This is a genomic window from Flavobacterium sp. GSB-24, from assembly GCF_027924665.1.
Taxonomy (GTDB): domain Bacteria; phylum Bacteroidota; class Bacteroidia; order Flavobacteriales; family Flavobacteriaceae; genus Flavobacterium.
In genome coordinates this window covers 1-57,671 of record NZ_AP027043.1, presented here as the reverse complement: position 1 = coordinate 57,671, position 57,671 = coordinate 1, and the positions used below count along the sequence as shown (strand labels likewise).

The 57,671-nt window shown below is 33.9% G+C and carries 51 protein-coding genes, 6 tRNA genes and 3 rRNA genes (1 of these 60 running past the window's edge); 23 read left to right on the top strand and 37 right to left on the bottom strand.

All coding sequences use genetic code 11. From position 1 onward, the window contains the following. From QMG60_RS00300 to QMG60_RS00265, 8 genes are all read right to left on the bottom strand, one after another. On the bottom strand, positions 1–375 hold the start of the coding sequence (locus QMG60_RS00300) for a MerR family transcriptional regulator (protein WP_057117805.1). It extends 525 nt beyond the left edge of the window; the window shows 375 of its 900 coding nt (coding positions 1–375); its start codon is at positions 373–375; the stop codon falls past the left edge of the window. A 206-nt stretch (positions 376–581) separates the two neighbouring features. Next, the gene (locus QMG60_RS00295; protein WP_243839380.1) at positions 582–1,082 is read right to left on the bottom strand and encodes a tetratricopeptide repeat protein; all 501 of its coding nucleotides are present in this window, start codon (positions 1,080–1,082) and stop codon (positions 582–584) included. Between the two features lie 144 nt (positions 1,083–1,226). Beyond that, positions 1,227–2,378, bottom strand: a complete 1,152-nt coding sequence (locus QMG60_RS00290; RefSeq protein ID WP_281866502.1) for an acyltransferase family protein — start codon at positions 2,376–2,378, stop codon at positions 1,227–1,229. A 102-nt stretch (positions 2,379–2,480) separates the two neighbouring features. Further along, positions 2,481–3,386, bottom strand: a complete 906-nt coding sequence (locus tag QMG60_RS00285) for a LytTR family DNA-binding domain-containing protein (RefSeq protein ID WP_281866501.1) — start codon at positions 3,384–3,386, stop codon at positions 2,481–2,483. Between the two features lie 118 nt (positions 3,387–3,504). Beyond that, positions 3,505–3,577: transfer RNA gene (locus tag QMG60_RS00280), tRNA-Lys, on the bottom strand. Positions 3,578–3,709: 132 nt separating this feature from the next. After that, positions 3,710–3,792, bottom strand: a tRNA-Leu gene (locus QMG60_RS00275). Between the two features lie 43 nt (positions 3,793–3,835). Then, positions 3,836–3,908: transfer RNA gene (locus QMG60_RS00270), tRNA-Lys, on the bottom strand. 40 nt (positions 3,909–3,948) lie between these two features. Next, a tRNA-Lys gene (locus QMG60_RS00265) sits at positions 3,949–4,021 on the bottom strand. Positions 4,022–4,147: 126 nt separating this feature from the next. On the opposite strand from QMG60_RS00265, the gene QMG60_RS00260 reads away from it, so the two are divergent. Further along, positions 4,148–4,666 (top strand): shikimate kinase, encoded by a 519-nt coding sequence (locus QMG60_RS00260; RefSeq protein ID WP_134142534.1) that lies wholly within the window; start codon positions 4,148–4,150, stop codon positions 4,664–4,666. On the opposite strand, the gene QMG60_RS00255 is transcribed toward QMG60_RS00260, so the two are convergent. Beyond that, positions 4,658–5,158, bottom strand: coding sequence for a phosphoribosyltransferase domain-containing protein (locus QMG60_RS00255; RefSeq protein WP_281866500.1), 501 nt, complete (start codon positions 5,156–5,158; stop codon positions 4,658–4,660). The genes QMG60_RS00260 and QMG60_RS00255 overlap by 9 nt on opposite strands. A 128-nt stretch (positions 5,159–5,286) precedes the next feature. Continuing rightward, on the bottom strand, positions 5,287–5,679 hold the full coding sequence (locus QMG60_RS00250) for an RNA-binding S4 domain-containing protein (RefSeq protein WP_057117844.1): 393 nt from the start codon (positions 5,677–5,679) through the stop codon (positions 5,287–5,289). A 79-nt stretch (positions 5,680–5,758) separates the two neighbouring features. Here QMG60_RS00250 and QMG60_RS00245 point away from each other — a divergent pair, with 79 nt between their 5' ends. Beyond that, entirely contained in the window at positions 5,759–6,928 is a 1,170-nt protein-coding gene (locus QMG60_RS00245; RefSeq protein WP_281866499.1) for an FKBP-type peptidyl-prolyl cis-trans isomerase, read from the top strand. Positions 6,929–7,083: 155 nt separating this feature from the next. On the opposite strand, the gene QMG60_RS00240 is transcribed toward QMG60_RS00245, so the two are convergent. The 3 genes from QMG60_RS00240 to QMG60_RS00230 all read right to left on the bottom strand — a co-directional run bounded on the left by QMG60_RS00240 (position 7,084) and on the right by QMG60_RS00230 (position 9,555). Next, complete coding sequence (locus QMG60_RS00240; RefSeq protein WP_057117811.1) at positions 7,084–8,037, bottom strand: transketolase C-terminal domain-containing protein; 954 nt, start codon at positions 8,035–8,037, stop codon at positions 7,084–7,086. A gap of 74 nt (positions 8,038–8,111) precedes the next feature. Continuing rightward, a complete protein-coding gene (locus QMG60_RS00235) occupies positions 8,112–8,963 on the bottom strand; it encodes a transketolase (RefSeq protein ID WP_057117812.1) in 852 nt (283 codons plus the stop codon). 271 nt (positions 8,964–9,234) lie between these two features. Further along, positions 9,235–9,555 (bottom strand): hypothetical protein, encoded by a 321-nt coding sequence (locus QMG60_RS00230; RefSeq protein ID WP_057117813.1) that lies wholly within the window; start codon positions 9,553–9,555, stop codon positions 9,235–9,237. Between the two features lie 418 nt (positions 9,556–9,973). Between QMG60_RS00230 and tgt the strand changes: the two genes are divergently transcribed. The 10 genes from tgt (at position 9,974) to QMG60_RS00180 (ending at position 20,256) form a co-directional block, all read left to right on the top strand. Continuing rightward, on the top strand, positions 9,974–11,104 hold the full coding sequence (gene tgt / locus QMG60_RS00225) for a tRNA guanosine(34) transglycosylase Tgt (RefSeq protein WP_057117814.1): 1,131 nt from the start codon (positions 9,974–9,976) through the stop codon (positions 11,102–11,104). 83 nt (positions 11,105–11,187) lie between these two features. Continuing rightward, complete coding sequence (locus QMG60_RS00220; protein ID WP_281866497.1) at positions 11,188–12,276, top strand: LptF/LptG family permease; 1,089 nt, start codon at positions 11,188–11,190, stop codon at positions 12,274–12,276. Continuing rightward, on the top strand, positions 12,263–13,153 hold the full coding sequence (locus QMG60_RS00215) for a DMT family transporter (protein ID WP_281866496.1): 891 nt from the start codon (positions 12,263–12,265) through the stop codon (positions 13,151–13,153). Before QMG60_RS00220 ends, QMG60_RS00215 begins: the two co-directional genes overlap by 14 nt. 112 nt (positions 13,154–13,265) lie before the next feature. Next, positions 13,266–14,219 (top strand): acetyl-CoA carboxylase carboxyltransferase subunit alpha, encoded by a 954-nt coding sequence (locus QMG60_RS00210; protein ID WP_281866495.1) that lies wholly within the window; start codon positions 13,266–13,268, stop codon positions 14,217–14,219. Positions 14,220–14,359: 140 nt separating this feature from the next. After that, positions 14,360–15,904 (top strand): replicative DNA helicase, encoded by a 1,545-nt coding sequence (gene dnaB, locus QMG60_RS00205; protein ID WP_057117818.1) that lies wholly within the window; start codon positions 14,360–14,362, stop codon positions 15,902–15,904. Positions 15,905–16,040: 136 nt separating this feature from the next. Beyond that, on the top strand, positions 16,041–16,382 hold the full coding sequence (locus QMG60_RS00200) for a hypothetical protein (RefSeq protein ID WP_057117819.1): 342 nt from the start codon (positions 16,041–16,043) through the stop codon (positions 16,380–16,382). A gap of 190 nt (positions 16,383–16,572) precedes the next feature. Further along, positions 16,573–17,043 carry a hypothetical protein gene (locus QMG60_RS00195; RefSeq protein ID WP_281866493.1) on the top strand — a complete coding sequence of 157 codons (471 nt, stop codon included), beginning with the start codon at positions 16,573–16,575 and terminating at the stop codon, positions 17,041–17,043. Between the two features lie 30 nt (positions 17,044–17,073). Continuing rightward, on the top strand, positions 17,074–17,865 hold the full coding sequence (locus tag QMG60_RS00190) for a histidine kinase (protein WP_057117821.1): 792 nt from the start codon (positions 17,074–17,076) through the stop codon (positions 17,863–17,865). Between the two features lie 115 nt (positions 17,866–17,980). Next, positions 17,981–18,646 carry a response regulator transcription factor gene (locus QMG60_RS00185; protein WP_057117822.1) on the top strand — a complete coding sequence of 222 codons (666 nt, stop codon included), beginning with the start codon at positions 17,981–17,983 and terminating at the stop codon, positions 18,644–18,646. Positions 18,647–18,996: 350 nt separating this feature from the next. After that, positions 18,997–20,256, top strand: coding sequence for an asparagine synthetase B (locus tag QMG60_RS00180; protein ID WP_281866492.1), 1,260 nt, complete (start codon positions 18,997–18,999; stop codon positions 20,254–20,256). 2 nt (positions 20,257–20,258) lie between these two features. Here QMG60_RS00180 and QMG60_RS00175 read toward each other — a convergent pair whose 3' ends face one another. From QMG60_RS00175 to thrS, 11 genes are all read right to left on the bottom strand, one after another. Continuing rightward, positions 20,259–21,062 carry an endonuclease/exonuclease/phosphatase family protein gene (locus QMG60_RS00175; RefSeq protein WP_281866490.1) on the bottom strand — a complete coding sequence of 268 codons (804 nt, stop codon included), beginning with the start codon at positions 21,060–21,062 and terminating at the stop codon, positions 20,259–20,261. A gap of 70 nt (positions 21,063–21,132) precedes the next feature. Beyond that, complete coding sequence (locus QMG60_RS00170) at positions 21,133–21,300, bottom strand: hypothetical protein (RefSeq protein ID WP_157848514.1); 168 nt, start codon at positions 21,298–21,300, stop codon at positions 21,133–21,135. A 144-nt stretch (positions 21,301–21,444) separates the two neighbouring features. Beyond that, positions 21,445–22,113: a response regulator gene (locus QMG60_RS00165; protein ID WP_134142551.1), complete on the bottom strand. Its 669-nt coding sequence runs from the start codon at positions 22,111–22,113 to the stop codon at positions 21,445–21,447. A gap of 9 nt (positions 22,114–22,122) precedes the next feature. After that, the gene (locus QMG60_RS00160; RefSeq protein ID WP_281866489.1) at positions 22,123–23,475 is read right to left on the bottom strand and encodes a tetratricopeptide repeat-containing sensor histidine kinase; all 1,353 of its coding nucleotides are present in this window, start codon (positions 23,473–23,475) and stop codon (positions 22,123–22,125) included. A gap of 440 nt (positions 23,476–23,915) precedes the next feature. Next, on the bottom strand, positions 23,916–25,589 hold the full coding sequence (locus QMG60_RS00155) for an ATP-binding protein (RefSeq protein WP_281866488.1): 1,674 nt from the start codon (positions 25,587–25,589) through the stop codon (positions 23,916–23,918). Between the two features lie 217 nt (positions 25,590–25,806). After that, positions 25,807–26,241 carry a carboxymuconolactone decarboxylase family protein gene (locus QMG60_RS00150; protein ID WP_281866487.1) on the bottom strand — a complete coding sequence of 145 codons (435 nt, stop codon included), beginning with the start codon at positions 26,239–26,241 and terminating at the stop codon, positions 25,807–25,809. A gap of 79 nt (positions 26,242–26,320) precedes the next feature. Beyond that, the gene (locus tag QMG60_RS00145; protein ID WP_057117829.1) at positions 26,321–26,893 is read right to left on the bottom strand and encodes a Crp/Fnr family transcriptional regulator; all 573 of its coding nucleotides are present in this window, start codon (positions 26,891–26,893) and stop codon (positions 26,321–26,323) included. Positions 26,894–27,043: 150 nt separating this feature from the next. Then, entirely contained in the window at positions 27,044–27,388 is a 345-nt protein-coding gene (rplT, locus tag QMG60_RS00140) for a 50S ribosomal protein L20 (protein WP_008464948.1), read from the bottom strand. Between the two features lie 102 nt (positions 27,389–27,490). Next, positions 27,491–27,688 (bottom strand): 50S ribosomal protein L35, encoded by a 198-nt coding sequence (gene rpmI, locus QMG60_RS00135; RefSeq protein WP_007810722.1) that lies wholly within the window; start codon positions 27,686–27,688, stop codon positions 27,491–27,493. Between the two features lie 98 nt (positions 27,689–27,786). Continuing rightward, positions 27,787–28,281 carry a translation initiation factor IF-3 gene (gene infC / locus QMG60_RS00130; protein ID WP_241774377.1) on the bottom strand — a complete coding sequence of 165 codons (495 nt, stop codon included), beginning with the start codon at positions 28,279–28,281 and terminating at the stop codon, positions 27,787–27,789. A 76-nt stretch (positions 28,282–28,357) separates the two neighbouring features. Further along, positions 28,358–30,304, bottom strand: coding sequence for a threonine--tRNA ligase (gene thrS / locus QMG60_RS00125; RefSeq protein ID WP_281866485.1), 1,947 nt, complete (start codon positions 30,302–30,304; stop codon positions 28,358–28,360). Between the two features lie 993 nt (positions 30,305–31,297). Between thrS and QMG60_RS00120 the strand changes: the two genes are divergently transcribed. The 6 genes from QMG60_RS00120 to pafA all read left to right on the top strand — a co-directional run bounded on the left by QMG60_RS00120 (position 31,298) and on the right by pafA (position 38,401). Beyond that, positions 31,298–32,811 (top strand): 16S ribosomal RNA (locus tag QMG60_RS00120). 195 nt (positions 32,812–33,006) lie between these two features. After that, positions 33,007–33,080 (top strand) — tRNA-Ile (locus tag QMG60_RS00115). 148 nt (positions 33,081–33,228) lie between these two features. Further along, a tRNA-Ala gene (locus QMG60_RS00110) sits at positions 33,229–33,302 on the top strand. 128 nt (positions 33,303–33,430) lie between these two features. Continuing rightward, positions 33,431–36,312, top strand: a 23S ribosomal RNA gene (locus QMG60_RS00105). Between the two features lie 178 nt (positions 36,313–36,490). Next, positions 36,491–36,600, top strand: a 5S ribosomal RNA gene (gene rrf, locus QMG60_RS00100). The 16S, 23S and 5S rRNA genes sit together here with 2 tRNA genes alongside, the layout of an rRNA operon. Before the next feature lie 181 nt (positions 36,601–36,781). Then, complete coding sequence (pafA, locus tag QMG60_RS00095) at positions 36,782–38,401, top strand: alkaline phosphatase PafA (RefSeq protein WP_281866484.1); 1,620 nt, start codon at positions 36,782–36,784, stop codon at positions 38,399–38,401. Between the two features lie 131 nt (positions 38,402–38,532). On the opposite strand, the gene ald is transcribed toward pafA, so the two are convergent. After that, positions 38,533–39,651: an alanine dehydrogenase gene (ald, locus tag QMG60_RS00090; protein WP_057116967.1), complete on the bottom strand. Its 1,119-nt coding sequence runs from the start codon at positions 39,649–39,651 to the stop codon at positions 38,533–38,535. 200 nt (positions 39,652–39,851) lie between these two features. Between ald and QMG60_RS00085 the strand changes: the two genes are divergently transcribed. Beyond that, positions 39,852–40,310: an Lrp/AsnC family transcriptional regulator gene (locus QMG60_RS00085; RefSeq protein ID WP_053474073.1), complete on the top strand. Its 459-nt coding sequence runs from the start codon at positions 39,852–39,854 to the stop codon at positions 40,308–40,310. Positions 40,311–40,369: 59 nt separating this feature from the next. Here QMG60_RS00085 and QMG60_RS00080 read toward each other — a convergent pair whose 3' ends face one another. Both QMG60_RS00080 and QMG60_RS00075 read right to left on the bottom strand, forming a co-directional pair. Further along, positions 40,370–41,818 (bottom strand): glyceraldehyde-3-phosphate dehydrogenase, encoded by a 1,449-nt coding sequence (locus QMG60_RS00080; protein WP_281866483.1) that lies wholly within the window; start codon positions 41,816–41,818, stop codon positions 40,370–40,372. A gap of 208 nt (positions 41,819–42,026) precedes the next feature. Beyond that, positions 42,027–43,427 carry a Do family serine endopeptidase gene (locus tag QMG60_RS00075; RefSeq protein ID WP_281866482.1) on the bottom strand — a complete coding sequence of 467 codons (1,401 nt, stop codon included), beginning with the start codon at positions 43,425–43,427 and terminating at the stop codon, positions 42,027–42,029. A gap of 159 nt (positions 43,428–43,586) precedes the next feature. On the opposite strand from QMG60_RS00075, the gene dapF reads away from it, so the two are divergent. The 4 genes from dapF (at position 43,587) to QMG60_RS00055 (ending at position 47,139) form a co-directional block, all read left to right on the top strand. Next, positions 43,587–44,369 carry a diaminopimelate epimerase gene (gene dapF / locus QMG60_RS00070; protein WP_281866481.1) on the top strand — a complete coding sequence of 261 codons (783 nt, stop codon included), beginning with the start codon at positions 43,587–43,589 and terminating at the stop codon, positions 44,367–44,369. Between the two features lie 64 nt (positions 44,370–44,433). Continuing rightward, positions 44,434–44,967, top strand: a complete 534-nt coding sequence (locus tag QMG60_RS00065) for a GNAT family protein (RefSeq protein WP_057116963.1) — start codon at positions 44,434–44,436, stop codon at positions 44,965–44,967. Between the two features lie 10 nt (positions 44,968–44,977). Then, positions 44,978–46,018: an endolytic transglycosylase MltG gene (gene mltG, locus QMG60_RS00060; RefSeq protein WP_281866480.1), complete on the top strand. Its 1,041-nt coding sequence runs from the start codon at positions 44,978–44,980 to the stop codon at positions 46,016–46,018. A gap of 482 nt (positions 46,019–46,500) precedes the next feature. Further along, a complete protein-coding gene (locus tag QMG60_RS00055; RefSeq protein ID WP_057116961.1) occupies positions 46,501–47,139 on the top strand; it encodes a hypothetical protein in 639 nt (212 codons plus the stop codon). A gap of 146 nt (positions 47,140–47,285) precedes the next feature. Here QMG60_RS00055 and scpA read toward each other — a convergent pair whose 3' ends face one another. The 10 genes from scpA to dnaA form a co-directional block, all read right to left on the bottom strand. Then, the gene (gene scpA, locus QMG60_RS00050) at positions 47,286–49,424 is read right to left on the bottom strand and encodes a methylmalonyl-CoA mutase (RefSeq protein WP_281866478.1); all 2,139 of its coding nucleotides are present in this window, start codon (positions 49,422–49,424) and stop codon (positions 47,286–47,288) included. Positions 49,425–49,646: 222 nt separating this feature from the next. Then, a complete protein-coding gene (locus QMG60_RS00045; protein ID WP_281866477.1) occupies positions 49,647–51,011 on the bottom strand; it encodes a methylmalonyl-CoA mutase subunit beta in 1,365 nt (454 codons plus the stop codon). A gap of 14 nt (positions 51,012–51,025) precedes the next feature. Beyond that, positions 51,026–51,358, bottom strand: coding sequence for a septum formation initiator family protein (locus QMG60_RS00040; RefSeq protein ID WP_057116958.1), 333 nt, complete (start codon positions 51,356–51,358; stop codon positions 51,026–51,028). 156 nt (positions 51,359–51,514) lie between these two features. Continuing rightward, positions 51,515–52,123: a uridine kinase gene (gene udk, locus QMG60_RS00035; RefSeq protein ID WP_057116957.1), complete on the bottom strand. Its 609-nt coding sequence runs from the start codon at positions 52,121–52,123 to the stop codon at positions 51,515–51,517. 265 nt (positions 52,124–52,388) lie between these two features. Beyond that, positions 52,389–53,270, bottom strand: coding sequence for an SDR family oxidoreductase (locus tag QMG60_RS00030; RefSeq protein WP_166669273.1), 882 nt, complete (start codon positions 53,268–53,270; stop codon positions 52,389–52,391). A 76-nt stretch (positions 53,271–53,346) separates the two neighbouring features. Continuing rightward, a complete protein-coding gene (locus QMG60_RS00025; RefSeq protein ID WP_281866476.1) occupies positions 53,347–54,474 on the bottom strand; it encodes a methionine aminotransferase in 1,128 nt (375 codons plus the stop codon). A 44-nt stretch (positions 54,475–54,518) separates the two neighbouring features. Continuing rightward, entirely contained in the window at positions 54,519–54,971 is a 453-nt protein-coding gene (locus QMG60_RS00020; RefSeq protein ID WP_281866475.1) for an energy transducer TonB, read from the bottom strand. Between the two features lie 23 nt (positions 54,972–54,994). After that, positions 54,995–55,708 (bottom strand): SAM-dependent methyltransferase, encoded by a 714-nt coding sequence (locus QMG60_RS00015; RefSeq protein WP_113676235.1) that lies wholly within the window; start codon positions 55,706–55,708, stop codon positions 54,995–54,997. 59 nt (positions 55,709–55,767) lie between these two features. After that, entirely contained in the window at positions 55,768–56,235 is a 468-nt protein-coding gene (locus QMG60_RS00010; RefSeq protein WP_281866474.1) for a low molecular weight protein-tyrosine-phosphatase, read from the bottom strand. An 8-nt stretch (positions 56,236–56,243) separates the two neighbouring features. Further along, on the bottom strand, positions 56,244–57,671 hold the full coding sequence (dnaA, locus tag QMG60_RS00005) for a chromosomal replication initiator protein DnaA (RefSeq protein ID WP_057116951.1): 1,428 nt from the start codon (positions 57,669–57,671) through the stop codon (positions 56,244–56,246).

Here is a 57,671-nt window from a genome sequence, read left to right as displayed (position 1 = left end):
AAAAGTCTTTTCAGAAATAAGCCAATCGAAAGTATTAAAGAATAACTCTTGGTCAAAATTCATCATCGCCATTTTGAAAGAAGTGATGGCGTAATTTTGTGAATTTTTCTTAGAAATTATTTCGCGCACCAATTGTGGAATCTTTTCTTCAGGATAAGTTGCGATTTTAGAAATCTTATAACCGTACTCGTGTAATAACGTGATGTTTAAAAGTTTCTGAAGATTTTGCAGATTATAAAATCTGATGTTTGTATCAGTTCGCATTGGTTCAAGGATGTTGTATCTCTTTTCCCAGATGCGTATGGTATGCGCTTTTATTCCAGATAAGTTCTCAAGATCTTTAATACTGAAAACAGTTTTAATATTGTTTATCATTTCTCGCGATTAGGTCGACAAATGTAAAACAAAATCTTATATGCAGCCTTAAAACCACATTAAAAAGATAGAGGATTAGAGGTTTACGTACTGTAAATATATTTTTTACCTAAAAACAGGTATATTTTATCTAAGAAATATATTACTTTAATAAAAAGTAAAAATAGTCTGCAGTAAGATTGCAGACTATTTTTGTTTTTAAGTTCTTATTTGCAGAAAGTCGATCTGTTTTTTGCAGCACTTTGACTTCCTAATTCAATTGCTTTTGTAAAATCTTTACAAGCATTTTTACTATCGCCGATTTTATTATAAGCTAAACCTCTTAAATTGTAAGCAATGTAATCTTTCGGATTTAAACCTAAAGAAGATGTGCAGTCGTCAATTGCTCCCTGATAGTTTTGTAATTTATAATTAACATTGGCTCTGCCTGTAAATGCATCTGCATTCATGCTGTCTAAGTCGATTGTTTTGCTAAAATCTGCCTGCGCGCCTTTGAGATCGTTTAGTTTAAATTTTGCAACACCACGATTCTGGTATGCCTCGACAAATTTTGAATTCATGCTGATGGCTTTGGTGTAGTCGGCGATTGCGCCTTTTGTGTTTCCGGCTTCCGCTTTTTTTATGGCTTTGTCAAAATAGCCAGTTGCAGATTGTGCCCAGATGGAGCAGGTCATCATCATAAATGATGCTAATAGTAGGTTTTTCATAAAACTAATTTGGGATTAGTGATTTAAATTATTTCTCAACGAATTTAAGAAAGTTTTTATTCTGTAAGGGAATTTCTTTTTTAATATAATGCTATTTGTTTATAATTAGGATTTTGACTTTTGTTGAAAGATCGATAATGTGTGCTATAAAATTCTCTTAACTCCTGGAATTAATAAAATAATAGATCCTAATACAAAACTGCCCAATATAATTAGCGGCGCGGTAATTAAAAGCTTTATTGCGGGGTCAATAGCCCAGTTTTTTAGTGCTAACATAAATATAACTGTCACTAATGGATGAAAAATGTAAACGGCAAAACTACTGCGTGATGCTTTAGTAAGTAATATTGAAGTAGCATTCCAATTTATTTTTCCTCTAATTAATAATGCGGTTAATATCGAAATTCCAATCCATTGCTCCCAGACTGCGTATAATAATGCCTGCCAGTGAAAACCTCCAGAAAACCAAGAAAGAGGTGTGTTTAATTTGTATCTGATGATAAAAAATACTGGAAAAAGCAACAAGCATAAACGTGCTGACCTTTTAAGTTGTCTGCCTGTTTTTCCTGAAAGCTGTTCAAACCAATTGTTTTTTGATGCCAGTAATCCAATTATAAATAGTGCGATATATTGTGGAAAATGCCCAAGCTGAAATCCGACAGGTTCAAGAACCCATCCAACAGGGAATATAATTCTAACTAAGAAAGAAATAACTCCTAATCCTGCCGCAAATAGTATTATAGCACCAGAGCTGGGCGCTGCCAATTGTTTGTTGAAGTTAATGTTGAATATTTTTTTTACTGCCACATAAACTAATGTAAAAAGCAATAGTGCTGCTACAAACCAAGTAACTCCTAAGTCGATCCAGCTATCATATCTGCTTAAGTAATTGAAATAATTGATATGTGCTTTTGTGAAATAATAAACTAGATAACAAATAAATGGAGTAAGAATAAAAGAGTAGAAAATTAAAGGAATTCCTAATCGAATTAGTCTGTCCTTGATAAATTTAGAAACTCCTTTTTTAGAATAGGAAGAGTTGGTAAAATAAGCAGCCAGCAGAAAGAAATATCCCATAAAGAAAGACTGATTTATACTGATGAATACTGTCGAAAGGATGCGTGCTCCTAAAAAACTAGTTTCTTCATTGTAGTACCAGCCTTCAGAAGAACTGTAAGCAATAACGGTGTGGTGAAGTACAACTAATATGGTTAGAAGAACTTTGATATTATCGATGTATAATAATTTGTTTGAAGAGCTAGAATCCTGATTCTTGACAGCAGTTGCAGTTGACATAATAATTTTGGTTTTGTGTTATTGATGGCAAACGTACAACAGTAAAATGCAGTAATAGCGGGCATTGTTACTAATAACTACCTTTTGTGACGAGCAACAAGATTATGCAATGTATTTGCGGCGAAGCTCTTGGTGATAGTTGTTGAAATTGTTTATCTGTTTTCTTGAAACTGGAATTTTAACATTGGTTTCATTAAATGATAGTAAATAACCTTGAGAGTTTCCAGATATTTTTTGAACCTTAAACATATTTACTAAATAGGTTCTGTGGCATCTAAAAAAGTGTGGATAATCTACTATTTGAGTTTCAAATTGGGCTAAAGAAATTCTCTTTACTTCTGTGGTAATTTGGTTGTTGTTCGATTTTGTTAACTCAATATAATTGCCATCCGCTTTTGCGAAAAGTAATTGATCGATATCAAGGCTAAAATCATCTTGCTTTACCTGTGTGCTGATGAAAAGATTAGATTTTGAAATTGTTTTTTCGGCTTCAACAGCCAAAGGTGTAAATTGAAGAACAAATGGAGATCCTTTTTTAGATTCAAAATAGAAGCTAGCTAATCGTATAAAAAAGTAAAAAAAGATACCTGCTACGAGGCAGTTTCTTATTTCTTCGAAAAAATAATTCCAAGACCAGTTGTTTGGGTTGTTATAAAGCAAATCACGCATTAGAAAACTCGATGTGCCAATAAGGACTAACAGTATTCCAATGTGACTATATTCTTGGAGCAAAGTCCATTTAGTCTGGAATTTTGTTTTTCTGTAATGATTTAAAACTTCAAAATAAGCAAATAAAATAAATGCCGGTGCAAAAGCATGAAAGAAACAAATAAACAAATAGTGCATTTTGAGTTCAGGATCATAAACTCCAAATGGTTTGAATAGTAAGAGAAATGTTAGAATAATAAAAAATACTATAACTGAACTTTTGATGAGATTTTGAGATTTATATCGAGTTGGGTATTCGATTTCATTTATTAAATGTTCTGTATTAATGTAAAATCTCATGCTAAAGTTTGTTTAGTTCCAAAAATACAAAAAAGAAAGGTTTAATTTTTGTGTAGACATTTCTCCGATTTGAAAGGGTATAAAAAAAAGGTCAAGTAAATTAATACTTGACCTTTTGTGACCCGACTGGGGCTCGAACCCAGGACCCCATCATTAAAAGTGATGTGCTCTACCGACTGAGCTATCGAGTCTATTGTTTTTCTTCAATGAGGGTGCAAATATAAGTACTTTATTTAGCTATTTGCGTCTTTTTTTTGAATGATTTTAAGAATAAATTATAAAAGCCTATTCTACAATTAAATAGAGTTTTAATTTTTTTCTAGTGACCACGGTGGGATTTGAACCCACACGCCCTTACGAGCACCACCCCCTCAAGATGGCAAGTCTACCGTTTCTCCACGTGGCCTAAAATAAAAAAGGTCAAGTAAAATGAATTACTCGACCTTTTGTGACCCGACTGGGGCTCGAACCCAGGACCCCATCATTAAAAGTGATGTGCTCTACCGACTGAGCTATCGAGTCATTGCTATCAAGAAATTTAATTTGTTAATCACAAAATCTGTGACCCGACTGGGGCTCGAACCCAGGACCCCATCATTAAAAGTGATGTGCTCTACCGACTGAGCTATCGAGTCATTTAATTTCTTGAATGCGGGTGCAAATATAAGGAGTTTATTTTGAAGTTTCCAAGCAAATTTATTATAAATTTGTCTTTTTTTTGGAAAAATTTCCAATTGCTTAGTTTATAAGGTTTTATTAGTATGAAGAAAATTGTATTGTTAGGTTATATGGGTTGCGGAAAGTCGACAATCGCCCAAAATTTGTCAAAAATCACGAATATTCCGTTCTTAGATTTGGATAAAATTATCGAGGAAAGAGCAAAAATGTCAATAAATGAGATTTTTGAGAAGCACGGAGAGATCTATTTTCGAAAATTAGAGCACCAAATTTTTGTTGAATTATTGCAATCTGCCGAAAATAATATTATCGGATTAGGAGGAGGAACTCCCTGTTATGCTAATAATCATGAATTGTTAAAAGGAGAAGATGTTGTTTCTATATATTTAAAAGCATCAATTGATACTTTATATAGTAGATTAATATACAATAAGAGTAAGCGTCCTTTAATTGCAAATATGAATGAGGAAGAGATGAAAGAGTTTATTGCGAAACATTTGTTCGACAGAAGCTTTTATTACAATCACGCGCAGCATAAAGTCTCGGTAGATGATAAGTCTGTCGAAGAAACGGTTAAGGATATTTTAGATATTCTAGCTTAAAGAAGCATAGTCTCCGTTTTCTGAGTCGAAAACAACTTGGACGTGCTCTAATAATGAAGTTGAAAGTGAAATGCCCTTAAAGTCTGCCTTTACAGGGTATTTTTTATGGTTTCTGTCAACAAGCACTGCTGTTTTGAATTTTTTGAGAGGTACATCTAAGAAATGACGAACAGCATAGATTAATGTTGTTCCTGAATTTAGAACATCATCAACAAGAACTAATCCTTTGTTTTTATACTCCTCGGGACTTAATGAAGTTTGTATTGCCTCCTGTGGATTTTGCTTGTTTACTTTTACTTCGCAGATTGATACCTTTAAGGTTGAAATGCTGCTTAGTGCTGTGGCAATTTTTTCGGCAAAAACATATCCATTTGAAGCAATTCCAGCAATAACGACTTCTTCCTCGTTTACAAATGTTTCGTAGATTTGATAGGCAATACGTTTTATTTTATGCTCGACTTCTTGATTTGTTAAGATGATGTTGCTGCTCATAATTTATTTTTTTGCTAATATAATTAATTTAAATTCCATTATAAAAAAATCCAAATTTCAATTTTTTCAGAAGAAATTCTAAATTGGAATTGGGTATTTAATTTTTGGGTTTTTCAAAGTTTTGAAATTTATTCCGTTTCTTCTTCTTCGTCAAAGATTTCATTTCCGTACTCATCGATATCTCTTCGGTCTTTTTTAGTTGGACGTCCTGTTCCGCTTTTTCGGTAATGTTCTTTAGAAAGTTTTAATAGCTCTAAATGCGCGTAAGCTTCTGGAGGTGTTTCGTTTTTACGGTAAATATCAACCAACTTTGCTCCAACACGACTTTCAGGAATGTCAAGAACAGTTATAATTTGGGTAATTTGATCTTTTCTAAAAGTAATTCTGTCTGTAGGGAAAACTTCTTTTGATGGTTTAGCAACCTGCCCATTTACAGTGATGTGATTCTTTTTACAGGCCTCAGTAACCATGTTTCTAGTCTTGTAATATCGAACGCACCATAAGTATTTATCTATTCTCATAATTTTTCTAAAATCCAAGTTAAATTCTTTACAAAAATAAATCAATATTGTATCTTGCGCACCTAAAAAAATCATAATAATGAATAAATTTAAATATTATTTTGTTTTATTACTTGCTGGTATTGCCATCGTTTCTTGCAGCAAAAAGGATGATGATGAGGTTGTAGTAACTCCTGTAAGAGATTATGCAGTACAGTATAAAGCGGATAATGATTCTATTGAAAAATTTTTAAAAAGTAATTATATCGAAAATGTTACAGCTGATTTTGATGTTAAAATATCAAAAATTACAGATGCAACAACTCAAGTTTCTATTTGGGATCAAACTACATATAAATTAGAGAGCAGAGATGTGTATAGTGATGGTATTACTTATAAAGTATATTATTTAACTTTGAGAAAAGGTGCTGGCGAATCTCCAACTAATACAGATAAGGTTTCAACAGCATACTCTTGTTATTTATTAAATGGAACTCTCGCTGATTCTTCTTATGGTCTTCCGTTTACGGCTAATTTATTTCCATATGCTAATTCAAATACGGTAATACAAGGATGGGCGGAAATTCTTCCAAAGTTTAAAACTAGTAGTTCGTCTACTGTTTCAAATGATGGTACTATAACGTATAATGATTATGGAGCTGGAGTTATGTTTTTGCCTTCAGGTCTTGCATATTATGCTAATAGTAGTAGTGCTATTCCTGCATATACACCAATATATTTTACTTTTAAATTATTTGACTTGCAGAGAGTGGATAATGAATACAATTCATCAAGTAGCGGAATAGTATTTATTGGTGATGGTGTTCCTGATTATTTAGAAGATGTTAACGGAGATGGATATCTTTATGATTTTAGAAATACAACTAAATATCCTAATCCGCCCAAAGAGTTGATTGATGATACTGATGGCGATGGAATTGCAGATTTTCTAGATTTTGATGATGATGGAGATGGTTTTACAACAAGGTTTGAAATTACTAAAGCAGCAGGCGAAGTTGGTGTAGTAAATGGTTTTAACTATGGAATTAAACTTTACTTTCCATGGGATCCAGTTGTAGATAATCCGTTAACGCCGAATGTAGATGAAACAGAGCCGAGAGGAATTCCTAGAAGGCCAACAGGAGAACTTGCAAATCCTAGTTTACCAGAATCTGCTACAAATGTTAGAAAATACATTGAGGCAGATTATACGGAAAATCCAAGAAAAAGAATTCATTTAGATAATACTTATCCAATAAAGATTAATTAAATTCGATAAATTAAAAAGCCCTGAAATTATATTTCAGGGCTTTTTTTATGGTCAATATTATGTTGTTACTTTTATGAAGGTTGGTGTATTGATAAAAACAAAAAACCTCGAAATCTATATTTCGAGGTTTTTTTATAAGTAAGAAAATTTAAAAATTATTTTCTTTTGATAACTCTTTCTACAGCTTCAACAATTGCTTGATTGTTTAGTTTGTATTTGTTCATTAACTGCTCTGGAGTTCCAGACTCACCAAAACTATCTTGTACAGCTACAAATTCTTGTGGAGTTGGATTGTGTAAAGCTAATACTCCTGAAACGCTTTCTCCAAGACCTCCAAGGTAATTGTGCTCTTCTGCAGTTACAATACATTTCGTTTTTGCCACTGATTTTAAAATTGCTTCTTCGTCAAGTGGTTTAATTGTATGAATGTTGATTACTTCAGCAGAAATTCCTTTTGCTTCAAGAGCTTCAGCAGCTATAAGAGCTTCCCAAACTAAGTGACCTGTAGCAACAATAGTTACATCAGTTCCTTCGTTTAGTAGAATTGCTTTTCCAATTACGAATGGTTCGTCAGCAGGAGTAAAGTTAGGTACTACTGGACGTCCGAAACGTAAATAAGCAGGACCGTGGTGATCTGCCAATGCAATAGTCGCGGCTTTAGTCTGATTGTAGTCACAAGTGTTGATTACAGTCATTCCTGGTAACATTTTCATTAAACCAATATCTTCTAAGATTTGGTGTGTTGCTCCATCTTCTCCTAAAGTTAAACCAGCGTGAGAAGCACAAATTTTTACATTTTTGTCTGAGTAAGCAACAGATTGACGAATTTGATCGTAAACTCTTCCTGTAGAGAAGTTAGCGAAAGTTCCAGTAAAAGGAATTTTTCCACCAATTGTTAAACCTGCAGCAATTCCGATCATATTAGCTTCTGCGATTCCGATTTGGAAAAAACGCTCTGGGTGATTTTTTTTGAAATCATCAAATTTTAATGATCCAATTAAGTCGGCGCATAATGCAACTACATTTTCATTTTTTTGACCTAGTTCAGTCATTCCCGCTCCAAAACCTGAACGAGTATCTTTACTTCCTGTATTTTCGTATTTTTTCATTTTTGTCTTTTTGCTGTACGCAATAGGCTATAGGCAATAGGTGTAAAACTTATTGCTTAAAGCTTATAGCTTTTTTAATAATCAACTTGGTCTTTAGAGTAATTTTGAGCTAGAGCTTTCTCTAATTGCTCATCGTTTGGAGCTTTACCATGCCAAGCATGTGTGTGCATCATAAAATCTACTCCATTACCCATTTCAGTATGTAATAAAATACAAACTGGTTTTCCTTTTCCTGTTCTTGATTTTGCGTCATTCAATCCGGCAAGAATTGCATCGATATTGTTTCCTTCTGCAATTTCTATAACATCCCAGTCAAAAGCTTCAAATTTAGCGCGAAGACTTCCCATTGGCAGAACTTCATCAGTTGTTCCGTCAATTTGTTTTCCGTTAAGGTCTACTGTTGCGATTATATTATCTACTTTTTTAGCAGATGCATACATAATTGCTTCCCAGTTTTGACCTTCCTGCAATTCTCCGTCTCCGTGTAAAGTATAGATTAAGTGATTGTCGTTGTTTAATTTTTTAGCTTGCGCTGCTCCAAGAGCTACAGATAAACCTTGTCCTAATGAACCAGAGGCAATTCGAACTCCAGGTAAACCTTCGTGAGTTGTTGGGTGTCCTTGTAAACGAGAATCTAATAATCTAAAAGTAGCAAGTTCTGAAATTGGAAAATAACCGCTTCTAGCTAATACGCTATAGAATACAGGAGAGATGTGTCCGTTTGAAAGGAAAAATAAATCTTCTCCAATTCCGTCCATATCAAAACCTTCTTTGCGGTCCATAATATTTTGATATAGTGTTACCAAAAATTCAGTACAACCTAATGAACCACCTGGGTGTCCAGAGTTTACAGCATGTACCATTCTAAGAATGTCTCTTCTTACTTGGATCGTTAAATCGCTTAATTGTTGTGTGTTAGGCTTCATTTTATATGTAAAATTTTAAACTGTAGCAAAAGTAATTGTTATTTTGCGGGGAGACAAATGATTTTCTGCTTTAGTTTGTTTCAATTGTTAAATTTTTGTAGTCTTTTTTATTGAAATGAGAAAAATATACTCTTTTAGGATCGTTTTTGATGATGAGGTGTTGAAATCAAATTACTATTGTGATTGTTTTTTGATTCTAAAATATAAAAAAAATAAGCCCTTGTTGAAGGACTTATTTGTTATGATTTTTAAATGATATAGTATTTTAAATTTAATTGGTATCGCTTTCGCTGTAAAAATTATTTTCTTCATCTTCTGAGCCAATATCTTCTTGCTCGTCGTCAAGTTCAGATCCTGGAACGTCTAAGTCATTACCAATTTTATCACTGTTTTGTTTCCATTCATGATTATTGTCTTGATTGATAATGCGTTCGCCAGAAATTCCTTCTGGATCAATATCCTCTAATTTATCTTCTTGATTGTAAATGTCTTCATTTGCTGGATAATCTAAATTTTCTAGATTTCTTTCGATTTGCTCATCCTTAATTTGGTCCAAACGATCTGCAGGATCTCTTTCTTCTGAATTTATCATGATTTCTATGATTTAAAATTGATAGTAATTTCTATTTAATTAAAATTAAGAAATAATGCAGTCGTTATGTTACATATTAATAATGTGATTGTTGTAGTTTTTACATTTGATAAAAATTGGTTCTGGCTTCACGCTGAGATCTTCGCGTTAGGGATAGGAGCGGCATCCTTTTGTGATAAATGTCTGGTCTTGTCTGGAAATGAAGCCTTCTTGAACAAAAGATATAGCGGATAGCCCGGCCGTAGGAAACGCCCAAATAACTTAATAGTTAGATATTAAATGCTGGAAGTTTAAGGTTTCAAGTTTCAAGTTGATTCCAATGATTATCTAATTTTCTAATTGGTAAATTATGTAATTAAATTTCTCTGAAATTAGCTTATCTTTGCCGTCCCGAAAGGTCGGGAGAAAAAAGAAACAGATGAAGTTTGATTTATTACAAAAAGATCCGCAGTCTAAAGCTAGAGCGGGAAGTATTACTACTGATCACGGAGTTATAGAAACTCCTATTTTTATGCCGGTTGGAACGGTTGCATCTGTAAAAGGAGTGCATCAGCGTGAGCTTAAGGAAGAAATTAACCCAGATATTATTTTAGGAAATACATACCATTTGTATTTGCGTCCGCAAACCGAGATTCTTGAAAAAGCAGGAGGATTGCATAAATTTATGAACTGGGATCGTAATATTTTGACTGATTCTGGAGGATATCAAGTGTATTCTCTTTCTTCAAATAGAAAAATTAAAGAAGAAGGGGTAAAGTTTAAATCGCACATTGATGGATCTTACCATTTTTTTACACCAGAAAATGTAATGGAAATTCAGCGTACCATTGGAGCCGATATTATTATGGCTTTTGATGAATGTACTCCGTATCCTTGTGATTACAGATATGCGCAGCGATCTATGCATATGACGCATCGCTGGTTAGACCGTTGTATTAATCACTTGGAAAAAGTTCCTTATAAATATGGTTATGAGCAAACATTTTTCCCAATTGTTCAAGGAAGTACTTATAAAGATTTACGCCAGCAGTCTGCTGAATATATTGCAAATTCAGGTCAGCAAGGAAATGCTATTGGCGGACTTTCTGTTGGTGAGCCGGCTGAAGAAATGTATGCAATGACTGAAGTTGTCTGCGAAATTCTTCCAGAAGATAAACCTCGTTATTTAATGGGAGTTGGTACTCCTATTAATATTTTAGAAAATATTGCGTTAGGAATTGATATGTTTGATTGTGTTATGCCAACGCGTAATGCAAGAAACGGAATGTTGTTTACAGCAAACGGAACTATCAATATCAAGAATAAAAAGTGGGAAGCCGATTTTTCTCCGATTGATGAAATGGCGCATACATTTGTTGATACCGAATATTCAAAAGCATACTTACGTCACTTGTTTGCGGCAAATGAATATTTAGGAAAGCAAATTGCAACAATTCATAATCTTGGTTTCTATATGTGGTTGGTTCGTGAAGCTAGAAAACATATCTTAGCGGGAGATTTTAGACCATGGAAAGAAATGATGGTTAAAAATATGAGTCAAAGACTTTAAAAGTTTTAAGTTTCAGGTTTCAAGTTTCAGGTTCTCTGCAGGCCGTGAAACTTGAAACCTGAAATGAAACAAACAAAATATATATGTTAACAATAATAGATAAATACATTTTAAAAAGGTATCTGGGGACTTTCTCTGTGATGCTTCTTTTATTCGCTCCAATCGGAATCGTAATTGACGTTTCTGAAAAAGTAAATAAAATGTTAGAAAACAAGATTCCATTTGGAGATATTGCATTCTATTATTACAATTTCACGATTTATTTTATCAATTCGCTTTTTCCGATATTTTTGTTTTTATCGGTAATTTGGTTTACTTCAAAACTGGCGAATAATACGGAGATTATTGCAATATTAAGTTCTGGTATTTCATTTACGCGTTTTTTACGTCCTTATATTATTGGAGCAACAATAGTATCGCTTTTTGTGCTGTTAATGGGGTTTTTTATTGTTCCTGCCGCAAGTGAAGGTTATAATAATTTTAGATATACGTATTTAAAAGGAAATGGAAAAGAGCTCATGCGGGGCGAAAACACAAATGTTTACAGACAAATTAACGATCACGATTTTATCTTTGTAAATAGCTTTAACGAAGAAACTAAAACAGCTTTTAATTTTTCTTTGGAACATTTCGAAAAAGAAAAACTAACTTATAAGATTACTGCAAGTCGTATTAAATGGGATCCTAAAAAGAAGATTTACATTTTACACGATTATACCAAAAGAACAATTGGAGAATTAAATGATGTAATAGAAAAAACTCCAGAAAAAAATGTTGCTTTTAAGTTCGAGTTAGCAGATTTAACGCCTGTTGTTTATATCGCAGAAACTTTGACTTTAGGCAAATTATACGATTTTATTGAAAAAGAAAGAAAAAGAGGTTCTGGAAATATCAATACCTATTTAGTAGTTCTTTACAAAAAATACAGCGTACCAGTTTCAGCTTTTATTTTAACCATTATTGCTGTTGCGGTTTCGTCTATGAAACGTCGAGGCGGAATGGGAACGAATTTAGCAATCGGGATTGCAATTGCTTTCTCATTTGTGTTTTTTGATAAAATATTTGGTACACTTGCCGAAAAATCTACATTCTCACCTTTATTAGCTGTTTGGTTCCCAAATATTGTTTTCGGAATCCTGGCAGTTTACCTATTACGTAATGCGAAACGATAATTTAAAAAGTTATTTAAATCTTCACTTAATTGTTTTTATCTGGGGTTTTACAGCCATTTTGGGCGCTTTAATTACTATTGATGCTGAAAATCTGGTTTGGTTTAGAATGTTGCTGGCTGGGATTTTTCTTGGCGGTTTTATTGCTTTTAAAAAACAATCTTTTCAAGTTCCAGTAAAAGAATTTTTTAAGTTAATCTTTGTTGGATTGCTTATAGCACTTCATTGGATTTTCTTTTTCAAGGCTATCCACGTATCTAACGTTTCTATTACGCTTTCTATTTTCTCTTTAGGAGCTTTTTTTGCGTCTTTATTAGAACCTTTATTCTACGGAAGAAAAGTATTGTGGTATGAAGTTTTCTTTGGACTAATAATTATTGCAGGTTTAGGATTGATTCTTCAAGTAGAAATAAAATATCTGCAAGGTGTTTATTTTGCTTTGGCTTCGATAATATTAGGAGTTTTATTTACTTTAATGAATGGAAAATTAATTGCGGATCATGAACCTTCTGTAATTACATTTTATGAGTTTGGTGCGGGAGTTTTTTTTATTACAATTTATTTTTTATTTCAAGGAAAATTTACGGCAGATTTCTTTTCAATGTCTTTAAATAACTGGGTTTTATTATTGATCTTATCATCCATATGTACGGCTTATGCTTTTACTGCTTCTGTAAAAGTCATGCAGCGATTAACTCCCTATACAGTAATGTTAACGACTAACTTAGAGCCTGTTTATGGTATCGTTTTAGCGTATTTTATTTTAGGCGGAAAAGAAAAAATGAGTGTCGAATTTTATATAGGAGCCGTTATAATTATCATAACAGTTATTCTAAATGGTGTTTTTAAACATTATAAGAATAAGAAAGAAAACTTGTAATAGTTTACTTATTTTTAAATTGCATTTTTATACTTTAAATAACAATTAACTTCGCCAATGATATAATATTTTTATATTTGCGGTTCGATTTACAAACAAAATTCAAAAATCCATGGAATATTTAGATTTTGAGCTTCCAATTAAAGAACTTGAAGAACAGTTAGAAAAGTGCGTTATTATTGGAAAAGAATCTGACGTTGATGTAACGCCAACTTGCAAGGAAATCAACAAGAAATTAGAACAAACCAAGAAAGATATATACAAAAACCTTACGGCTTGGCAGCGTGTACAATTGTCAAGACATCCAAATAGACCTTACACCTTAGATTATATCAAAGCTATCTGCGGTGATACTTTCTTAGAGCTTCACGGAGACAGAGGTTTTAAAGATGATAAAGCAATGGTTGGTGGTCTTGGTAAAGTAAAGGGACAATCGTTTATGATTATTGGTCAGCAAAAAGGTTTTAATACTAAAACACGTCAATATCGTAATTTTGGTATGGCTAATCCTGAAGGATACCGTAAAGCTTTGCGTTTGATGAAAATGGCAGAGAAATTCGGAATTCCAGTTTTAACTTTAGTAGATACTCCGGGTGCATATCCGGGACTTGAAGCTGAGGAACGAGGACAAGGGGAGGCTATTGCTAGAAATATTTTCGAAATGGTTCGTCTTAAAGTGCCAATTATCACAATTATTGTTGGTGAAGGTGCTTCTGGAGGAGCTTTAGGAATTGGTGTTGGAGATAAAGTATATATGTTAGAAAATACTTGGTACTCTGTAATTTCTCCAGAATCTTGTTCTTCTATTTTATGGAAGAGCTGGGAGTACAAAGAGCGTGCAGCTGAAGCTTTGAAGTTAACTTCTTCTGACATGAAAAAACAAAAATTAGTTGATGATGTTATTCCAGAACCGCTAGGCGGAGCACACTATGACCGTGAAACAACTTTCAAAACGGTTGCAGAATACATCACTAAAGGATATAATGAATTAAAAGACTTATCAACAGCCGACTTAATTGCCCAGAGAATGGACAAATACAGTAATATGGGCGAGTATAAAGAGTAAATTCATAAAAAGAGACTTAAAATCCGAAGCCTTACCGTTTCGGATTTTTTTTTGGTTATCAACAAATCAATATTATTTATAAACAATTATTAGTTATAAATCGATAGCAGATTTTTTTTAAATTTCGCTACTTTCGCTATATGGAAAATTTCAAAAACTTAAACCCTGTAAAGGTAGATAAAACCACAATTATTAACTTAGAAAAAGGTAAGCTCCCTCCGCAAGTAATTGATTTGGAAGAGGCTGTGCTTGGTGCTATGATGATTGACAAAAAGGGGGTAGATGATGTAATTGATATTTTACAGCCTGATGCTTTTTACAAAGATGCACACAAACACATTTTTGAAGCAATTTTGCAGCTCTTTACCGAAACGCAGCCAATTGATATATTGACGGTTTCGACTCAATTAAAGAAAAATGGAAAATTAGATTTAGCAGGAGGAGATTTTTATTTAATTCAGCTTACGCAGAAAATTGCTTCTTCTGCGCATATCGAATTTCACTCGCGTATTATTCTTCAAAAATTTATTCAAAGAAGTTTGATTAGAATTTCTTCTGAAATTATCGAAGAATCTTATGATGAAACTACAGACGTATTTGATTTGCTTGATAAAGCAGAATCTAAATTATATGAAGTAACTCAGGGAAATATCAAACGTAGTTCTGAAACTGCTCAGAGTTTAGTTCTTCAGGCGAAAAAACGTATTGAAGAAATTGCAGGAAAAGAAGGTTTGAGTGGTGTTGCAACTGGTTTTGAAAAATTAGACGAAGTAACTTCTGGATGGCAGCCTTCCGATTTAATTATTATTGCGGCTCGTCCTGGTATGGGTAAAACGGCTTTCGTACTTTCGATGGCAAGAAACGTTAGTATTCAGTTCGGACATGCAGTAGCAATTTTCTCGCTGGAGATGGCGTCAGTACAGTTAATTACGAGGCTTATTTCTTCTGAAACAGGATTGTCTTCAGAAAAATTAAGAACAGGAAAGTTAGAAAAACATGAGTGGGAACAATTAAGTACTAAAGTAAAAAACTTAGAAAAAGCCCCGTTGTTTATTGATGATACACCTTCGCTTTCGATATTCGATTTACGTGCAAAATGTCGTCGTTTGGCTTCACAGCACGGAATTAAATTAATTATTATTGACTACTTGCAGTTAATGACTGCTGGAGGTAGTGGTAAAGGGGGAGGAAACCGTGAGCAGGAGATCTCTACAATTTCCCGAAACTTAAAGGCTTTGGCAAAAGAGCTAAACGTGCCGGTTATTGCACTTTCGCAGTTGTCGCGTGCCGTTGAAACGCGTGGATCTAGTAAAAGACCTTTACTTTCGGATCTTCGTGAATCTGGAGCGATTGAGCAGGATGCCGATATCGTATCGTTTATTTATCGTCCTGAATATTATAAAATTGAAGAATGGGATGATGACGAACAATCATCTACAGCTGGTCAGGCAGAATTTATTATAGCCAAACACCGTAATGGTGGTTTGGAGAATATTCGTTTGAAATTCCTTGGACATCTTGGTAAGTTCGATAATTTAGAAGACTTTACGGGAGGTTATGATGATTTACCTTCAAAAATGAATCATGATGATAACCCTTTTATAACCAAAAATTTACCTTCGGCTAATGAAGCTTTTGGAAGTAATTTGAACGATGATGATGATGACAGCGATGTTCCATTCTAATAAAATATAAAAGCCTTAATTTTAAGGCTTTTTTTATGTTTGAATGTTAATTTTTTAATTAAAATCAGTAGTTTAGCCAAACCAATTATAAACTATTAATTTTTTTTAGATTATTAACCAATAACAAATTTAAATTATGAATGAAGAAGCTTTTCCAGGGCCTATCAGGGTTCCCTTGTCTACTGCCAAAGAATGGGAGAAAAAGTATGACGACGATACTACTGTCGAAGATCGTGCGAAAAAAGTTAAATCTTATTTGATACCAAGAGAAAGTTTAGAACTGGTTTTAAAACTTAATACCGAAGCTGTTCGTGCATATATTGGTATTAATGATGATAATGAAAAAACTTTACTTTTTGTTGGTGCTAAATACGACGAAAAAACTGGTAAGTACGTTGATGTTTACGGACCTGGTGACGGCGTTGAAAACGGAGGAGATGTTGTTTATGATGGTTCACGTCCGAGCCCTCCATTTTAATTTTAAATATTTTAAGTAAAAAATAATGGCTGATTTTTTAATATATTCAGGTTATTCCATTTTATTAATTAATCTAATATTATATGCATATAGCTTTTTCCGAAAGGAAAAAGCTAATGTTTTTTTTGTTAGTTACCTAGCTTTTGCATTTCTTATGCAAATATCAATGGAGACACTCTTTCACCTTAAAATGAATAATTTATTTCTCGTAAATACTTTTTTTATAGGTCAAATGATATTTCTGGGTTTGTTTTATTATTCAATTTTAAAAATAAAAATCCAAAAACAATTTGTAAAAGTTAGTCTTATTGTGGCTTTGCTTGTACTAACAATACAATTTGTTAATGATCCACAGGAATTTTTGAAATTTAATTTATTTGAAATTACATTAACATCATTGTTGATTGTTGTTTTTGCATTACTTCATTTCTATAATATGCTTACCGAAAATAAAACATATTACTATGCAAGTATGGGAATAATCATTTATTTACTGTCAAGTACAGTATTGTTTATTATAGGTAATCTTACTTCTACCTTGAATAACGATGTAAAATATTTAAGCTGGATGTTTAATGCATTTTTAAATATAGTCTATTATCTTTTTATTATGTACGAATGGAAGGTCAGTTTTTCAAGAAAAAAAGTTTTACAAGGTTAGTCTGTAATTGTGTACCATAAATAAATACATATGAACACCCATTCAATTCCTGATAAAGAGCTAGTTGCAATTATATTATATATATCCCTTTTTTTTATAGTTGTTGCAGTTGCATTAATTATATTCTTTTACTATTCCCGAAAAAAAATCATTCAAAAAGAATTAGAGAAAAAAGACTTAGTCCTTCAATATCAAAAAGAACAGCTCCATGCGATTATAATTACTCAAGAAGAAGAACGTAAAAGAATTGCACAAGACCTTCATGATGATATTAGTTCAAAATTAAATATTGTTTCTCTCAACAGTCATTTACTTACTGCTCCTAATCTTACGGAAACAGAAACGGCAGAAATTACAGAGAACATCATTAATTTAACAACGAAGGCATTAGAAAATTCTAGAAAAATAGCTCATAATTTATTACCGCCGGTTTTTGAAAAATTCGGTTTAAATGCTGGTATAGAAGAGTTGTGTGAAGAATTTGAAACTAGTAAATCTGTAAAAACACATTATAAAAATGAAATCGATTTTGATGATAAAGATATCGATCGACATTTACATGTTTTTAGAATTTTACAAGAGTTGATGAATAATTCAATGCGACATGGAAAAGCAACAGAAATATGGATTTCATTTATTAATAGAGATGGAATAAATATTTGTGATTATGAAGATAATGGAGTTGGTTTTGATAGTGCAAATGCTGAAAATCAAAAAGGACTTGGAATGAAAAATATTGACAGCCGTATATCGTTTTTGGAAGGAACTATAAAAATTACTTCTGAAATTAATAACGGAATCGCAGTAAATTTTACTTTTTAATCTAGTTTTTCTATTAAAATAAGATTTTTACTCAATAAAACAAGCTAAATGGACTTTTTATAAATGATATTTCGTAAATTCGGCATACCAAAACAAACGACCAAAATCAAATTAAATGAATGCTGCTATTAAAATTGCCCTAGTCGATGATGAAATTTTGTTTCGAAAAGGAATTTCTTTTTTATTGCAGAGAGAAGAAAATTTTGATGTTCTTTTTGAAGCTTCAAACGGAGATGAACTTATTTCTCAGTTAAATAAAAATGAAATTAAGCCCGACATTATTATAATGGATTTAAAGATGCCAGTTTTAAATGGTGTCGAAGCTACAAAAATTATAAGGAAATCGTTTCCAGACATTAAGATCATTGCTCTGACAAGTTATGATACAAAATCATTTATTGCCAATATGATTCAGGTAGGTGCGGTTGCTTATTTAATAAAAAATACCACCCCAAAAGATTTAATACACACTATTAATGAAGTAGCTGCAAAAGGATTTTATTATAACGAAAGCGTTTTAAAAACAATTCAAGAAACAATAGTTTCTCCTAAGAATTCAAAAGGCGGTTTAGAAACTAATTTTCTTTCTCCTCGTGAAGTGGAAATCCTGCAATTGATCTGTCAGCAGAAAACAACTGCAGAAATTGCAGATCATCTTTTTTTAAGTCCAAGAACTATAGAAGGACACAGAAATAATTTACTGCTCAAAACAGAATCACGAAATATTGCAGGCTTAGTAGTATACGCCATTCAAAATGACTTAGCTGTTCTAACAATTTAAAATATTACGCTGTCAAAAATTGAATTGACAATACGTAATATAAGATGATTGTTATGACAAGAACACATAGACCTATTTTTTGAATTATATTCATACCCTTTTCTTGGTTATTACTATCATTAAACTTCATGGTGGTTGATTTTTTTTGCATTGATTAGTTTTATGACCTGGGATAGCAAATGTATATAGAATATTTTGCCACACTATAGGTGTTTTTACCTGTTTTTTTTAATATTGTAAATCAGGTATTTACCCCTGTTTTTATATTTAACATTCTATTATGCCAGAAAAAAATCTCACGATTCTTTTTTTAGATTCTTCCTTTATATCTTTACTAAAATAATTTTCGGATGAATAGGAGTTTATTCTACATTTTTATACTACTAATTACATTTAGTGCTCGAGCATCGTTTATCTTAATTCCGATGGACGAAACTACACAGCAAAATCACTTAAAGGCTTATGGTATAACATATTGGTGTTTAAGCAGAGATTACAAAGCAAGCTGGCTTTTAAATTATCGTGGTGGTTCTTTTTTGTTGCCAGATGCTGAGGAGATTAGAAAAGAATGTAAAATTAGGGGAGTTAGCTTTGAAGTAATTTCAGATAGTGAACAAACTTCTATCTTAAATGAAATTTCGAGTCCTTCTCAAAATATGGAGTCGGTAATTTTAGAAAAAGCTCCAAAGATTGCAGTATACACACCAAAAGGGAAACAACCGTGGGACGATGCTGTAACGCTGGTTTTAACTTATGCCGAAATTCCGTTTACACCAATTTATGACGAAGAAGTATTAAGCGACCAGCTTTTGTTATACGATTGGCTGCATTTACATCATGAAGATTTTACAGGTCAGTATGGAAAATTTTACGCTGCATATAAAAATACCCCTTGGTATATCGATCAGAAAAAAGATGCTGAAGCACTTGCAGCAAAATTAGGATATGATAAGGTATCTCAAGAAAAAGGTGCTGTTGCCAACAAAATTAGAGATTTTGTTATTGGTGGTGGTTTTATGTTTGCAATGTGTTCTGCAACGGATAGTTTTGATATTGCACTTGCAGCAGACGGAGTAGATATTTGCGAAACAATGTTTGATGGTGATCCAAGTGAATCAAATTACCAGTCAAAACTAAATTATAATAATTCTTTTGCTTTTAAAAACTTTACTTTAGAAAGAAAACCTGAAGTTTATGAATTTTCAGATATCGATATGACTACCAAAAGGCGTATCGTGATGGATAAGGATTATTTTACTTTAATGGAATTTTCTGCAAAATGGGATCCAATTCCTAGTATGTTGTGTCAAAATCATACGCAATTAGTAAAAGGTTTTATGGGACAAACGACTTCTTTTGATACTTCATTAATAAAATCTAATGTTCTCATAATGGGAACTTGCGAATTAAATGGAGAATCTAGATATATTCATGGTGAAAAAGGAAAAGGGATGTTTACTTTTTTTGGAGGCCATGATCCAGAAGATTTTCAACATCAAGTAGGAGATCCGCCGACTGTGTTAGATTTGCATCCTAATTCTCCAGGATACAGATTAATTTTGAATAATGTATTATTTCCTGCTGCTAGAAAAAAGAAGCTTAAAACCTAATTTTAGTTTAAGGAGAATTCAAACCAAACCGGAATATGATCAGAAACTCTTCTAGCATTTTGTAGAGAATCATAATCTTCGTAGAATTTAATAACTCCTGAATTAATAAGCTTTAAATTGGAATCTTTGTAAAATATGTTGTCAAACTCAGAAGCTAGACAGACATTGTTTTTACATTTTTGCTTAAGTGTGGTTTTTTGATTTTTGAATACCGATAAATACCCCATTCCTTTTAACGGATTAAAAACAGTATGTTTTTCGGGACAATTGAAGTCACCTAAAAAAACCAAGTTTAAATTCGGATATTGATTTGGTAAGAATTTAAAATATTTAATTTCAGTTTCGGGCTGTTTTTTTTTAGTTATAGCATGAAAATTAACCAGAGTGATCGCTTTTTTATTAATCTCGAAAGTAGCAAAATAAGGTTCTCGGTCAATTTCTAAGTTGTATTTTTTCTCGAGCCAAGGCTTATTTTTCAATTTGACCTTGTTTGTTTTCCAAATATAAGCGTATCGCTCAGTTTTATAACTACTGCTCGCTGTAGGATCACTGATACTATAATTCCATTTAAATCCTTTTTGATTTAGTAGTTCAGAAAGTTTAGCGACGCTTTGGGCACCGCCATTTCCAGCGACTACCTCTTGAATTGCAATTATGTCGTAAGTTGAAATTTGTTTAGCAATATAATTTAGCTCAATATCGGATTTTGACTTACCAAAATTTTCGATATTCCAAGATAGAACTTTGGTTTGAGCAAATGATAAAAATGTAAATAATAGTAAGAGAAGGCTTAGAACGTTTTTCATGTACAATTAAAAATGAAATCAAATATAGATATTTCCTATAATATGAATATCATACCTCTCTTAGAATTACCTAGTGTTTTTTATATCTGTTTTTTAAGGCAGTACCAATAATGATGATTTGTAAAACAAGTAAAGCTGGAATAAAAATTATTTTCCAATCGATTTCCAGCCAGCCTGTTTTTTCAGAAACTAAAGCAAAACTAATTGATAAAAAAAGGCAAAGAAGCATTGTTTTCATAATAATTTTATTTTGAGTTGTGTTAATTTTTGCAAATAAAATAATAGCTTTATTTTTTGGTTTCATTAGAAGGTTAGTAGGTTATTTACAAATGTATATCTATCAAAGTTGTAATCCTTACGGAAAACCGTAAAGCTCATCAATTTATACTAGGCCAAAATCTTTAGCTATTGCAATTAGATGCACATTATTATTTGCTTTAAAATATATTTTTAATTTATTGATTCTCTTCTCAATACTGCTCGTTCCATTAGGAGTAATAGATAAATCTTTAAATTCTTTAGAAATACTTTCTAAAATATATCCTTGTGAAAGAAGTTTTAAGATCGAAATGTCATATGATTCAATTTCAATCAAAGATTTATCATTAAAGCTAAAAGATAAATCAGAAGAAAGTATTCTTTCCTCATTATTGTATGTGCTTTCAACGGCATTCTTTAGCTCAGTCATACTGTTTCGTCCTTTAGAAACGTATGCATTAATACCCAATTCATTAAAAAGAGTTTTGATTCTATAGCTTTTATCTTCGATAGAAAAAACAATTTTTTTTAATTCAGGCTGAACATGATTTACAGCCTCAATTAGTTCGTCTCCACTTGTTAAGTCGGCTTTTCTATGATCTAATTTAAATGACAAATCGGTAATTAAGAGATCGTAAGGCTCTTTTTCCAATAAAGCTTTTTTTACTTTGAGTAAACCTTCATCACAATATTTTACATGGTCAATTACCGGAACCTCTAATTCTTCCAGAACTTGAACTACAGCGATGCTGATACTGTCTAAATCTTCGGCAACTAAAACTTTTTTAAACATATTTAAATCTTATATAGGGAATGTGAAACTTATTTTAAAACCTCTTTCTGTATTTTTGTCAAAATTAATAGTTCCTTTTATTGTTTTAATACGGTTTTCCACATTTTGTAGTCTTTTTTCTAAAATTGTATCTTTAGTCGTAATTTCAGTACTGTTATCAGTGCATACTACAGTAAGGCTTTTGTTATTTATTTTTAGTATAATGCTTATCAAAGTTGCATCGCTATGCTTTTTCATATTAAATAAAAGCTCCTGTAAAATTCTATAGAGTATTATTTTTCTATTTTTTTCGATTGTATTCCAAAAAACGACATCAAAACCATTTAGGATAATATTGACATCTTTAGATCTATACTCTGAAATCATTTCTTTTAAAATTGCTACATATCGATCATCTGTTGGAATTTGACTATTTTCTTTTGAAATGTTTCGTGTTTTTGAGTAAATGTTATTCAAGTGATAAAGTAATTTTTCTTTATTTTCTTCATTTTCCAGATCATTATCTTCTGCGAATAATAAAGTTTGGTGGACATTTATGGCAAGTTCATCATGTAATTTATTTGAAATTCGCATTTCACTTTTATATATGATATCTTTTTTTTCCCTTTTGCCTTTTGAGGTTATATAAAAGATTAAAAAAAGCAATATGAAAATGGAGAAAGATATGATAATGTAAGAAATAAAGCTTCTGTTTTTTTGTCTCTGCAGCTCTAATTCATTTTCTAATTTTTGAGTTTTGAGCTCTAAATTTTCTTCTTTGTCTTTTTTAGAATCGTATATTATATTGGCAAATTGATTTTTTGCTTTTTTTCTGCTAACAATAAGACTGTCAATTTTTTTACTATAAACTTTCCAGTGTTTTTTTGAATTTTCAGCATTATCCGCTTCGATTAGGGAAGCTAACATGTTGATTTCATTTGTTACAGATTTTGCGCTTTTTGCACAATAGTAAGCTTTTTCTGCGTTAATTTTTTTTAATACAGGATTGTGGTATTTTGAATAAAACAAATAAAAAGCGTAGTAGTTGCCGATTAATTCATAATCGTCATTGAGTTTTAGGGTTAATTCTAGGCTTTCGTTAAAGCATTTCAATGCCTCATCTTTGTGGTCTCCTAGTCTTAAGTAAGAAAGACCTAGATTATATAGAATAGCTGCACGTTGAGCATTTGTATTTGAAGGGGTGATTTTATCTGCAATCTTGCACTTAGATATAGGTTCTAATAAATTTACCGCCTCTTGATATTTTTTCTGGTGCATATATGCAAATGCAATTTCAGACAATATTCTCGCTTTCCTAAATGTAGAGATTGCTTTTTTTAATGCTTTTCTATGATAATACAACGCTTTTTCATAATCGTACATATACAAATAGTTGTAAGCCATGAAGGTATAAGCGTTAACGGCATATTTTACATTGGTAGTTTTTTCTAAGTAAGGGAATGCTTTTATAAGTGTGGTTTCTGCTTCGTTATAATTACCATTTTGTTGGAGAATTTCGACCATATTGTTTAATGAACCAACATAATAATCTGCATAATCTGCTTTTGGGTAACATAACAATTGTGTTCTATTGAAATAAAAAAGGGCACTATCATTTTTTCCTGAATACCAAAAAGCATTAGATTTTTCCATCATTTGTTTAATTGCAACTGAACGATCGGTGTTGATGTGTAGTACTTTATCGTTTTTTGCCTTAGAAAGCTGTATATAAAAGATCGTTGCCAAAATTATACCGAAGATTAGCAAGCAAAATATAATGTGTTTTTTTTGAAAAAAGCGAAATAGAAACAAGTTCTTAATCATTATACTGGAACTTTAATTATAACCTTAAAACCTTTTCCTAAACCGGAATGAATTTCAGTATCACCTCTAACAGCATGAATTCGATTCTCAATATTGCTCAAACCATTTCTTAATATCATTTTATTTTTATCGATTCCTTTTCCGTTATCCGTGTAAGTGATAATTATAATATTCTCCAGTACTTTAAATGTTATTGCTGCTAAACTTGCATCACTATGCTTTTTCATATTTACGAACAATTCCTGTATAGTTCGGTAAATGGATGTTTTTTTATCTTCATTAATTTTATCCCAGTTAATAGTATTGAGACCATTTATTAAAATATTAATATTTGGAGTGTCAAATCCTGATATCATATCTTTTAGCGAAGCTACATAATTGTGATCGCTAATGGCAGGAGTATTGTCTTTAGAAATATTTTTTGTTCGGGAGTAGATATTGTCTAGTTTTTTTAATAAATGATTTCTGTTTTCTGGAGAAGTAAGATTTCTGTTTTCGACAAATGCCATTGTGTGGTAAATATCATTAGCTAATTCATCATGCAATTTTTTTGAAATTCTGATTTCGCTCTGATAAGTTGCTTCAATTTTTTGACGATTATTTCGTAGTGTTAAAAAAAAATAAAGAAAAACAATTAGGCATGAGGCTAATACGATTATGATATATGATACAATGTTTTTGCTTTGCTGTTTTACTATTTGAAGTTTATTTTTAATTTTTTGAGCTTTTAATTTTAAGTTCTCTTCTTTTTCTTTTTTTGAGTCATATTTAATTTTTGCAAATTGATTTTTAGCTCTTTGTCTTACTTCAAAAATACTATCTATTACTCTTGTGTAAAGTAGAGCATTTTTTTTTGAATCAATATCAGAACTATTTTCTATGATAAATTTTAAAGCAAGTAAGCGGTCGTCAGTATTGCCCGATAGTGTATAGTTTTTATAACTTAATTTTGCATATTTCATTGCTAAATCGGCTTTATCATTTTGATAGTATTCGGCGAGATTATAGTAGGTCCTGCCTAAACCCTCTATATAATTTGCTTTAGACTTTATTTTTAAACTCATTTCAAAAAAAATCAATGCTTTTGAATTCTTGAGTTTATAATAACAATAACCTATATAATCTAATATTTTAGAATAGTTTTCAGGATTTTGTTGTACGATTTTTTCATTACTGATTGAAACAAAAATAGGAAGTGCTTTGTCGAACTTTTGTTGTTTTATGTAAATAACAGCGATATTATTTTTTGCTTCGAGTTTATTTATTTTATTAGTTTTTAACGTAAAAGCTTTAGAGTAATAATATATTGCAGTTGGATAGTCATAGGTGTAATAATAATTCCTTCCCAAAACACTATAGATATTCCATATATAATCAGAGTTGTTTAATTCATCTAAAAGCGGAACTGTTTCCATTGCTGTTTTAATGCTTCCAACAAAATCTTCATGGTCTTGTTGGATTTCGGCCATGTAGTACATGCAAGAAACATAACTTTTAAGATCTTTTTTAAGATTGCAGGCAACTCTTGCTTTGTTGTAGTAGAAAAAAGCGCTGTCAGTATTATTATAATTATTGTAAAACTTATTTGCTTTACTTATGATCTCCTTAATTTCGATTTCTCTGTTTATTTTTTTTGAGCTATCGACATTTTGCTTTCGACAAGATGTAAGCATTAACAAAGCAGTTATTAAACAAGTAATTATTTGCGCTCTTTTTGGAATCATGTGCCAAAAATAAATATTTATAGAAATCTCAAAAGAGTATAAATACGGTATTTTTAATTATTTTTAAATTACGATTTTTTTAATTCTCATTTATAGATAAATACAAAAAGCCCTTTTAAACAAAGGGCTTTGCAGAGTTTTAGGCTTGTAAATTTATCCTTATAAATTATACAGCTCTCAACCCAGTTGTAATAGCAAGTCTATTCCAAGAGTTAATTGTGATAATGGCAAGGATGATTTCAGCAAGATATTTTTCGTCAAAAAATTGTGCTGCGTTTTGGTAAACTTCATCAGAAACATGATTGCTAATTTGGGTTACCTGTTCGGTCAAAGCTAAAATTGCTTTTTCTTCTTCCGTATAAACATCAGCTTCACGCCATGCACTTATTAGGTAGATTCTCTGTTCAGAAATTCCATGTTTTCTAGCGTCAGCGGTATGCATATTTATACAAAATGCACAGCCATTGATTTGCGATGCACGAATCTTAATTAATTCTTTATGTACTGGAGTTAGTGAGGTAGTAGAAATATATTTCTCTAAATTCATTAAAGCTTGATAAGCGTCTGGAGCAACATTCGGGATAACAATTCTTGGTTTCATTTTTATATGTTTTAAAAGTTCATTACAAAGGTCAGTAATGCATACTTTTAAAAACTTGAACTACTTCAAGAAATTAAGATCACACTTTTCCAGCTCTTATTTTACTCATAAATTCAGCTGAAAAATCTAAATAGGAGGCAAGCATGTATTGAGGAACCCTTTGTACAAAATCTGGATTTAGATTATTAAAATGGTTATATCGTTCTTCTGCAGACATTGTAAATAGAAATTTAATTCTCATCTGCGCGGCGCCAAATGCTTTTTGAGCTACAATTCGAAAGTATCTTTCAAGGTTCGGAATTTGCGCAAGCAGTGACTCTAAAACTGATTTTTCAATTGCAATAACTTCAGTAGTTTCAACTGCTTGAATGTAGAAATGAGAGGGTATGTGATTGTGGTAGCTTAAATAATCTGTTATCCACCAGTTTTCAATGGCGAATTGTAACGTTTGTTCTGTCCCTTTAGAATTGATAATATACTGACGCATGCATCCTTTTACAATAAAATACATAGTATTGCAAACTTGCCCTTCTTGTAAAACTAGATTCTTTTTCTTAATCTGTGTTATAGTTAAGCATGATTCAAGTATGTCAATTTCGGATGGCTCGAGTGGAACAAACTTCTGGATATGATCTAAAATTGTATTGTGCATTTGAGATTATAGTTTTAAGTAAATTTAATCTAATATTTTAATTCATAAACTAATAAAATTATAGCAGCTGTATAAAAACAAAAAACCATCCCGCTTAAAGGATGGTTTTTTTATGATAAGTAAGTAATCTAAATTGAGTTTATAAAACGTTTATTTTACTTTATTAAGTATTGCTTTGAAAGCTTCTGGGTGGTTCATAGCTAAATCTGCAAGAACTTTACGGTTCAATTCGATTCCGTTAGCTTTAACTTTTCCCATGAATTGAGAATAAGACATTCCTTCTAATCTAGCTCCAGCGTTGATACGTTGAATCCATAATGAACGGAAATTTCTTTTATTCTGTTTTCTGTCACGGTAAGCATAGCTCATTGCTTTCTCTACCGCGTTCTTAGCAACTGTCCAAACGTTTTTACGTCTACCAAAGAAACCTTTGGCTTGCTTCATTATTTTTTTTCTTCTTGCTCTTTTAGCAACTGAATTTACCGATCTTGGCATAATTTTAAATGTGTTTTTGTAGCAGGCGTCCTGAATTGAATCAAAGGAACTTGAAAGCCATACTCCAAGGTTATATAAATAATTTTTTAACCTAAAGAATTATTAGATAATTCTTAATTGTTGTTTGATGCTTTTCATATCTGTAGAGTGAACTAGCGCTGAGTGTGTCAAAGCTAATTTACGTTTTTTAGATTTTTTAGTCAAGATATGACTTTTAAAAGCATGCTTTCTTTTAATCTTTCCAGAGCCAGTAACTTTAAAACGTTTCTTAGCGCTAGATTTTGTTTTCATTTTAGGCATTTTTCCTAGTGTTTTAATTTATTCTTACTTACTTATTTTTTTGTTTCAAGTTTGTAGTTTCAAGTTCAGAACTGAACACTGAGACTATAAACTGAGAACTACTTCTTTTTCTTCGGAGCAATGAACATAATCATTCTCTTTCCTTCCAAAACAGGCATAGCTTCAACTTTACCATGTTCTTCTAAATCTTGAGCAAGACGTAATAATAGAATCTGACCTTGATCTTTGTAAATAATAGAACGTCCTTTAAAGAAAACGAAAGCTTTTAATTTAGCTCCTTCTTTTAAGAATTTTTCAGCGTTCTTTCTTTTGAACTCATAATCATGCTCATCAGTTTGAGGACCGAATCTAATTTCTTTTACAACAACTTGAGAAGATTTAGCCTTTAATGCTTTGTCCCTCTTCTTTTGCTCGTAAACAAATTTCTTGTAGTCCATGATTTTACAAACCGGCGGTTCTGCGTTTGGCGAGATCTCAACTAAATCCAATTCAAATTGGTCAGCTAAACGTAACGCTTCTGCGATTTTGAAAACGCCAGGCTCAATATTTTCACCTACAAGACGTACCTCTGGAACACGAATAAGATTGTTTATTCTGTGTGCGTCTTTTTTTTCTACTCGAGGTTGAAAACCTCTGTTGCTTCTTATTGCTATGACTTTATAATTTAAGTTAAACTGTAAAAACTTTTAATGTCTTTTTTATTTCTTCGTTTACAATCGAAGCAAATTCTTCAATAGAAACGGTAATGTTACCTTTTCCTTCTTGCCCGTGACGACGAATAGAGATTGTACCATTTTTCTCTTCTTCTTCACCTACAATTAGCATAAAAGGGATTTTCTGCATTTCTGCATCTCTGATTTTCTTGCCAATTGTCTCGTTTCGATTGTCAATTAGGGCGCGAATTTCGTGATTTTCTAGCAAATCTAAAACTTTTTTAGCATAATTTTCGTATTTCTCGCTCAAAGACAAGATTATAGCCTGTTCTGGCATTAGCCAAAGTGGGAAATTTCCTGCTGTATGTTCTAGTAGAATTGCTATAAAACGTTCCATCGATCCAAAAGGAGCTCTGTGAATCATAACTGGTCGATGTAATTCATTATCAGCACCTTTGTAAGTTAATTCAAAACGTTCTGGTAAATTGTAATCTACCTGAATTGTTCCTAATTGCCATTGTCTTCCTAAAGCATCCTTAACCATGAAATCAAGTTTCGGACCGTAAAAAGCAGCTTCGCCATATTCTACAACAGTATTTAGACCTTTGTCTCTTGCTGCGTTAATAATAGCGTTTTCAGCTTTTTCCCAGTTCTCATCTGTTCCAATGTATTTTTCTCTGTCTTCTTGGTCTCTTAACGAAATTTGAGCAGTAAAGTTTTCAAAACCTAATGAACCAAATACATATAGTACAAGGTCTATTACTTTTTTGAATTCTTCGTCCAATTGTTCTGGAGTACAGAAAATATGCGCATCATCTTGAGTAAATCCTCTTACACGAGTCAAACCATGTAATTCTCCCGATTGCTCATATCTATATACAGTACCAAATTCAGCGTAACGCTTTGGTAAATCTTTATATGACCAAGGTCTTACATTGTAAATTTCACAGTGGTGAGGACAGTTCATTGGTTTCAATAAAAATTCTTCACCTTCTGCAGGAGTATGGATTGGCTGAAAGCTGTCTGCTCCATATTTTGCATAATGTCCAGAGGTTACATAAAGTTCCTTCTGACCAATATGTGGAGTTACAACCTGCTCGTAACCTGCTTTCTTTTGTGCTCTTTTTAGAAATTGCTCCAAACGATCTCTCAATGCAGCTCCTTTTGGCAGCCATAAAGGTAAACCTTGACCAACTTTTTGAGAGAAAGCAAACAATTCAAGTTCCTTTCCTAATTTACGGTGATCACGACGCTTAGCTTCTTCAAGAAGTTCAAGGTATTCAGTTAGATCTTTTTGTTTAGGAAAAGAAGTTCCGTAAACACGAGTCAGCTGTTTGTTCTTTTCATCTCCTCTCCAGTAAGCTCCAGCCACACTCATAATTTTTACAGCTTTGATAATTCCAGTATTCGGAATATGGCCTCCACGGCATAAATCTGTAAAAGTAGAATGGTCGCAAAAAGTAATAGTTCCGTCTTCAAGATTAGAAATCAATTCCGTTTTGTAAACATTATCTTTATACATCTCTAAAGCTTCTGCTTTGCTTACAGGACGCATTTTAAAATCATGTTTCTCTCTCGAAATCTCAAGAACACGGTCTTCAATCTTTTTGAAATCTGCTTCGGATATCTTCTGATCTACAAAATCTACATCATAATAAAATCCATTAGCAATTGCAGGTCCAAGGGTTAATTTAATTCCTGGGTATAATTCCTCAAGAGCTTGAGCCATTACGTGCGAAGTCGAATGCCAGAAAGCTTTTTTACCTTCAGCATCATTCCAAGTATATAATATAAGATTACCGTCGGTCGTTAATGGAGTTTCGGTTTCAATAGTTGTACCATTAAAAGATGCAGAAATCACATTTCTTGCAAAACCTTCGCTAATGTTTTTAGCGACCTCCATTGGAGTAACGCCTGAAGCGAACTCTCTAATTGACCCATCGGGTAAAGTAATCTTGATCATTGTTTATAATTTTGTGAATGCAAATATAGGTGATTACAAAAACACATACAATATATATGTATAAGTTTACTTTTATATCTATTGCAAGCATCATTATATATAAGTTGAATTATATGGTTATATATATAGGACTAAAAAAATCCTCAGGCTGAGCGAAGTCGAAGCCTCTCACAATGATTTGGAATTTAAAATTTGGAATTTACTTTTAAATAAGAAGCATAATCCCCCTGTCCGTTCCAGTCTTCTTCTTTTTAAAGAAAAAGCAGAAGGATTTTCTCTGAATCCTCGGGACTGTCAGGGCTGGGGCATATATTTTTAAAAGAACATTAGAATAAATAAGGAATATAAAATCTCTTAAAGTGCCGGCACAGGGCAGTAAAAATTAAAAACTCTGCAAAAATGGAATGTAATATAGGAGTTAAATTGAGGAAATGCTGTCCTGGCAAAGAAAAAACTGACAATGGTTCAAAAAAGCTGATAATGTAAATTAGCAGTTATCAGTGTGTTAAGAAAAACTTTCAAAAAAGATGGAAAAAATATAAAAAAAAGTCTTGCAGATGTAAATAAAGGTGGTACTTTTGCACCCGCAACAACGCAATGTTCACAGACAGACTGGCAGGAAAAACTAATTAAAAGAGAAAAGAAATTTTCAAAAAAGATTAGAAAAAGCTTGTGGGAATGGAAAACGGATATTACATTTGCACCCCGCAAATACGGGAAGTTCCTTGAGATACTGAGAGAAGAATTGGAGAAAAAGAGATTTAAAAATTTCGGAAAAAAAAACTTTAATTTTTTCTTGCAGGAAACAAAAAGAATTTTTAGTTTTGCACCCGCTTTGAAACACAGGCGGAATAATAAAGAAGACACGTTCGTAGACATATTGAATTGACAGCCGTTTTAACAGAGATGTTAGAACAAAAGAATAAGAGTAATAGAATTGTAAGATTCGAAAAGAACCGATAGATAAATCATCGCGATATAATATTACAATATACGATGAAGAGTTTGATCCTGGCTCAGGATGAACGCTAGCGGCAGGCTTAACACATGCAAGTCGAGGGGTATAAGTCTTCGGATTTAGAGACCGGCGCACGGGTGCGTAACGCGTATGCAATCTGCCTTTCACAGAGGGATAGCCCAGAGAAATTTGGATTAATACCTCATAGTATTACGACCCGGCATCGGGATGTAATTAAAGTCACAACGGTGAAAGATGAGCATGCGTCCCATTAGCTGGTTGGTAAGGTAACGGCTTACCAAGGCAACGATGGGTAGGGGTCCTGAGAGGGAGATCCCCCACACTGGTACTGAGACACGGACCAGACTCCTACGGGAGGCAGCAGTGAGGAATATTGGACAATGGGCGCAAGCCTGATCCAGCCATGCCGCGTGCAGGATGACGGTCCTATGGATTGTAAACTGCTTTTGTACGAGAAGAAACACTGATTCGTGAATCAGCCTGACGGTATCGTAAGAATAAGGATCGGCTAACTCCGTGCCAGCAGCCGCGGTAATACGGAGGATCCAAGCGTTATCCGGAATCATTGGGTTTAAAGGGTCCGTAGGCGGTCTTGTAAGTCAGTGGTGAAAGCCCATCGCTCAACGGTGGAACGGCCATTGATACTGCTGGACTTGAATTATTAGGAAGTAACTAGAATATGTAGTGTAGCGGTGAAATGCTTAGAGATTACATGGAATACCAATTGCGAAGGCAGGTTACTACTAATGGATTGACGCTGATGGACGAAAGCGTGGGTAGCGAACAGGATTAGATACCCTGGTAGTCCACGCCGTAAACGATGGATACTAGCTGTTGGAAGCAATTTCAGTGGCTAAGCGAAAGTGATAAGTATCCCACCTGGGGAGTACGTTCGCAAGAATGAAACTCAAAGGAATTGACGGGGGCCCGCACAAGCGGTGGAGCATGTGGTTTAATTCGATGATACGCGAGGAACCTTACCAAGGCTTAAATGTAGATTGACCGTTTTGGAAACAGAACTTTCGCAAGACAATTTACAAGGTGCTGCATGGTTGTCGTCAGCTCGTGCCGTGAGGTGTCAGGTTAAGTCCTATAACGAGCGCAACCCCTGTTGTTAGTTGCCAGCGAGTAGTGTCGGGAACTCTAACAAGACTGCCAGTGCAAACTGTGAGGAAGGTGGGGATGACGTCAAATCATCACGGCCCTTACGCCTTGGGCTACACACGTGCTACAATGGCCGGTACAGAGAGCAGCCACTGGGCGACCAGGAGCGAATCTATAAAGCCGGTCACAGTTCGGATCGGAGTCTGCAACTCGACTCCGTGAAGCTGGAATCGCTAGTAATCGGATATCAGCCATGATCCGGTGAATACGTTCCCGGGCCTTGTACACACCGCCCGTCAAGCCATGGAAGCTGGGGGTGCCTGAAGTCGGTGACCGCAAGGAGCTGCCTAGGGTAAAACTGGTAACTAGGGCTAAGTCGTAACAAGGTAGCCGTACCGGAAGGTGCGGCTGGAACACCTCCTTTCTAGAGCCTCAATTGTTAGCACGAAGGTTATGAGTTAGAAGTTATGAGTGATGCGTCTTGACGCTTAACCCTTAACGTATAACATTTAACACAATGGCACGATGGGGAAAAAAGATGGTTTTCTTCAGGTATCTGAATTGGAGATTGTATTACTCTTGCTGTTAATTTAAAAGAAATGAAAATTAAGTAAAACAGAGTCTCGTAGCTCAGCTGGTTAGAGTACTACACTGATAATGTAGGGGTCGGCAGTTCGAGTCTGCCCGGGACTACTTTTTTAAGATTGTTAATTGTAAATTATAAATTACAAAAGACAGAATAAAAAAAGACTGTAAGCTTGATTAAAAGGAAATTTTAGGGGTTGAGGCCTTATGAGAACTAATTCATAACTCATAACTAATAACTCATCACTAAGAAAATGGGGGATTAGCTCAGCTGGCTAGAGCGCCTGCCTTGCACGCAGGAGGTCAACGGTTCGACTCCGTTATTCTCCACAGGTCCGAAAGGACAAAAGTTCATTGACATATTGAGATAAGAAAATAATAAGAAAGTAGAAAGCGTTTTTTACAATTTTATTGTAAAAAACAAAAAAAAACGGTCCTGATTAATTTTAGGATTGGTACAATAAGCAAAATAAGGGCGTATGGGGGATGCCTAGGCTCTCAGAGGCGATGAAAGGCGTGATAAGCTGCGAAAAGCTGCGGGGACGGGCACACACCGATTGATCCGCAGATACCTGAATGGGGCAACCCGCTATGCTGAAGGCATAGCACACCGATAGGTGGGCAAACCCGCTGAACTGAAACATCTAAGTAGGCGGAGGAGAAGAAAACAAAAGTGATTCCGTAAGTAGTGGCGAGCGAACGCGGATTAGCCCAAACCGGTGCTGTTACGGCAGTGCCGGGGTTGTAGGACCGCGGTATTTTATGTACAAGGAACCGGAAGCTTCTGGAAAGGAGCACCATAGAGGGTGACAGTCCCGTACGGGTAACAAGTATAATAGATAGCGGTATCCTGAGTAGGGCGGGGCACGTGAAACCCTGTCTGAATTTGGCGGGACCATCCGCTAAGGCTAAATACTCCTGAGAGACCGATAGTGAACCAGTACCGTGAGGGAAAGGTGAAAAGAACCGTGAATAACGGAGTGAAATAGATCCTGAAACCATACGCTTACAAGCGGTCGGAGCCCTTTCGTGGGGTGACGGCGTGCCTTTTGCATAATGAGCCTACGAGTTAACGTTGCTGGCAAGGATAAGTGTTTAAGACATGGATCCGCAGCGAAAGCGAGTCTGAATAGGGCGCTTTAGTCAGTAGTGTTAGACGCGAAACCGTGTGATCTACCCATGGGCAGGTTGAAGCTGTGGTAACACACAGTGGAGGACCGAACCGGTTGACGTTGAAAAGTCTTCGGATGACCTGTGGGTAGGGGTGAAAGGCCAATCAAACTCGGAAATAGCTCGTACTCCCCGAAATGCATTTAGGTGCAGCGTTATTTTAGTTATACAGAGGTAGAGCTACTGATTGGATGCGGGGGCTTCACCGCCTACCAATTCCTGACAAACTCCGAATGCTGTATAATGATTGATAACAGTGAGGGCTTGGGTGCTAAGGTCCAAGTCCGAGAGGGAAAGAACCCAGACCATCAGCTAAGGTCCCCAAATATATGCTAAGTTGAAAGAACGAGGTTTGTCTGCCCAGACAGCTAGGATGTTGGCTTGGAAGCAGCCATTCATTTAAAGAGTGCGTAACAGCTCACTAGTCGAGCGGACGAGCATGGATAATAATCGGGCATAAGCATATTACCGAAGCTATGGATTTACAGTTTACTGTAAGTGGTAGGGGAGCATTCTGACAGGGCAGAAGGTGTATCGTAAGGTATGCTGGACCGGTCAGAAAAGAAAATGTAGGCATAAGTAACGATAATGCGGGCGAGAAACCCGCACACCGAAAAACTAAGGTTTCCACAGCTATGCTAATCAGCTGTGGGTTAGTCTGGTCCTAAGGCGAACCCGAAAGGGACAGTCGATGGCCAACGGGTTAATATTCCCGTACTGCTTATTACTGTGATGGGGTGACGGAGTGATGAAAGCGCCGCGGACTGACGGAATAGTTCGTTAAAGTACCTAGCTATATTCTCTGCAGGCAAATCCGCAGAGAATGGTGAAATACGATAGTACTCGGAGTCTTCGGACAAAGAGATAGTGCGCCTAAGGGCTTCCAAGAAAAACCTCTAAACTTCAGGTAATAAGCACCAGTACCGTAAACCGACACAGGTAGTTGAGGAGAGAATCCTAAGGTGCTCGAGAGATTCATGGCTAAGGAATTAGGCAAAATAGACCTGTAACTTCGGGAGAAAGGTCGCCCCGAGCAATCGGGGCCGCAGTGAAGAGGTCCAGGCGACTGTTTATCAAAAACACAGGGCTCTGCAAAATCGTAAGATGAAGTATAGGGCCTGACACCTGCCCGGTGCTGGAAGGTTAAGAGGAGATGTTATCTTCGGAGAAGCATTGAATTGAAGCCCCAGTAAACGGCGGCCGTAACTATAACGGTCCTAAGGTAGCGAAATTCCTTGTCGGGTAAGTTCCGACCTGCACGAATGGTGTAACGATCTGGACACTGTCTCAGCCATGAGCTCGGTGAAATTGTAGTAACGGTGAAGATGCCGTTTACCCGCAGTGGGACGAAAAGACCCTGTGCACCTTTACTATAGCTTAGTATTGACCTTGGATAAATGATGTGTAGGATAGGTTGGAGACTGTGAAGGGGCGTCGCCAGGCGCTTTGGAGTCATTGTTGAAATACAACCCTTTGTTTATCTGAGGCCTAACCCCGCAAAAGCGGGGGACATTGCTTGGTGGGTAGTTTGACTGGGGTGGTCGCCTCCAAAAGAGTAACGGAGGCTTCTAAAGGTTCCCTCAGTACGCTTGGTAACCGTGCGTAGAGTGCAATGGCATAAGGGAGCTTGACTGAGAGACATACAGGTCGATCAGGTACGAAAGTAGAGCATAGTGATCCGGTGGTTCCGCATGGAAGGGCCATCGCTCAAAGGATAAAAGGTACGCCGGGGATAACAGGCTGATCTCCCCCAAGAGCTCATATCGACGGGGGGGTTTGGCACCTCGATGTCGGCTCGTCACATCCTGGGGCTGGAGAAGGTCCCAAGGGTTGGGCTGTTCGCCCATTAAAGTGGCACGCGAGCTGGGTTCAGAACGTCGTGAGACAGTTCGGTCTCTATCTACTGCGGGCGTTAGAAATTTGAGTGGATCTGATTCTAGTACGAGAGGACCGAATTGGACAAACCTCTAGTGTATCTGTTGTCCCGCCAGGGGCACCGCAGAGTAGCTACGTTTGGAAGGGATAAGCGCTGAAAGCATATAAGCGCGAAACCCACCACAAGATGAGATTTCTTTTAAGGATCGTGGAAGATGACCACGTTGATAGGCTATAGATGTAAAGGCAGTAATGTCATAGTCGAGTAGTACTAATAATCCGTAAGCTTATGTACACCCTTTTCTCCCGGCTGCGGCCGGGAGAAGAAACTTTCTAAAATATATTTACTTTTCTTTATCTCAGTATGTTAAAATATTTGCCTGTCGCGGGCAGTTATGAGTCTTGGGTTACAAGTCAGGAGTTGAAAAACAATAAACTCTAAACCAAAATCCAAAATCCATAACTAAAAACCTTAAGGTGGTTATTGCGGCGGGGCTCACCTCTTCCCATCCCGAACAGAGTAGTTAAGCCCGCCTGCGCAGATGGTACTGCAGTATTGTGGGAGAGTATGTCGCCGCCTTTTTTTCAAAAACCCTGTTTCTAATCGAAACAGGGTTTTTTCGTTTTTATTGGTTTTGTATATTTTAGTTTTTACTAAAAAGCTCAAACTGTTAAATTATAGTCAATTGTTTGTTCTTCTATATTCATACTTTAGAAGTTTTAAATTTGAATGAGTATTTTTGTGCTCAAATTATTATTTAAACATGAGAAAAAGTATTTTACTGTTGGCACTTTTTATAATTACAAATCTAAGTGCACAACAACGTCCTAAGTTAGTTGTAGGTATAGTAGTTGATCAAATGAAAATGGAATATTTATATCGTTTTTCAGATGATTTTTCAGCGAATGGTTTTAAAAAGTTAATGAATAATGGATATGTTTTTCAGAATATGCATTATAATTATATGCCAACCTATACTGCGCCGGGACATGCTTCTATATACACTGGTACAACTCCTGCTACACACGGAATCATAGGCAACGAATGGTTTAGCAGAACTCTTGGAAAAGAGATGTACTGCACAGATGACGCAGATGTGAAAACTGTGGGAGACGGAATTGCTGAAGAAGGTGCAATGTCTCCTAAAAATCTTCAAAGTACTACAATAACTGACGAAGTTCGAATGGCAACTAATTTTGCTGGAAAAGTTATTGGAATGAGTCTTAAAGATCGTGGAGCAATTTTACCAGCTGGTCATTTTGCAAATTGGGCTTTTTGGTACAGTAAAACAGGTTCGTTTATTTCTAGCAGTTTTTATGGAGAAAAATTACCAGAATGGGTGTCTGAATTCAATAATGAAAAAAACTACTTAAAATATATTGATAAAGGTTGGGATTTGTATAAACCAGCTTCAGTTTACAATGAAAGTCTCCCAGATAATAATCCTTATGAGGGGAAATTGTACGGAAGTGCTGCTCCAGTTTTTCCATACGACTTAAAATCTATGTATGAGAAAAATGATGCTGGAATTATTCGTGCTACTCCTTATGGAAACGATCTTTTGGCAGATTTTGCTAAAAGAGCAATTGAAAAAGAAGAATTAGGAAAAGATAATATTACAGACTTCCTAACTGTGAGTTTTTCTTCAACTGATTACGTAGGTCATTTACTTGGACCAAGATCTATGGAACTTCAGGATACTTACTTGAGGCTAGATCAAACTATTGCTGATTTCTTAACCTATTTGGATAAAACTGTTGGTAAAGGTAATTATTTGTTGTTCCTAACTGCGGATCACGCAGGAGCAGAGAATGTAATTTACTTAAAAGACCGTAAATACAATGTAGATAACTATCCGTCAAAAGAAGTTAAGAAAAGCATGCAAGATTTCTCAGTAAAAACTTTTGGAGTAGATCTGGTTTTAAACTATTCGAATTTTAATGTTTTCTTGAATAAGAAGATAATTAAAGATAAAGGTTTAGAATTATCTAAAGTTAAAAAAGCTTTTAAAGATTTCTTGATTTCTCAACCACAAGTTAAAAAGGTTTATACAGAAGAAGAAATTCTAGCTAATGGCGGAAACGATTACGCTCTTAATTTTGTGGCTAAAGGATATGATGTTACACAAAATGGTGATTTAGTTATAGTTGATAAACCAGGGGATATTGAATATAGCACGACAGGTACATCTCATGGAACGATCTACAGTTATGATACTCATGTCCCAGCTATTTTTTACGGGTGGCATATCAAAAAAGGGGAATCTTATGATAAAAAAGCAATTACTGAAATAGCTCCGACAATTGCTCAAAAAATTAAAGTTACTTTTCCTAATGGAACTGAAGCAAAAGTATTGCAGGAAGTTTTAGATGAAAAGAAATAACATCTTAATATTATTAGAAATAGAAAACCTGTCTTTTATGAAGACAGGTTTTTTTATGCATAAAAAAAGGCTTTTCAATTAAGAAAAGCCTTTATAATAGTGACTTAGTAAGCACTTATTAAGTATTAGCACTATGCGTTTGCTAATACTATCTCTTCGTTAAAAGGAAGGTTCCAAGCTTCAGCAACTCCTTTGTAAAGGATTTTTCCATTAGCTACATTTAAACCTTTTTTCAATTCTTCATTTTCGTTACAAGCTTTCTCCCATCCTTTGTTTGCTAGTTGTACGGCATATGGTAAAGTTGCATTAGTTAAAGCTAAAGTTGATGTGTAAGGTACAGCACCTGGCATATTAGCTACACAATAGTGAACAATATCATCTATAATAAAAGTTGGATTTTCGTGTGTTGTAGGAGTACAAGTTTCAATACATCCACCTTGATCAACCGCTACGTCAACAACAACGGCTCCTGGACGCATTAATTTTAGCATATCACGAGTAATTAAGTGAGGTGCTTTTGCTCCTGGAATTAAAACCGCTCCAACAACTAAGTCAGCATCTTTAATTGCTCTAGTGATATTATAATGGTTAGACATTTCTGTATTTACATTCGCAGGCATAATATCATCTAATTGACGCAAACGAGGTAAACTTAGATCCATGATAGTAACTTGAGCACCTAAACCTGCAGCCATTTTTGCAGCTTGAGTTCCAACAATTCCTCCGCCTAAAACTAAAACTTTTGCAGGAGGTACACCTGGAACACCACCTAAAAGAATTCCTCTTCCTTTTAATGGTTTTTCAAGATATTTAGCTCCTTGTTGAATTGCCATACGACCTGCAACTTCTGACATTGGAACTAAAAGAGGTAAGCTGCGATCTGTTTTTTCTACAGTTTCGTAAGCTAAACAAACAGCTCCTTTCTCAAGCATAGCATGAGTTAGTTCTTCTGATGAAGCAAAGTGAAAGTAAGTGAAAAGTAATTGATCTTTTTTAATCAAAGGATATTCAGAAGCAATTGGTTCCTTAACTTTGATAATCATTTCTGCAATTGCATAAACTTCTTCAATAGTTGGCAAAACTACAGCACCAGCTTGAGCATATTCATCATCACTAAAACCACTTCCTAAACCAGCAGTAGCTTGAACATAAACTGTATGCCCGTGTTTTTTCATTTCTGATACACCAGCAGGAGTTAAAGCAACTCTGTTTTCGTTGTTTTTTATTTCTTTTGGAACACCTATTATCATTTTGTTATATTTTTTTGTTTTTATTGAAATTGTTTTACAAATCTACAGAGAGAGAAGAAATTATGGTTTAATGATTGTTAAATAAGAAAATATTATTTTATTTTTTACTTTTACAGAAAAATATTCTGTTTTAAGTTCAATTTTATTGTTGAAAAAGAAAAAAAGACTAAAAACTATTAATCTAATAAAACGTTTTCGCTATGGCTTTAGATGAAATTGACAAAAAAATCTTACGTCTTCTTCAAGAAGATGCACATTACACTTTAAAAGACATTGCAAACAAAATAAACTTGTCGCTAACTCCTGTTCATGATAGAGTGAAACGTCTTGAGAAAGATGGTATTATAGAAAAATATGTTACTATTTTAGACAAGAAAAAGTTGGGAAACAACTTAACGGTTTACTGCCAGGTCACACTTACTAAACAGACTTATGATACATCTGAAGGGTTTAATCAATCGATTTTAAATTTACCCGAAGTTGTGGAGTGTAATTATGTTTCTGGAAATTTCGACTATATGCTTAAAATCATTATTCCAGATATGGAAAGTTATCACCATTTCCATCAAAAAAAATTATCTGTTTTGCCTGAAGTTTCTTTGATTAATACTGTTTTTGTAATTTCTGAAGTAAAAAGCACAACAGTTTTGCCAATTTGATTAAAGAAAAAACCACCAAGAAATCTTGATGGCTTTAAAAAATAGTTAGTTTGGTTGAATTAATAATACGTATAACGTCTTACTTTGGCAATATATTTTGCTAAACGAATTACTTGATGGCTGTATCCATATTCGTTATCATACCAAATATATAACACGATATTTTTTCCATCCTTTGATACAATTGTTGCATTGCTGTCATAAATGGATGGAGCAGAAGTTCCAACAATGTCAGATGAAACTAATTCATTATTTAAAGAATATTTAATTTGTTCTACCAATTCTCCCTCAAGAGCATATTTCTTCATTATTTTATTAATGCCAGCAATTGATGTCGCTTTTTTAACTTCTAAATTTAAAACAACCAAAGATCCATTTGGAACAGGAACTCTAATCGCATTTGAAGTTAATTTTCCTTCCAAGGAGGGCAAAGCTTTTGCAACAGCACTACCAGCTCCAGTTTCAGTAATTACCATATTTAACGCAGCAGCTCTTCCGCGACGGTATTTTTTGTGCATATTATCAACTAGATTCTGATCATTTGTATAAGCATGAATGGTTTCTAAATGGCCTTTAGTAACTCCTAAAGTATCTTCAATGACTTTCAAAACTGGAGTAATGGCGTTAGTTGTACAAGATGCTGCAGAAAAAATATCCACTTCATCAGGATTGTATTCATTTTGATTTACTCCGTAAACAATATTTGGAACTCCTTTTCCTGGTGCCGTTAGTAAAACTTTTTCAACCCCATTTGATTTTAAATGTCTTTTTAAAGTTTCTTCAGTAGTAAAGGCTCCAGTATTGTCAATTAGTAAAGCATCATTAATTTCGTATTGCGTATAATCAATTTCTTCAGGAGAATTTGCCGTTATGATATGAACTGTAGTTCCGTTGATAATTAGAGAGTTATTTTTTGGATCGGCAATAACAGATCCGTGAAAATCGCCATGGATAGAATCATAACGCAGTAAAGAAGCACGTTTCTCTAAACTTGTGGCATCATTTTTATCACGGGTTACAATTGCTCGCAGACGCAGCTGATTTCCTTTCCCAGTTTTAGACATTAATTCTCTTGCTAATAAACGTCCTATCCTTCCGAAGCCATATAAAACCACATCTTTCGGTTGAATTTCTTTTGATGATTTGGCTTTCTTCAATTTATCCATCACAAAATACCTTGCATCTGGATATTTTTCGTCCTCTAAGCGATATTCGTAGGTTAGTTTTCCAAGATCTATTTTTGCCGGTGGCAGGTCTAAAGATAAAACGACTTTTGCAATTTCTACAGAATCAAATATGGTGATTGGTTTTCCAACAAATTCACCCGCATATTGATGAAGGTTAATAATATCGCTGACATTTTTGTCTAGCAGTTGGTTTTTAAATAAAACCATTTCTACCGATTTGTCATACCATAAATCACTTATGATTTTAATTAATTCGACTCCAGCTCTTCTTCGGTCGACCTGTAATGATACCTCTTTTTGGTACAAAGATTTGTTGTTCATAATAGATTAAATTGAAATAATAAAACGCTCACTTATTTTATAATTTGGCGCAAAAGTATCTATTTCAATCGATTTCGTAAACTATTTTAGCATTTATTTTAAAAAATAAAAAAGCCATCTTAAATTTACTAAGATGGCTTTTTTAGTTTTCAGTCTCAGTCACAGTGTTCAGTTGTAAAAACTGTAAACTGGGACTGAGTACTGTGACTTAAATTATAATTCTAAAAATTTCTCCGTTTCTGTTGATCATTTCAATTCGAACACTTTGGCCTTCGTCTTTTTTACTTAAGAGTTTCGAAACTGTTTCAACATTTGTTGCTTTAACATTATCAATACTTAAAATGATATTACCTTGTAGTTCATTTTGATACTGCATTAAATTCTCATTTGTAATATTTTTAATCTTAACACCATAATCAATTCTGAATTTTTTCTTGTCTGCAGCATCGATATTTTCTAATTCAATTCCTTTAAACTCGGCGCTGTAAAATTCATTTTTACTTAAAGTTACTGGAACAGTTTTAGTTTTTCCATCTTTAATATACGTTACTTTTACTACATCATTTGGGCGTTTGGTATTAATGTAACCTGATAAATCTGCATATGTAGAAATATTTTGATCATCTAGCTTTACAATAATATCGCCTTTGCCTAAGCCTGCTTTTTCTGCGCCAGAATTTTTGGTTACTCTATTAATGTAGAATCCTTGAGTTTCTGTAATACCTAATTCTTTAGATGCGGTACTATTTAGTTCACCACCTTCAACTCCTAAAATTCCTCTTTGCACATTTCCATATTCCATAATATCCTCGATTATTTTTCGAGCGATATTAGAAGGTACAGCAAAAGAATATCCTACATAAGAACCAGTCATTGAGGAAATCATGGTATTAATTCCAATTAGTTCGCCTCTCGCATTAACTAACGCTCCACCGCTATTTCCTGGATTAACTGCCGCATCTGTCTGGATAAATGATTGAATGCCGCTTTGATCTAAATTTCTGGCTTTCGCCGAAACAATACCAGCAGTTACTGTAGAAGTTAAGTTATATGGATTTCCAACTGCCAATACCCATTCTCCAACTTTTACGCTGTCTGAATTTGCGAAAGCGGTGTAAGGAAGTTTTTCATCGGCATTGATTTTCAAAAGTGCTATATCCATTTTTGAATCTGTACCGATTAACTTCGCTTTATATGATTTTTTATTGTTTAAAGTAATTTCGATTTCCGTAGCATCTTTAATAACGTGATTGTTGGTTACAATGTATCCATCTTCGGAAATAATTACACCAGAACCAGTACCAACTTGTTCTTGTTGCTGCTGTCCTCCGTAACCATAGAAAAATTCAAGCATCGGATTACTAACGGTTCTTCTAGAAACATTTTTTACGTGAACAACGGTATGGATAGTTTTGTCTGCGGCTTCGGTAAAATCTACTGTTTCACCTGCTAAACCAACATTTTTTCCAAATGAATTGGGGGCAAGAGTAACAACAGAATTTCCTTTTCCAAAAAAAGAATTGTTGCTTTCAAATAATAACTTGTAAGCACCAAGAGTAATAGCACCACTTAATAATGACACTAAAAATAAGGCTGAAAATCTTTTCATATTAGAATTTGTAATTAAAGTTATTAGAATTTATGTTCATGTTATTTAACGTAAAATTACTTCAAAAAATTATTTGTAAAAACGGTTTAACTCTCTTTAACAATGATTAACATTTCATTAATTAATAGTTTGTACTTTTGTATTTCTAATGACTAAAAAATGCAAATAGAATTTTATAAATATCAAGGAACCGGGAACGATTTTGTAATGATTGATAATCGTTCAAATTTCTTTCCAAAAGAAGATGTTAAACTTATTGAACGCTTGTGCGACAGACGTTTAGGGGTTGGAGCTGATGGATTGATTCTGCTTGAAAATGACTCTGAAACCGATTTTAGAATGGTTTATTATAATTCCGATGGAAATCAAAGCTCCATGTGCGGCAATGGTGGGCGTTGTCTCGTTGCTTTTGCCAATCAGTTGGGAGTAATTGATGACAAAACAACTTTTATTGCCACTGACGGATTACACCATGCTTCTGTTAATGATGATTCTATTGTTTCCTTGCAGATGATTGACGTTAACGAAATACAGAAAAAAGATTCTTATACGTTCTTAAATACTGGATCGCCACATCATGTTCAAATTGTAGACGATTTGGAACACTATAATGTAAAAGAAAATGGCGCAGCAATTCGTTATGGAGAATTATACGGAGAAAAAGGCAGCAACATCAATTTTGTAAAAAAAGTTGATAATGATACTTTTTCTTTGAGAACGTATGAAAGAGGTGTTGAAGACGAAACATTGGCATGTGGAACGGGAGCAACTGCAGTTGCAATAGCGATGAATGCAATTGGCGAAACAGATAAAACCTCAATTAATTTAAATGTTGAAGGTGGAAAACTTGTCGTTTCTTTTGATAAAGAAAATGATGGTTACACAAATGTTTTCTTAACCGGACCTGCAAAATTTGTTTTTAAAGGAACAATCGAGATTTAATATAATAAATACCAATTTTTTAAATCCCAAATTCCAATCGACATTCTAAAATCTAAAATTGTAAATGATAACATTAAAAGGAGATTCCATTTATCTGCGTGCACTTGAGCCTCAAGATTTAGAGTTCATCTATTCGATAGAAAATGATGAGAATATCTGGGAAGTTAGCAATACGCAAACGCCTTACAGCCGTTTTTTGATTAAACAATATTTAGAAAATGCCCATCAAGATATTTATGAAGCAAAACAACTTCGTTTGGCAATCTGTCAGGATGAAGATTTTCCTGCTGTTGGATTAATTGATTTATTTGATTTTGATCCTAGAAATAATAGGGCAGGAATTGGGATTGTTATTCAGAAAGAAGAAAATCAAGGAAAAAATATTGGTTCTGAGGCTCTAGAACTTTTAATAAAGTATTCCTTTTATAATTTAAATCTCCATCAATTGTATGCAAATATTGGTGTACAAAATGTAGCTAGTCTTGCACTTTTTACTAAATTTGGTTTTAAGAAAATCGGAATAAAGAAAGATTGGATCTTGTATCATAACCACTATCAAGATGAAGCAATTTTTCAATTAATTAATAAACAAATTTAAATTTTAAGCTTTGACTCTAAAAAAAATTATCACAATAAGTGCCGTAGCCGTAATTTCAGTCTTAATGATTTATGGTTTTATTTTAATCAGTAAAATTTTTAGTTCTAATACTAAGTTTGAAGAAAAAGAATTATATGTATATGTACCTACAGATGCAACTTATGCTGATGTAAAAAAGATATTATCGCCTTACATCAAAAATTTCGACAATTTTGAAATGGTTGCCGAAAAGAGAGATTATCCAGAAAATGTAAAATCTGGACGTTTTCTTTTAAAGAAAGACATGAACAATATTGATCTAGTACGAGCAATGCGTTCTAATATTCCAGTGAAATTGGTTTTTAATAATCAAGAACGTTTAGAGAATTTTGCCGGAAGAATTGGTTCAGAAATAGAAGCAGACAGTTTATCATTATTAAAAGCCATAAAAGATTCTACTTTCTTAGCAGCAAATGGTTTTAATGAAGATAATGTTTTTGCCATGTTTATTCCAAATACTTATGAAATCTATTGGAATACTTCGGCAGAGAAGTTTCGTGATAAAATGATTAAGGAATACAATAATTTCTGGACAGCTGATAGAATTGCTAAAGCAAAAGCGCAAGGATTAACTCCTGTTCAAGCTACGATTTTGGCATCTATTGTTCATAAAGAGTCAGTTAAAAAAGATGAAAGACCGCGTATTGCTGGTGTTTACTTAAACCGACTTCGTCTAGAAATGCCATTACAGGCAGATCCAACTGTTATTTATGCATTGAAATTAAGAGACAATAATTTTGATCAAGTTATTAAAAGAGTTTTTTATAACGATTTGGTAATGAGATCTCCGTATAATACTTATGTAAATAAAGGACTTCCTCCAGGACCAATCGCTATGCCTGATATTACAGCGTTAGAAGCAGTTTTAAATCCAGAGAAAAACGATTATATTTATTTCTGTGCAAGTGTAGAGCGTTTCGGATATCATGAATTTGCGGCAACATTGGCAGAACATAATGTAAATGCAAAGAAATATTCTGACTGGATCGCTAGTCAGGGTGTAACAAGATAATTTACATTTTTTAAAGTATTCAAAAACCGAAGTAAATTTACTTCGGTTTTTTTGTTTGTAATTTTTGATTGAAAAAGTGATTTCGAACTTAGAAATATCAAATTACTATTTTGACCATTTTTTTGTTCTGTTTAGTAAAGAAATAAACATTTTTTAATGTAAAATTTTATAAAATTCAAAAAGTAGTTTTCAAAATTTGGATAAGAACTAGTAAATAATTGTAATCTATTTCTTTCTTTTTAGCCTTTTTTACTTAAAATTAATATAAAATTTGATTTTTTTTGAGCTTAAAATTCAATTTATGAAGGTAAAAAATCACTCGATAAAACTTTTGGAATCCATTATTATAACTGGGACGAAAGCAATTTTGAGTTTTTTGATAAAAATGTTAAAACGTTGATTTATAGCATATTTTTAAAATGCCTTATCTTTGCACCGTAGAAATTTCAAGAGGGTGACAGAGTCTTGAAGAAAAACAATTTATGATAAAGAAATGGTATTTTTATGCGAGTTTAGTCGTTATTATTACATTTTTAAGTTTGGGATTTATTCCCTCTAACCACGAAACCAAACCTTGGTTTTCAATTGAAAAAACAGATGGATCAGAATATATTTTTCCATCTAAAGAAAAGGATGATTATCCAAACACCAACGTCCCATACACAGGAAATCATCTAATAGGTTTTAAAGAAGCAGTTGCTTTTAAAGAATCTCAAGGGAAATACAGATTAGTAAATTCTCTTGGTTACATGGGTAAATATCAATTTGGTTCTAAAGCTTTAAGAGCAATCGGAATTAATGATAATAAAGCCTTTTTAAAAGATCCTGCCCTACAAGAAAAAGCTTTCATGGCTTTATTGGCCAAAAACAAATGGATTTTACGCAATGAAATTGAAAAGTATGAAGGCAAAATCATCAGCGGTATTGAAATTACCGAATCTGGAATTTTAGCTGCAGCCCATTTAGGCGGTGCAGGTTCTGTAAAGAATTTTTTCAAAAACAAAGGAAGCAGACATTTTAGAGATGCTTTCGGAACTTCTTTGAAAAGTTATATGAGAGATTTTGCAGGTTACGATCTTTCTTTTATAGAAGCAGATAGTAACGCAACAGTTAACGACTAAATTAAAAGAGGTTATTTCATAATTGTGAAACAACCTCTTTTTCTATTTTTATCTCTTCAATCAGCCTTAAGTAATACTATAAAACCTTAAGAATTTTTTCATCAACATCCCCTAATAACTGAAAACCGAGACTGAGACTAAAAAACTTACTCAATCAAGGCCTCCAAGATTTTAATAGCAGCTTCACTGATTTTAGTTCCAGGACCAAACACGGCAGCAGCTCCCGCATCAAACAAAAATTGATAGTCCTGAGACGGAATAACACCGCCTACAATTACCATAATATCATCACGGCCATGTTTTTTTAATTCTTCTATAACCTGCGGGACCAATGTTTTATGACCGGCTGCAAGTGAAGAAACTCCTAAAATATGCACATCATTTTCTACAGCTTGTTTCGCTGCTTCAGCTGGAGTTTGAAATAACGGACCAATATCAACGTCAAAACCAACATCGGCATAACCTGTTGCGACTACTTTTGCACCTCGGTCGTGGCCGTCCTGACCCATTTTTGCAATCATAATTCTAGGTCGTCTACCTTCTTGTTTAGCAAAAACATCAGCTAGTTGTTTTGCCCGCTCAAAATTTTCGTCATTTTTTATTGCTGCACTATACACACCGCTAAAAGATTTGATTTGTGCTTTAAACCGACCAAAAACAGTTTCCAATGCATTACTAATTTCGCCCAATGTTGCTCTGTTTCTAGCGGCTTCAATTGCATTTTCTAATAAGTTTCCCTGTCCTGTTTGTGCACAAAGGATTAGTTTTTCTAGTGAATTATTTACTTTTTCCGTATTCCTTGTTCTTTTTATTTCTTCTAATCGTTCGACCTGCTGTTTTCGAACCAATTGGTTATCAACATCCAAAATATCTAACGGATCTTCTTTTTCCAATCGATATTGATTCACACCCACAATAATATCCTGTCCGCTGTCGATACGCGCTTGTTTTCTTGCGGCGGCTTCTTCAATTCGAAGTTTGGGAATTCCAGCTTCAATTGCCTTAGTCATGCCGCCTAATTCCTCAACTTCCTCAATTAATTTCCAAGTTTTTTCTGTGATGTCATTAGTTAAACTTTCCACATAATAACTTCCAGCCCACGGATCAACTGTTTTAGTAATCTTAGTTTCCTCCTGAAGAAAAATTTGAGTATTACGAGCAATTCTTGCGGAGAAATCTGTTGGAAGCGCAATTGCCTCATCTAAGGCATTGGTATGAAGCGATTGTGTGCCTCCAAAAACGGCTGCAGCAGCTTCAATACAAGTTCGGGCAACATTATTAAACGGATCTTGTTCGGTTAAACTCCAGCCGCTAGTTTGACAGTGTGTTCTTAAAGCCAAAGATTTGTCACTTTTCGGATTAAACTGCTGTAACAATTTTGCCCAGATCATTCGGCCGGCTCTCATTTTTGCAATTTCCATAAAATGGTTCATCCCGATTGCCCAAAAGAAAGATAGCCTCGGAGCAAATTCATCAATTGTCATTCCTGTTGATAATCCTGTTCGAATGTATTCTAAACCATCTGCTAAAGTGTAGGCCAATTCAATATCGGCAGTGGCTCCAGCTTCCTGCATATGATAACCAGAAATAGAGATAGAATTGAATTTTGGCATTTTTTTGCTAGTAAATTCAAAAATATCAGCAATTATTTTCATCGAAGGAGCAGGAGGGTAGATATAGGTGTTTCGTACCATGAACTCTTTCAAAATATCATTTTGAATTGTTCCTGCCAATTTTTCTGGAGCAACCCCTTGTTCTTCTGCAGCGACAATATAAAAAGCCATAATGGGTAAAACGGCTCCATTCATCGTCATTGAAACCGACATTTCATCAAGTGGAATCTGGTCAAAAAGCACTTTCATATCTTCAACAGAATCTATTGCAACGCCGGCTTTTCCAACGTCACCCACAACTCTTTCATGGTCAGAATCGTACCCGCGGTGTGTAGGTAAATCAAAAGCTATTGAAAGTCCTTTTTGACCTGCTGCTAAATTCTTTCTGTAAAAAGCGTTACTTTCTTCCGCAGTAGAAAATCCAGCATATTGACGTATCGTCCACGGGCGTCGTACATACATTGTTGCATATGGACCGCGTAAATTAGGTGCAAAACCAGCTCCGAAATCAAGAAATTCTAAATCTTCGATATCCTTTTCAGAATAAGTTTTTTTAATCTCAATTCCTTCCGCAGTAGTGAAGTTTTGTTCTAAGTCTTCTGGGTTATGCGTTGGTTCGCTTAGCTCTTCACTTTTAACTTCCAACTTTATATGTTTAAGGTCTTTTCTCATTTTGTATTGTATGACTAATGAAGTCTTTTGAGAGCTTTAATTACGTCTTTCATTATCAAATAATATGGTAAGAAGTAAAATAATATAGCTAAAAGCATTGTTGTGAGTGCTATCAAAATCTGTTTATAGTTTTTATATGTAATTCCGATTATGAAAAAAATTAGACAAGTGACTACCATCACTAATGATAATATCCAAAAGATAACAAAATAAATTCCCATCTTATTCTTGTTCTAATCGTTCCTGTTCCATTTTTTCTGAAAGTCTTTTTTCGATTATGGGCGTAATTAATGTTTTTCTTGGTTTGATTTTGACAAAAGGGAACAGTTCTAAATCATGCTTCATTCTGTCTTCTTTGTTCGGATATTTATTTGTTCCTAAAAGAATTTCCTTTTTAGAATCAAATAATTCCTGTTCTTTATTGGCGCTTTCCTGAATTTTCTTTTTGATTGTTCCATCATTTAAAAGCTTCAAGAAACCTCCATTAGCTTCAACATCTTTAAACAAGGTTAAAGCTTTTTCGGCGAGCTGCATCGTTAAACTTTCGATATAATAACTTCCATCAGCTGGATTATTTACTTTGTCAAAATAGCTTTCGTGTTTTAAAATCAAAAGCTGGTTTCTGGCGATGCGGTCTCCAAATTCATTGTCTTTGTGATACAAGGCATCGTATGGCAAATTAGCAATTGCATCTGCACCTCCTAAAATTGCCGACATGCATTCTGTTGTTGTACGAAGCATGTTAACATTATAATCGTAAATCGTTTTATTTCGTTTTGTCGGCGTTACCAAAAAATGGCATTTTATTTTAGAATTGTATTCTTTAGCTATTAAATCGAAAAGCATTCTAAGTGCGCGAAGTTTTGCAATTTCGAAGAAATAATTGGTTCCAACAGAGATTTGAAAAACAATTGGTTTCGTTAATTCAGAAAAACGATTCAGGTATTCGTTAGCATGCGCTAGACTGTATGCAATCTGCTGGGTAATATTTGCACCCGAATTTTGATATAAACCTACATCTACGCTTAAGAGATTTAAGTTGGTTGTATTTTTAAATAGTAAATCTAAAGTTTCAAAATTATTTTTCTCTGAAGTTGTAAACCAATTTCCGTCGCGTGCTAATTGTCCAATAGGATCAAAATTGCAATAAAAATAAGCCTTTTTTTGGATTGAAATTGTATCTAATTTTTTAACGAAATCGATTGAGATAAAATTGAAATTAAAGTAAACGATTTTGTTTTCTAAAGGAAGATCCTCTAGTAATTTTTGAATATCAATTTTGTCATTTTCTATAGTAAAACGAAGACTCTCTGCACCTCTTTGTAATGTGTTTAAAGCTCGTTCGATAGATTTATCGACATCATAAACAAAGATATTCTGGCAGATTTTAAAATCTGATGCCTGAGTATTTACATTAGCTGCTTTGGTGAATTCATCGTTGTGATAGAAAGGTTTTACCTGAATATCTTCTGGCGAATTCCAAATAACAGTTTGATTATAATCGGCTCCATCTAATTCAAACTGAATTTTTTGTTTCCATTGTTTGGATGAAATCGGATTAAAATCGTCGAATAGGTTAGTGGCCATTTTATTTTTTTTGATTATTCTTTTTCTGGAATAGTGTCTCCTTCAAATTGTATGATGTAGATATCTTCGCTGTCTTTTTTCATGAAATACTTTTCACGGGCGTATTTCTCAATTTGTTCTGGATTTTTTAATTGCTTGATCTGTTCCTGATCTTTTTTGATTTCTTCCTGATAATACTTTTTATTATCCTGAAGTTCATTTATTTGCTGATCTAAAAAGCGATGATCAAAATAAGAGTAATTGTCTAAAAATAACATCCAAACAATAAAAAACAGCAAAACCCAAACGTATTTGTTTCCAAGGTATTTGAACCATTTTTTGTCTTTATATGGATTTTTTAATTTCATTTTTAAACGAATATTGTTTTGAATATGATTGGTGTTGTTTAGCCCCGATAGCAGTGAAAATCCTTTTGTGTCTCGTTTCTTTAACGAGACACAAAAGATTGTAACGAATAGCGGGAAACAGCTCCTTATTATTATGGTTTAAATTTACGATAAAAATTATGAAATTCGCTGATTAATTACTGCACGAACTACATCAATTGCTACTGTATTGTATTTGTCATTAGGGATAATAATGTCTGCAAAAGCTTTAGACGGCTCGATAAATTGCTCGTGCATAGGCTTTAAAGTCGTTTGGTAACGGTTTAAAACTTCGTCAATATCACGTCCGCGTTCTGAAATATCTCTTTTTAGACGACGAATTAATCTTTCATCAGAATCTGCGTGAACGAAGATTTTAATATCGAACATTTCACGTAATTCTGGATTTGTTAAAATAAGAATTCCTTCTACAATCATCACTTTTCGAGGATGAGTTGAAACCGTGTCATCTGTTCTATTGTGCTGTACAAAAGAATAAACAGGCTGATCGATTGTTTCTCCAGCTTTTAAAGCTTTTAAATGTTTTTCTAACAATTCAAAATCGATAGCGCGCGGGTGGTCAAAATTAATTAATGCTCTTTCGTCAAAAGACAAATTGGTTGTTTCTTTATAGTACGAATCTTGAGAAATCACCCCAACTTCGGTGTGTGGCAATTCATTCATAATTTGGTGTACTACTGTGGTTTTTCCACTTCCTGTTCCTCCTGCAATTCCAATAATGAGCATAAAATTTTTGTTTGATATTTGTTTGGCAAAAATAATAATTTAACTGAATCGCTAAACATATTATCTGTTTTAAACCATATAAGTAATATAAGTAAATTTAAGCGGAAAATTTTTTAAGCAAAACAGTACTTAACTGAACTTATATCACTTATATGGTTAAAATGTTTGTTTTTATTTTAAAAAAAATCCCGAAAGTAAACCTTCGGGATTTCGTGCAATCAGTATAGTTTTAAAAAAATATTCTGAATTTAGTAAGCACTTGTAATTATTTATTCTTTTTTGCTTTAATCATCATTTCAAGCTGATCCCAAAGTTCTTCTGGAATTGCTTCTAATAAGTTGAATTGGCCTGCGCCTTTCAACCACTCGCCTCCATCAATCGTAATTACATCTCCATTGATATAGGCTGAAAAATCAGATACTAAATAAGCTGCTAAATTGGCTAATTCCTGATGATCACCAACTCTTTTCAATGGCACTTTTTTAGCCATATCAAATTTTTCAGATAAATCTCCAGGCAGTAATCTGTCCCAAGCTCCTTTTGTTGGGAAAGGCCCTGGAGCAATTGCATTAGAACGGATTCCGTATTTTGCCCATTCTACAGCAAGACTTCTTGTCATTGCCAAAACTCCTGCTTTTGCCGTAGCGCTAGGAACAACGTAAGCAGATCCTGTCCAAGCATAAGTAGTTACTATATTTAAAATCGTTGCCGAAGTTTGTTTCGTGTCGATCCAGTGTTTTCCAAACGCCAGTGTACAGTTTTTAGAACCTTTCAACACAATATCTATAACTGTATCAAATGCATTAGCAGACAACCTTTCTGTTGGCGAAATAAAATTTCCTGCTGCATTATTTAAAAGAACATCCACTTTTCCAAAAGCTTTTAAAACTTCTTGAAGCATGTTTTCTACTTCTTCGTAATGACGAACATCACATTGCAAAGGAAGACATTTGCCCCCAGTTTGGCTTTCCAGTTCGGCAGCTGTAGTTTTTAACTTTTCTAGATCTCTAGAAGTTATCGCTACTTGAGCTCCTAATTCGAGAAAATATTTGGTCATAGCTTTACCTAAACCACTTCCGCCGCCTGTAACGACAATGACTTTGCCTTGTAAAGCATCATCACGTAACATTTTGTCTGTATAGCTCATACTTTTTCTTTTTTTGCAATATTAGTTAAATAAAATAGGATGCACGCATAATAATGTTATAAAATTTTGAAAAATTTTATATTTCGCATAATTTTTTTGCAGCAGATTCAAGCGTAAAGTCGTCTTTGGCGAAACAAAACCGAATTAATTTTTGATCTTTATGGTCAGAGTAAAAAGTCGAAATCGGAATTGCTGCAACGCCATGGTTAATGATTAGATTTTTGCAAAAGCTCACATCGTCTTCGTTTGAAATATTGGCATATGAAGCGACTTGAAAATAAGTTCCTTCGCAGGGCTTTAATTCAAATCGGCTGTTTTGAAGTAATTTTTGAAAGTAATCTCTTTTTTCTTGATAGAATTTTCCAAGAAGATTGACATCGACAACGTCTAAATATTCGTTGATGGCAAATTGAGAAATACTATTAACGCTGAAAACCAAAAACTGATGCACTTTTTTGATTTCTTTCATTAAATGTTCTGGAGCAATGGTATAACCAATTTTCCAGCCTGTTATATGAAATGATTTTCCGAAAGAGGAAACCATTACACAACGTTCTAAAAGGAAATTTTTGGTGTGAGCAGAAATATGTTTTTCTTCGAAAGTAATATATTCGTAAACTTCATCAGATAAAACGATAATGTCTGGATATTTTTCGAGAAGGTTTTTTAGCTGAACAAAATCATTTTCAGTTAAAATTTTTCCGGTCGGATTATGCGGGTTATTGATAATCATCATCCTGCTTTTTGCAGAACAAGCTTTTTCTATCGTTTCCCAATTCGGCGTATAATCATCGTTTAAGGCAACTCGAACTGGTTTTGCTTTGCAAAGTAAAACAGGAGATTCATAAGAATCATAACTTGGATCGAGAATAATTACTTCATCATTTTCTTTTACTAAAGCTAAAATTGAAGTAAAAATACCCTGCGTAGCGCCCGCTGTAACTAAAAGTTCTAAATCAGGATTAATTGTTCTGTTATAAGAATCTTGAATTAGTTTGGCAATTTTATTCATCAACGGAGGATAACCTGCCATTGGAGTATATTGGTGAACGTTTTCATTCGCTAATCTTGCAACTATATCTGTTAATCTTTCATCTACAGGAAAATTTGGAAATCCCTGCGAAAGATTTATCGCATTGTATTCGGCTGCCATTTTTGACATTACCGTGAAAATGCTTGTGGTTACGTTTGGGAGTTTGCTCATGCTTGAAGTTTGATTATAGAAAAACTTATGAATAATTGCACACTTTAAATTTGTACGGGTACCACAATTGAATATAAAGTTCTGACTTCTTTTCCATTTTGTTTTCCAGCTTTCCATTTAGGAGATAATTTTAGAACACGTATGAGTTCATCTCCTGACCAAGATCCAATATCTCTCAGTATCTTTATATCGCTTAGTGAGCCATTTTTCTCAATTACAAAAGTTGCAAAGACTTTTCCTTGAAGAGTTGGTCGTTTGCTGGACTTTTTATAATTTTTACCTATAAATTGATTAAATCTGACTCTGCCTCCAGGAAAAGTAGGAAGAATTTCTAATCCAGCAGTATTATAGATATGATTTTCATCAAAAATTATTTCTTCTTCTTTGTAATTTTTTAGATTTTCTCGTAAATCATCTGGAGACTTTTTAAATTCTTTGTGTTGAGAAAATATATTTTGGACAAAACAGAATAAAATCAGAAATAAAAACTTTTTCATGATAACGAGATTTAAATGTTGACTTACATTTTATGAATAATAAAAATCGTTGGTCTATTATGTAAATCAACTTTCAGTTTTTTCCAGTCGGCAATTTTCATTGTTTTAATGAATTCTGTTGGCAGTGTAATATCTGTGGCGATACATAAATGTGTTGACGGACTTACAATCTGCAAAATATCTTCAACCAATTTGTTGTTTCTGTAAGGAGTCTCAATAAAAATCTGTGATTGGTTTTTATCAAAAGATAATTTCTCAAAATGTCTCAATGCCGATTTTTTCTCGTCTTTGTCAATTGGCAAATATCCGTTGAAAGTAAAACTCTGGCCATTCATTCCAGAAGCCATCATAGCCAGTAGGATAGAAGATGGTCCAACCAAAGGTACAACTTGAATTCCTTTTTCGTGTGCTAGTTTTACGATCACAGCACCAGGATCAGCGACACCTGGACATCCTGCTTCGCTCATTAAACCCATATTTTTCCCTTCTAATAAAGGTTTGATAAAGTCTAAATGTTCACTTGGTTCAGTACGTTTATTAAGAGTAAAAAGCACCAATTCGGATTGCTTTTTTTCGGGATAAACCGCTTTAATTGATTTTCTGGCAGTTTTATCGTTTTCAACGATATAGTGGTCTATAAGTTCGATACTTCTTTTAACTGTTTGAGGTAAAACATCCATCGGATCGCTTTCGCCCATTGTAGTTGGAATTAAATATAGTTTTCCTAGAAGTTTCATGTGTATATGTTTAAAATTAAAAAATTCAATTATCTCATTTTTGAAACAATTGAATTAAATTAAGCGTGTTTTTTGATTAGTTTTTCGGCGATCAAGTCCGTTACTTCGTCCAGCATTTGATAAACATTTTCAAATCCGTTTGTAGCACCGAAGTATGGATCTGGAACGTCTACATTTTCGTCGGGAAATAATTCATTTAGAATCAAATGAACTTTGCTTTTGTGTTCAGGATTTTTAGCAAGATGATTTACATCATTAAAATTTGAATTGTCCATTACAAATATGTAATCAAATTCATCAAAATCACTGGTTTTAAACTGTCGGCCTTTTTGTCCGCTGATATTGATACCGTTTTTTTTGGCAACCTCGATCGAGCGTTTGTCAGGACAATGGCCAACGTGCCAAGAACCTGTTCCGGCTGAATCAACAAAGAATTTATCTTTAGGTAATTTAGAAGCTAAAATTCCTTCTGCTAAGGGAGATCTACAGATATTCCCCAAACAAACCATTAGGATTTTTACAGGCATGATGCGACTTAAAGCGTTAGTTTTTTATTGATGTCTTCAACAAACTTTTTAAATTGTTTGTCTGTAGAAACTAAGTTGTCGACTGTTTTACAAGCGTGAAGAACAGTTGCGTGATCACGATCTCCAATTTGTGAACCGATATTGGCTAAAGAAGCTTTGGTGAATTTTTTAGCAAAAAACATTGCTAATTGTCTTGCTTGCACAACATGCCTCTTTCGAGTTTTCGATTGAAGTGTTTCAATATCTAACTGGAAATAATCTGAAACGATTTTTTGGATATAATCGATTGAGATTTCTCTTTTTACGTTTTTAACAAATTTCTCTACAACGCTTTTCGCTAATTCGATTGTAACTTCTTTTTTGTTGAAAGAAGATTGAGCAATTAACGAAATAATGGCGCCTTCTAGTTCTCGAACATTTGTTTTAATGTTTCGAGCCACATATTCTAAAATATCTTCTGGCATTTCAACACCATCACGATATAAAATGTTCTTTAAGATCGAGATACGGGTTTCGTAATCAGGCTGATGCAATTCTGCAGACAATCCCCATTTGAAACGAGACAATAATCTTTGTTCAATATCCTGCATATCAACAGGAGCTTTATCTGAAGTTAAAATTACTTGTTTTCCATTTTGATGTAAATAGTTGAAAATATGGAAAAACACGTCTTGCGTACCTGATTTTCCAGATAAGAACTGAACATCATCAATAATTAAAACATCTATTAATTGGTAAAAGTGAATGAAATCATTACGATTATTCTTTTTTACCGAATCAATATACTGCTGTGTAAAAATCTCAGCAGAAATATATAAAACTGTTTTTTCAGGATATTTATCTTTTACTTCTACACCTATAGCATGTGCTAAGTGTGTTTTTCCTAAACCAACTCCTCCAAATATCAATAACGGATTAAATGAAGTTCCTCCAGGTTTGTTGGCAACAGCCATACCTGCAGAACGAGCCAAACGGTTAGAATCTCCTTCTAAGAAATTATCAAAGCTGTAGTTCGGATTTAACTGAGACTCAATTTTTAAATTTCTAATTCCAGGAATTACAAATGGATTTTTTAGTTCAGGATTTAAGTTTTTAAACGGAGCATCAACCTCTTGCGGTTTCATCGGCACTCTGTTGGAACTTGGCAGCTGCTCGGTAAACGGCTGTTTGTTACCATAAGTGTTCTCCATTTTAATTTTATAGAGTAACTTTGCGTTTTTTCCCAGTTCTTTGGTAAGCGCAACTTTCAATAATTTTACATAGTGCTCTTCGAGCCACTCGTAGAAAAATTTACTTGGAACTTGAATGTATAATGCGTTATCGGTTAGCTCAACTGATTTGATTGGTTCAAACCAAGTTTTGTATGCTTGATCTTGAATATTATCCTTTATAAAGGACAAACAGTTTTCCCATACCGATTGAGCAGTTTTAGTCAT

Bases quoted from the DNA above. Each gene is read 5' to 3' on its own strand.
- QMG60_RS00295 (WP_243839380.1), bottom strand. From the start codon at position 1,082: ATGAAAAACCTACTATTAGCATCATTTATGATGATGACCTGCTCCATC.
- QMG60_RS00290 (WP_281866502.1), bottom strand. From the start codon at position 2,378: ATGTCAACTGCAACTGCTGTCAAGAATCAGGATTCTAGCTCTTCAAAC.
- QMG60_RS00285 (WP_281866501.1), bottom strand. From the start codon at position 3,386: ATGAGATTTTACATTAATACAGAACATTTAATAAATGAAATCGAATAC.
- QMG60_RS00260 (WP_134142534.1), top strand. From the start codon at position 4,148: ATGAAGAAAATTGTATTGTTAGGTTATATGGGTTGCGGAAAGTCGACA.
- QMG60_RS00255 (WP_281866500.1), bottom strand. From the start codon at position 5,158: ATGAGCAGCAACATCATCTTAACAAATCAAGAAGTCGAGCATAAAATA.
- QMG60_RS00250 (WP_057117844.1), bottom strand. From the start codon at position 5,679: ATGAGAATAGATAAATACTTATGGTGCGTTCGATATTACAAGACTAGA.
- QMG60_RS00245 (WP_281866499.1), top strand. From the start codon at position 5,759: ATGAATAAATTTAAATATTATTTTGTTTTATTACTTGCTGGTATTGCC.
- QMG60_RS00240 (WP_057117811.1), bottom strand. From the start codon at position 8,037: ATGAAAAAATACGAAAATACAGGAAGTAAAGATACTCGTTCAGGTTTT.
- QMG60_RS00235 (WP_057117812.1), bottom strand. From the start codon at position 8,963: ATGAAGCCTAACACACAACAATTAAGCGATTTAACGATCCAAGTAAGA.
- QMG60_RS00230 (WP_057117813.1), bottom strand. From the start codon at position 9,555: ATGATAAATTCAGAAGAAAGAGATCCTGCAGATCGTTTGGACCAAATT.
- tgt (WP_057117814.1), top strand. From the start codon at position 9,974: ATGAAGTTTGATTTATTACAAAAAGATCCGCAGTCTAAAGCTAGAGCG.
- QMG60_RS00220 (WP_281866497.1), top strand. From the start codon at position 11,188: ATGTTAACAATAATAGATAAATACATTTTAAAAAGGTATCTGGGGACT.
- QMG60_RS00215 (WP_281866496.1), top strand. From the start codon at position 12,263: ATGCGAAACGATAATTTAAAAAGTTATTTAAATCTTCACTTAATTGTT.
- QMG60_RS00210 (WP_281866495.1), top strand. From the start codon at position 13,266: ATGGAATATTTAGATTTTGAGCTTCCAATTAAAGAACTTGAAGAACAG.
- dnaB (WP_057117818.1), top strand. From the start codon at position 14,360: ATGGAAAATTTCAAAAACTTAAACCCTGTAAAGGTAGATAAAACCACA.
- QMG60_RS00200 (WP_057117819.1), top strand. From the start codon at position 16,041: ATGAATGAAGAAGCTTTTCCAGGGCCTATCAGGGTTCCCTTGTCTACT.
- QMG60_RS00195 (WP_281866493.1), top strand. From the start codon at position 16,573: ATGAATAATTTATTTCTCGTAAATACTTTTTTTATAGGTCAAATGATA.
- QMG60_RS00190 (WP_057117821.1), top strand. From the start codon at position 17,074: ATGAACACCCATTCAATTCCTGATAAAGAGCTAGTTGCAATTATATTA.
- QMG60_RS00185 (WP_057117822.1), top strand. From the start codon at position 17,981: ATGAATGCTGCTATTAAAATTGCCCTAGTCGATGATGAAATTTTGTTT.
- QMG60_RS00180 (WP_281866492.1), top strand. From the start codon at position 18,997: ATGAATAGGAGTTTATTCTACATTTTTATACTACTAATTACATTTAGT.
- QMG60_RS00175 (WP_281866490.1), bottom strand. From the start codon at position 21,062: ATGAAAAACGTTCTAAGCCTTCTCTTACTATTATTTACATTTTTATCA.
- QMG60_RS00170 (WP_157848514.1), bottom strand. From the start codon at position 21,300: ATGAAAACAATGCTTCTTTGCCTTTTTTTATCAATTAGTTTTGCTTTA.
- QMG60_RS00165 (WP_134142551.1), bottom strand. From the start codon at position 22,113: ATGTTTAAAAAAGTTTTAGTTGCCGAAGATTTAGACAGTATCAGCATC.
- QMG60_RS00160 (WP_281866489.1), bottom strand. From the start codon at position 23,475: ATGTACGATTATGAAAAAGCGTTGTATTATCATAGAAAAGCATTAAAA.
- QMG60_RS00155 (WP_281866488.1), bottom strand. From the start codon at position 25,589: ATGCTTACATCTTGTCGAAAGCAAAATGTCGATAGCTCAAAAAAAATA.
- QMG60_RS00150 (WP_281866487.1), bottom strand. From the start codon at position 26,241: ATGAAACCAAGAATTGTTATCCCGAATGTTGCTCCAGACGCTTATCAA.
- QMG60_RS00145 (WP_057117829.1), bottom strand. From the start codon at position 26,893: ATGCACAATACAATTTTAGATCATATCCAGAAGTTTGTTCCACTCGAG.
- rplT (WP_008464948.1), bottom strand. From the start codon at position 27,388: ATGCCAAGATCGGTAAATTCAGTTGCTAAAAGAGCAAGAAGAAAAAAA.
- rpmI (WP_007810722.1), bottom strand. From the start codon at position 27,688: ATGCCTAAAATGAAAACAAAATCTAGCGCTAAGAAACGTTTTAAAGTT.
- thrS (WP_281866485.1), bottom strand. From the start codon at position 30,304: ATGATCAAGATTACTTTACCCGATGGGTCAATTAGAGAGTTCGCTTCA.
- pafA (WP_281866484.1), top strand. From the start codon at position 36,782: ATGAGAAAAAGTATTTTACTGTTGGCACTTTTTATAATTACAAATCTA.
- ald (WP_057116967.1), bottom strand. From the start codon at position 39,651: ATGATAATAGGTGTTCCAAAAGAAATAAAAAACAACGAAAACAGAGTT.
- QMG60_RS00085 (WP_053474073.1), top strand. From the start codon at position 39,852: ATGGCTTTAGATGAAATTGACAAAAAAATCTTACGTCTTCTTCAAGAA.
- QMG60_RS00080 (WP_281866483.1), bottom strand. From the start codon at position 41,818: ATGAACAACAAATCTTTGTACCAAAAAGAGGTATCATTACAGGTCGAC.
- QMG60_RS00075 (WP_281866482.1), bottom strand. From the start codon at position 43,427: ATGAAAAGATTTTCAGCCTTATTTTTAGTGTCATTATTAAGTGGTGCT.
- dapF (WP_281866481.1), top strand. From the start codon at position 43,587: ATGCAAATAGAATTTTATAAATATCAAGGAACCGGGAACGATTTTGTA.
- QMG60_RS00065 (WP_057116963.1), top strand. From the start codon at position 44,434: ATGATAACATTAAAAGGAGATTCCATTTATCTGCGTGCACTTGAGCCT.
- QMG60_RS00055 (WP_057116961.1), top strand. From the start codon at position 46,501: ATGATAAAGAAATGGTATTTTTATGCGAGTTTAGTCGTTATTATTACA.
- scpA (WP_281866478.1), bottom strand. From the start codon at position 49,424: ATGAGAAAAGACCTTAAACATATAAAGTTGGAAGTTAAAAGTGAAGAG.
- QMG60_RS00045 (WP_281866477.1), bottom strand. From the start codon at position 51,011: ATGGCCACTAACCTATTCGACGATTTTAATCCGATTTCATCCAAACAA.
- QMG60_RS00040 (WP_057116958.1), bottom strand. From the start codon at position 51,358: ATGAAATTAAAAAATCCATATAAAGACAAAAAATGGTTCAAATACCTT.
- udk (WP_057116957.1), bottom strand. From the start codon at position 52,123: ATGCTCATTATTGGAATTGCAGGAGGAACAGGAAGTGGAAAAACCACA.
- QMG60_RS00030 (WP_166669273.1), bottom strand. From the start codon at position 53,270: ATGAGCTATACAGACAAAATGTTACGTGATGATGCTTTACAAGGCAAA.
- QMG60_RS00025 (WP_281866476.1), bottom strand. From the start codon at position 54,474: ATGAGCAAACTCCCAAACGTAACCACAAGCATTTTCACGGTAATGTCA.
- QMG60_RS00020 (WP_281866475.1), bottom strand. From the start codon at position 54,971: ATGAAAAAGTTTTTATTTCTGATTTTATTCTGTTTTGTCCAAAATATA.
- QMG60_RS00015 (WP_113676235.1), bottom strand. From the start codon at position 55,708: ATGAAACTTCTAGGAAAACTATATTTAATTCCAACTACAATGGGCGAA.
- QMG60_RS00010 (WP_281866474.1), bottom strand. From the start codon at position 56,235: ATGCCTGTAAAAATCCTAATGGTTTGTTTGGGGAATATCTGTAGATCT.
- dnaA (WP_057116951.1), bottom strand. From the start codon at position 57,671: ATGACTAAAACTGCTCAATCGGTATGGGAAAACTGTTTGTCCTTTATA.